Annotated in this window: 39 protein-coding genes and 1 pseudogene (1 of these 40 running past the window's edge); 17 read left to right on the top strand and 23 right to left on the bottom strand. The window is 59.2% G+C overall.

Features of this window, described 5'->3' with window-relative positions:
* Together F3J08_RS00200 and F3J08_RS00195 are read left to right on the top strand one after the other, a co-directional pair.
* Positions 1–95, top strand: the 3' portion of a protein-coding gene (locus tag F3J08_RS00200) for a ferrous iron transporter B (protein WP_166927992.1). The gene continues 1768 nt to the left of window position 1, outside the view; 95 of the gene's 1863 nt are visible here — the last part of the coding sequence; its start codon lies beyond the left edge, outside the window; its stop codon occupies positions 93–95.
* Positions 96–100: 5 nt separating this feature from the next.
* Entirely contained in the window at positions 101–298 is a 198-nt protein-coding gene (locus F3J08_RS00195; RefSeq protein WP_166927991.1) for a hypothetical protein, read from the top strand.
* Positions 299–401: 103 nt separating this feature from the next.
* On the opposite strand, the gene F3J08_RS00190 is transcribed toward F3J08_RS00195, so the two are convergent.
* The 4 genes from F3J08_RS00190 to xdhA form a co-directional block, all read right to left on the bottom strand.
* Positions 402–1070 (bottom strand): HAD family phosphatase, encoded by a 669-nt coding sequence (locus F3J08_RS00190; protein ID WP_166927990.1) that lies wholly within the window; start codon positions 1068–1070, stop codon positions 402–404.
* A 130-nt stretch (positions 1071–1200) separates the two neighbouring features.
* Complete coding sequence (xdhC, locus tag F3J08_RS00185) at positions 1201–2040, bottom strand: xanthine dehydrogenase accessory protein XdhC (RefSeq protein ID WP_166928301.1); 840 nt, start codon at positions 2038–2040, stop codon at positions 1201–1203.
* The gene (gene xdhB, locus F3J08_RS00180; protein WP_166928300.1) at positions 2037–4439 is read right to left on the bottom strand and encodes a xanthine dehydrogenase molybdopterin binding subunit; all 2403 of its coding nucleotides are present in this window, start codon (positions 4437–4439) and stop codon (positions 2037–2039) included. Before xdhB ends, xdhC begins: the two co-directional genes overlap by 4 nt.
* Positions 4440–4452: 13 nt before the next feature.
* A complete protein-coding gene (xdhA, locus tag F3J08_RS00175) occupies positions 4453–5925 on the bottom strand; it encodes a xanthine dehydrogenase small subunit (RefSeq protein ID WP_166927989.1) in 1473 nt (490 codons plus the stop codon).
* Positions 5926–6114: 189 nt separating this feature from the next.
* Here xdhA and F3J08_RS00170 point away from each other — a divergent pair, with 189 nt between their 5' ends.
* The 3 genes from F3J08_RS00170 to F3J08_RS00160 all read left to right on the top strand — a co-directional run bounded on the left by F3J08_RS00170 (position 6115) and on the right by F3J08_RS00160 (position 9369).
* Positions 6115–6393: an HU family DNA-binding protein gene (locus tag F3J08_RS00170; protein WP_023979527.1), complete on the top strand. Its 279-nt coding sequence runs from the start codon at positions 6115–6117 to the stop codon at positions 6391–6393.
* A gap of 313 nt (positions 6394–6706) precedes the next feature.
* Positions 6707–8230, top strand: a complete 1524-nt coding sequence (locus tag F3J08_RS00165; protein ID WP_166927988.1) for an adenosine deaminase — start codon at positions 6707–6709, stop codon at positions 8228–8230.
* Positions 8227–9369, top strand: coding sequence for a purine nucleoside permease (locus F3J08_RS00160; protein WP_240149042.1), 1143 nt, complete (start codon positions 8227–8229; stop codon positions 9367–9369). Before F3J08_RS00165 ends, F3J08_RS00160 begins: the two co-directional genes overlap by 4 nt.
* Positions 9370–9518: 149 nt before the next feature.
* Here F3J08_RS00160 and F3J08_RS00155 read toward each other — a convergent pair whose 3' ends face one another.
* Entirely contained in the window at positions 9519–10334 is an 816-nt protein-coding gene (locus F3J08_RS00155; RefSeq protein WP_166927987.1) for an AraC family transcriptional regulator, read from the bottom strand.
* A gap of 89 nt (positions 10335–10423) precedes the next feature.
* Between F3J08_RS00155 and F3J08_RS00150 the strand changes: the two genes are divergently transcribed.
* Positions 10424–11221, top strand: coding sequence for a class I SAM-dependent methyltransferase (locus tag F3J08_RS00150; RefSeq protein WP_166927986.1), 798 nt, complete (start codon positions 10424–10426; stop codon positions 11219–11221).
* A gap of 306 nt (positions 11222–11527) precedes the next feature.
* Here the strand turns inward: F3J08_RS00150 and F3J08_RS00145 are convergent, their stop codons facing one another.
* The 4 genes from F3J08_RS00145 to F3J08_RS00130 all read right to left on the bottom strand — a co-directional run bounded on the left by F3J08_RS00145 (position 11528) and on the right by F3J08_RS00130 (position 15564).
* Complete coding sequence (locus F3J08_RS00145) at positions 11528–11989, bottom strand: GAF domain-containing protein (RefSeq protein ID WP_166927985.1); 462 nt, start codon at positions 11987–11989, stop codon at positions 11528–11530.
* Between the two features lie 101 nt (positions 11990–12090).
* Positions 12091–12858, bottom strand: a complete 768-nt coding sequence (locus F3J08_RS00140; protein WP_166928298.1) for a sulfite exporter TauE/SafE family protein — start codon at positions 12856–12858, stop codon at positions 12091–12093.
* Between the two features lie 42 nt (positions 12859–12900).
* Positions 12901–14502 (bottom strand): bifunctional protein tyrosine phosphatase family protein/NAD(P)/FAD-dependent oxidoreductase, encoded by a 1602-nt coding sequence (locus tag F3J08_RS00135; protein ID WP_166927984.1) that lies wholly within the window; start codon positions 14500–14502, stop codon positions 12901–12903.
* 135 nt (positions 14503–14637) lie between these two features.
* Positions 14638–15564, bottom strand: coding sequence for an MBL fold metallo-hydrolase (locus F3J08_RS00130; RefSeq protein ID WP_166928297.1), 927 nt, complete (start codon positions 15562–15564; stop codon positions 14638–14640).
* A gap of 162 nt (positions 15565–15726) precedes the next feature.
* Between F3J08_RS00130 and F3J08_RS00125 the strand changes: the two genes are divergently transcribed.
* From F3J08_RS00125 to F3J08_RS00115, 3 genes are all read left to right on the top strand, one after another.
* Complete coding sequence (locus tag F3J08_RS00125; RefSeq protein ID WP_166927983.1) at positions 15727–16368, top strand: peroxiredoxin; 642 nt, start codon at positions 15727–15729, stop codon at positions 16366–16368.
* Positions 16365–16730 carry a helix-turn-helix transcriptional regulator gene (locus F3J08_RS00120; RefSeq protein WP_166927982.1) on the top strand — a complete coding sequence of 122 codons (366 nt, stop codon included), beginning with the start codon at positions 16365–16367 and terminating at the stop codon, positions 16728–16730. The genes F3J08_RS00125 and F3J08_RS00120 overlap by 4 nt, the downstream gene beginning before the upstream one ends.
* Positions 16731–16852: 122 nt before the next feature.
* Positions 16853–17653 carry a phosphatase PAP2 family protein gene (locus F3J08_RS00115; RefSeq protein ID WP_166927981.1) on the top strand — a complete coding sequence of 267 codons (801 nt, stop codon included), beginning with the start codon at positions 16853–16855 and terminating at the stop codon, positions 17651–17653.
* A gap of 62 nt (positions 17654–17715) precedes the next feature.
* Here the strand turns inward: F3J08_RS00115 and cysC are convergent, their stop codons facing one another.
* The 4 genes from cysC to cysG all read right to left on the bottom strand — a co-directional run bounded on the left by cysC (position 17716) and on the right by cysG (position 22637).
* The gene (gene cysC / locus F3J08_RS00110; RefSeq protein WP_166927980.1) at positions 17716–19584 is read right to left on the bottom strand and encodes an adenylyl-sulfate kinase; all 1869 of its coding nucleotides are present in this window, start codon (positions 19582–19584) and stop codon (positions 17716–17718) included.
* A gap of 15 nt (positions 19585–19599) precedes the next feature.
* Positions 19600–20394 carry a sulfate adenylyltransferase subunit CysD gene (gene cysD, locus F3J08_RS00105; protein ID WP_023979512.1) on the bottom strand — a complete coding sequence of 265 codons (795 nt, stop codon included), beginning with the start codon at positions 20392–20394 and terminating at the stop codon, positions 19600–19602.
* A gap of 50 nt (positions 20395–20444) precedes the next feature.
* Entirely contained in the window at positions 20445–21128 is a 684-nt protein-coding gene (locus tag F3J08_RS00100) for a phosphoadenylyl-sulfate reductase (RefSeq protein ID WP_166927979.1), read from the bottom strand.
* 93 nt (positions 21129–21221) lie between these two features.
* Positions 21222–22637 (bottom strand): siroheme synthase CysG, encoded by a 1416-nt coding sequence (gene cysG / locus F3J08_RS00095; RefSeq protein WP_166928296.1) that lies wholly within the window; start codon positions 22635–22637, stop codon positions 21222–21224.
* A 310-nt stretch (positions 22638–22947) separates the two neighbouring features.
* Here cysG and F3J08_RS00090 point away from each other — a divergent pair, with 310 nt between their 5' ends.
* Both F3J08_RS00090 and F3J08_RS00085 read left to right on the top strand, forming a co-directional pair.
* Positions 22948–23715, top strand: coding sequence for an SDR family oxidoreductase (locus F3J08_RS00090; RefSeq protein ID WP_166927978.1), 768 nt, complete (start codon positions 22948–22950; stop codon positions 23713–23715).
* A gap of 142 nt (positions 23716–23857) precedes the next feature.
* Positions 23858–27499, top strand: coding sequence for a PAS domain-containing protein (locus F3J08_RS00085; protein WP_166927977.1), 3642 nt, complete (start codon positions 23858–23860; stop codon positions 27497–27499).
* 207 nt (positions 27500–27706) lie between these two features.
* Here F3J08_RS00085 and F3J08_RS00080 read toward each other — a convergent pair whose 3' ends face one another.
* The 3 genes from F3J08_RS00080 to F3J08_RS00070 all read right to left on the bottom strand — a co-directional run bounded on the left by F3J08_RS00080 (position 27707) and on the right by F3J08_RS00070 (position 33184).
* On the bottom strand, positions 27707–30394 hold the full coding sequence (locus tag F3J08_RS00080; RefSeq protein WP_166927976.1) for a mechanosensitive ion channel family protein: 2688 nt from the start codon (positions 30392–30394) through the stop codon (positions 27707–27709).
* A 281-nt stretch (positions 30395–30675) separates the two neighbouring features.
* Positions 30676–31896: a 5-aminolevulinate synthase gene (gene hemA, locus F3J08_RS00075; RefSeq protein ID WP_166927975.1), complete on the bottom strand. Its 1221-nt coding sequence runs from the start codon at positions 31894–31896 to the stop codon at positions 30676–30678.
* 145 nt (positions 31897–32041) lie between these two features.
* Positions 32042–33184, bottom strand: coding sequence for an EAL domain-containing protein (locus tag F3J08_RS00070; protein WP_166927974.1), 1143 nt, complete (start codon positions 33182–33184; stop codon positions 32042–32044).
* Positions 33185–33510: 326 nt separating this feature from the next.
* Here F3J08_RS00070 and F3J08_RS00065 point away from each other — a divergent pair, with 326 nt between their 5' ends.
* On the top strand, positions 33511–34773 hold the full coding sequence (locus F3J08_RS00065; protein WP_051395935.1) for an MFS transporter: 1263 nt from the start codon (positions 33511–33513) through the stop codon (positions 34771–34773).
* Positions 34774–34869: 96 nt separating this feature from the next.
* Here the strand turns inward: F3J08_RS00065 and F3J08_RS00060 are convergent, their stop codons facing one another.
* The 4 genes from F3J08_RS00060 to F3J08_RS17470 form a co-directional block, all read right to left on the bottom strand.
* Positions 34870–41214: a type I polyketide synthase gene (locus F3J08_RS00060; RefSeq protein WP_166927973.1), complete on the bottom strand. Its 6345-nt coding sequence runs from the start codon at positions 41212–41214 to the stop codon at positions 34870–34872.
* Between the two features lie 98 nt (positions 41215–41312).
* On the bottom strand, positions 41313–42776 hold the full coding sequence (locus tag F3J08_RS00055) for a class I adenylate-forming enzyme family protein (protein ID WP_122040200.1): 1464 nt from the start codon (positions 42774–42776) through the stop codon (positions 41313–41315).
* 83 nt (positions 42777–42859) lie between these two features.
* Entirely contained in the window at positions 42860–45073 is a 2214-nt protein-coding gene (locus F3J08_RS17475) for a Hint domain-containing protein (RefSeq protein WP_166927972.1), read from the bottom strand.
* 483 nt (positions 45074–45556) lie between these two features.
* Positions 45557–47566, bottom strand: coding sequence for a Hint domain-containing protein (locus tag F3J08_RS17470; RefSeq protein WP_166927971.1), 2010 nt, complete (start codon positions 47564–47566; stop codon positions 45557–45559).
* 843 nt (positions 47567–48409) lie between these two features.
* Here F3J08_RS17470 and F3J08_RS00040 point away from each other — a divergent pair.
* The 5 genes from F3J08_RS00040 (at position 48410) to F3J08_RS00020 (ending at position 54307) form a co-directional block, all read left to right on the top strand.
* Positions 48410–49396 carry a glycosyltransferase family 4 protein gene (locus F3J08_RS00040; protein ID WP_166927970.1) on the top strand — a complete coding sequence of 329 codons (987 nt, stop codon included), beginning with the start codon at positions 48410–48412 and terminating at the stop codon, positions 49394–49396.
* Between the two features lie 15 nt (positions 49397–49411).
* On the top strand, positions 49412–50563 hold the full coding sequence (locus F3J08_RS00035) for an autotransporter strand-loop-strand O-heptosyltransferase (RefSeq protein ID WP_122040195.1): 1152 nt from the start codon (positions 49412–49414) through the stop codon (positions 50561–50563).
* A gap of 1 nt (position 50564) precedes the next feature.
* A complete protein-coding gene (locus tag F3J08_RS00030) occupies positions 50565–51998 on the top strand; it encodes an autotransporter strand-loop-strand O-heptosyltransferase (RefSeq protein WP_166927969.1) in 1434 nt (477 codons plus the stop codon).
* On the top strand, positions 51991–53751 hold the full coding sequence (locus F3J08_RS00025; protein ID WP_166927968.1) for an AMP-binding protein: 1761 nt from the start codon (positions 51991–51993) through the stop codon (positions 53749–53751). The genes F3J08_RS00030 and F3J08_RS00025 overlap by 8 nt, the downstream gene beginning before the upstream one ends.
* A 271-nt stretch (positions 53752–54022) precedes the next feature.
* A complete protein-coding gene (locus F3J08_RS00020) occupies positions 54023–54307 on the top strand; it encodes a hypothetical protein (RefSeq protein ID WP_031241304.1) in 285 nt (94 codons plus the stop codon).
* Positions 54308–54356: 49 nt separating this feature from the next.
* Here F3J08_RS00020 and F3J08_RS00015 read toward each other — a convergent pair whose 3' ends face one another.
* The 3 genes and pseudogenes from F3J08_RS00015 to F3J08_RS00005 all read right to left on the bottom strand — a co-directional run.
* Positions 54357–54941: a tetratricopeptide repeat protein gene (locus F3J08_RS00015; protein WP_166927967.1), complete on the bottom strand. Its 585-nt coding sequence runs from the start codon at positions 54939–54941 to the stop codon at positions 54357–54359.
* Positions 54942–54944: 3 nt separating this feature from the next.
* The gene (locus tag F3J08_RS00010) at positions 54945–57152 is read right to left on the bottom strand and encodes a TonB-dependent siderophore receptor (protein ID WP_240149069.1); all 2208 of its coding nucleotides are present in this window, start codon (positions 57150–57152) and stop codon (positions 54945–54947) included.
* Between the two features lie 387 nt (positions 57153–57539).
* Positions 57540–57671: pseudogene (locus F3J08_RS00005) on the bottom strand (IS481 family transposase); the annotation flags it as partial.

Genomic DNA, 57671 nt, shown 5'->3' with positions numbered 1-57671 from the left:
GGAAAGTCGTCGCCGGTGCTGCGGCTTATCTTTTCGGCCTTGCTTATCTCGCGTCATTTCTTACCTATCATGTGACTGTCGCCCTTAGCGGATAAGGCCCATGATCCAGACACTCATCGTCATCGCCGTTATCGTGGTCGCCGTGGTTTTCTGGCTGAACCGGCTGTTTCCTGCCCATGCGCGCCGCATCAAAAGCGCAGTTGGCCTGCATGTCCCTCATGCGGCTGGCGCCCCGACACCCAAGGAAGGCAAGTCCTGCGGGGGATGCTCCGGCTGCAAGGGCGGTGGCTGTCACTAGGATCGGCTGAGGGCGCGACGCGCTCCCCCTGACAAGCTTCAATCGAATACAACAGACAAGGGACAGTTAAGTATCCCTCGCCTGCCCCCTCAACTGCGAAGAATCAGCCTGCGCGATCGATGAAGTCGCACACCTCATGAAGATCATTCATGATGGCATGGGCCTTTTCCGTGATCTCCTCATTGGGGGCCATCAGGTCAGGCACAACAATGACCCTTATCCCGGCGGCATGGGCCGCGCGGGCACCATTGTGGGAATCCTCGAGCGCCAGACAATAGGCGGGCTCGACCCCGATCGCCTCAGCAGCGCGCAGATAGGGCTCCGGGTCCGGCTTGCCGCGGGTCACATCGTCACGCGTGATGATGGCATCGAACCGGTCATAGATACCCACATGACGCAGATGCGCCTCGGTACGTTCACGCCCTGAGGATGTGGCAATGGCACGAGGCAGCTGGCGGGCATCGAGCATTTCCAGCAACGGAAGCACGCCTTTTTTCAGCACGAGCTTCCCCGCCTGAACCAGTTCATGCAGACGGATATTCTGCCTCCTGAACAATGCAGCCAGATCGATATCGGGGCCAAAGCTGTCAATCACCAGCTGGGCACAGGCATCACCGGGCAGGCCGATCATCTGGCGCGCAAATTCATGATCCATGTCATAGCCCAGATCACGCGCGCCGAGAGTAAAGGCATCGAGAGACAGGGTTTCGCTATCGAGCAAAAGCCCGTCCATATCGAATAACACGCCGCGTATGGGGCCAGGGCCGGTCATGAATGTCTCCTTGGATACAAGTTACTGATGTGAGTTCAACGGGCCAGGCCGCGCAGATGTTGCCAGATGGCTGATCACAGCTTGTCGGGCCAGTGGGCTGGCAATGGTCGGCTTCCCGCCATTGCGTTGCTTATGACGAACCACACCCATTGCTCGTATGGTCGCCATGAACGAGTTTGACGACCAGCTCCGCCGCAACGAGGGCAGCGATGACCGAAGGACGCTTGTCACGGATCCTGTAGGGGCCGTCGTGATGCCCGATAGGACAGACCAGCGTATCAATCCTGTGCTGTGCCATCCCCAGCGCACGAAATCCGGCCTCGAACCGGCGCCGCTTGGTGCGCGAGCCAATGAGGCCGACATAGGCCAGATCGCCACGTTCAAGGGCGGCAGCCGTGATGAGCGCATCCAGCGTATGGCTGGGCGTCATGATCACCACACCATCACCGGGGCGCAGCAACGCCAGTTCGGCCTCCCAATCCTGCGTCACGCTCATTGTCACACCCTCGGGCACGAGCCCGAATTCATCGGCTCGTGAATCAATCCAGCGCAAGGCCAGAGGCAGGGGGGAAAGCGCTTGGGCCAGGGCGCGGCCAACATGGCCTGCGCCAAACAGGCTCACCACAGGCCATGAAGCCTGTTCCGCCTTAAGGCAGGACAGTTCATGATCGAGATCGAAAACCGGTTCGTAGCGTATCGTCACGGCCCCGCCACAGCATTGATCGGCCTCGGGTCCAAGACGATAGCGATGTTCCTGCGCAAGGGCGGCACCGCTCAGAATCCGGCGTGCCTGGGCAAGACATTCCCATTCCAGCGTTCCACCACCGATCGTGCCAGTCTGGGCGTTGTGAGACACCAGCATGAACGCCCCGGCCTCGCGCGGGGTCGAGCCCGCAGCGTCGGCCACGACGATCCGGAGCACGGCAATCGCCTCACGTTGCCAGCGCCGGATCAGGTCAAGGTCGATCAGGCGCTCTCTCCCGTCGGGGCGCCCACGGCAGCAGATGACGGCTGGGTAGCGGACGATTGGGCGACAGATGACTTCATGGCCATGATGGTGCGCAACAGCCGCTCAGGTGTCGCGGGTGCATCCAGCCCCGGACAATGCCGGTAGTCGCCCAAGCTGGCAATCGCGTCGGACAGCGCGTGGAGGACCGCAACGCCATGAACCAGAGGAGGCTCGCCCACGGCCTTCGAGCGGTAAATCGTTTCCTCACGGTTGGGGGCATTTTCCAGCAGCATTACGTTGAAGATATGCGGTCGGTCCGAGCAGGCTGGAATCTTATAGGTGCTTGGCGCATGGGTGCGCAGGCGCCCCTTCTCGTCCCAGACCAGTTCTTCCGTAGTGAGCCATCCCGCTCCCTGAACGAAAGCCCCCTCGATCTGGCCGATATCGATGGCAGGATTGAGGGACTGCCCCGCGTCATGAAGAATATCCACACGATCTATCGTGTTCTCACCTGTCAGCAAGTCGAGCGTGACTTCAGCGCAGGCCGCACCATAGGCAAAATAGTAGAATGGTCGCCCGCGCCCCGTGGCGGCATCCCAGGAGATTTTGGGCGTCTTGTAAAATCCGCTGGCTGACAGCGAAATACGGGCAAAATAGACCTGCCACACCAGATCACGAAAGCTGACACACTCGTCCCCGATGCTGACACCCTCGGGCGTAAAAGAAATCGCCTCGGGCGCAACCTGCCATTTTTTAGCGGCAAAAGCGATCATGCGCCCCTTGATCTGGCTCACGGCATCGAGCACCGCCATACCGTTCAGATCTGCACCAGATGATGCCGCCGTGGCCGAGGTATTGGGCACCTTGCCGGTCGTCGTGGCGGTGATGCGCACTGAGTCAGCAGGCAGGGCAAATTCCTGCATGACGATCTGCACCATCTTGGTGTGCAGACCCTGCCCCATTTCGGTCCCACCGTGATTCACCTGCACCGATCCGTCGGTATAGACATGAACCAGAGCACCCGCCTGATTGTAATGCGTTGCCGTAAACGAGATGCCGAACTTCACCGGAACGAGGGCGATCCCCTTGCGCAGCGTGCGGCTGGTTGCATTGAACGCTCTAAGGGCCGCCTTGCGATGACGATAATCGCAGCGCTCTGCCAGCTGCGTCATGACAAGATCGCTGATCGAGTCCTCGACGACCATGTGATAGGGCGTCAGATTGCGCTCACCAGTGCCATAGACATTACGCAGACGGATATCGAGCGGGTCCTGCCCGGTGGCAAACGCGATTTCCTCAATCACACGCTCGGCAGCAACGATGCCCTGTGGGCCGCCAAACCCGCGAAAAGCCGTATTGGACTGTGTGTTGGTCTTGAGCGCCTGTGAGCGGAAACGCACATCGGGGTAATAATAGGCGTTATCAGCGTGAAACAGGGCGCGGTCCGTCACCGGCCCCGAGAGATCTGCCGACCAGCCACAACGGGCCGCCAGCTCCATATCCACGGCAAGAATATCGCCCTGACTGGTGAAGCCGACATCGTAACGCACCTGAAAATCGTGACGCTTGCCCGTGATCATCATGTCATCGTCACGATCGAGGCGCATCTTGGCAGCCTGGCCGGTCAGCTCCGCCGCAAGGGCAGCCAGGCAGGCGCATCCATTGGCCTGAGACTCCTTGCCACCAAACCCGCCCCCCATGCGGCGGATTTCAGTCGTGACCAAGTGGTGAGGGCGGCCCAGAACGCTTGCCACGAGATGCTGTGTTTCAGAGGGATGCTGGGTGGAGGACCAGACCCGTATCTCGCCGGCCTCACCCGGCTGGGCCAGAGCCACCTGTCCCTCCAGATAGAAATGCTCCTGCCCGCCAATCGTCACGCAGCCACTCAGCCTGCACGGTGCGCTTTCCAGAGCGGGACCCACGGCGCCGCGCTCCATCGTCAGCGGGCGCCAGACCAGAGGGCTTCCATTGGCTCGCGCAGCGTCGATATCGAGCAGTGCTGGCAGTTCATCATAGTCGATGCGCGCCAGACGCACGGCACGGCGTGCGATGGCACGATCGGTCGCCACCACGGCAAAGACAGGCTGACCAACATGCTGGACCAGATCCACCGCCAGCAAGGGCTCGTCATTGGCGTGAACCGGGCTGGTCTGGTTATCTCCCGGTATGTCTGCCGCCGTTATGACGCGCACCACACCCGGATAATCCCGCACCGCTGACAGATCGACCTTCAAGAGGCGGGCATGGGCTTTTTCGCTCAGCCCCGCCACGACATGCAGCAGCCCCTTGGGCTCGGGGAGGTCATCGATATACTGCGCCTTCCCGGTTACATGCAGAATGGCGCTTTCATGCTTCATCGAACCCGGGCTTGCACCTTCGGCGGCAGAGTGTTTGCCTGGCCCGTCGATTGGCGTGTCCATGAGACCCTGAACATCAGACATGGGCCAGGCTCCCGGCCTTGGCGAGACGCATGGTCTCACCCCGGCTCTCTTCGAAAAACCGCGTCAGAAGATTGGCAGCGACCGTCTGGCGATACCAGGCACTGGCCCGCATATCGCTCAGCGGTTTGAAGTCCAGCGACAGGGCCTCACGGGCAGCTTCCAGAGCGTCCTCGTTCCATAGGGTACCCATCAGGGCCTTCTCGGCATGATGGGCGCGGCATGGTGTGGCTGCCATGCCACCAAAAGCCAGTCGCACATCAATTACACGCCCCTGCGCGTCGCAGCGCAGCGCAAACGCGCCCAGAACCGCAGAAATATCCTGATCGAAGCGTTTGGAGATCTTGTAGCTGCGATAGAATGTTCCCGGCAGCGGTGCTGGTACGCTCACACCCTCGACAAACTCGCCCGGTCGGCGGTCCTGCTTGCCATAGGCCAGAAAGAACGCCTCAAGCGGCATATCCCGTCTTTCATGACCGCAACGCAGATGCAGGATTGCCCCGGCGGCAATCAGCGCGGGTGGCCCATCGCCAATCGGTGAGCCATTGGCAATATTGCCACAAAGCGTCGCACTGTTCCGGATCGGCGTAGAGCCGATTCGACTAATCAGCATGCCAAAATCGGGTAGAATCCGCGAAAGCGCCTCGCGCGCCTCCTCGTAGGTGACGGCAGCCCCGACATAAAGGCCCTTGGCAGAGGGGCCTTGGGCGCCCGTCTCCAGACGCAACAGATCCGCGCATTGCCCGATGAACGCGACGCGTGGCAGGGGACGCATGGCTTTGGTCACCCAGAGCCCTACATCCGTCGCGCCGGCCACGATCACCGTATCCGGGAACGAGGTCAGCCGTAGCGCCAGGGATTCCGCCGTGGCAGGCACAAAAAGACTGCTGCCCTCATGCTCGATCAGCACATCCTGACCGTCTGCCAACGCGTGGAGGCGCTCGGTCATCTCTGCTACCCTCTGCTCGAAGCCTGCAGGAGGAGCCAGAAGCGCCTGTTTCATTGCCTTGACGATGGGCGCGTAACCCGTGCAGCGACACAGATTGCCCGAAAGCGCTGCATCGATCGCAGCATCGTCATCCGATGCGCCTTCGGCCTGTCGATAGGCCACCATCGACATCACAAAACCCGGCGTGCAGAAGCCGCACTGTGCGCCGTTGAGCGCTACCATGGCCTCCTGCACGGGGTGGAGCGCTCCCGGTGTCCCGATATCCTCGATTATGAAAACAGCGGCACCGTCCAGCATGGGCAGCAGCTGAATGCAGGCATTGACGGCCTTCACCGCAAGCCTGCCCTGACGCAGCCGCGCCACGATCACCATGCAGGCCCCGCAATCACCCTCGTTGCATCCTTCCTTCGTACCGGTACGCCCCTCATGGCGCAGCCAGTCCAGCAAGGTTGTGTCGGGGGCAATATCACTCAGGCTGACGAGGCGTTCCCCGAGATAGAAGCGTATCGTCTGACGCATGGATTACCCCCCTCAAAGGTGGAAACTGGTTGATTGAACGAGGGCGGCCCCTTCGCCATTTCCGGAAACTCTTGTATGATTGGAAGATTCGACGGCAGAGAACAATCAGGAATATTGCATTTCCTGCCTTGTTCTCTCATCGAACTGCGCCTAAGGCTCCACGGCCATTTCAAACGCAAGAGGATCACTATGAAGTCCACTGATCTGATCGACCGCATCGCCGCTGCCACCGGTGGCACCAAGGCCGACGCCAAGACCGCCCTCGACACCGTCTGGGCCAGCATCATCGAAGCCGCCACCAAGGGCGACGAAGTGTCCATTCCGGGCTTCGGCAAGTTCCAGGTCCGTTCGACCGCAGCACGTCAGGGCCGTAACCCCAAGACCGGCGAGACGATCGAGATCGCAGCTTCCAAGAAGCTCAGCTACTCCCCCGCCAAGAACGTCAAGGACGCTCTGGCCGGCAAGTAAGCCGCTCTATGGTACCGGGCCGGGTAGCGTCTCGACGCCGCCCTGCCCGGCACGCAGGTATCTCCTGCCTCTCCTGCCCCGTGCAGCAGGCAGGGTGCCTCACGGCTTATGCCCGGGCCCTGTTCCGGTTCAGTTCCAGCACATCCTGCTGCACACCCGCTGATCCCGCGCAGACATCCCTGATTTCAGCCGATTTCTTCGAAGACGTATCGGGTGGCTCCCTGAGCCTTGTGCTGCCGTCATGCCGATAAAAGCGACATCCTGCGTGTTCGCGTGCTTGCAAAACCCAAAAGGTTTCGTCACGTTTCGCGGCATGTTGCCCCGCATCCTGCCCGCTTTCGCCCTTGCCGTTCCGCTCATCTTTTCGTCTGCCTCTGCCCATGCCGAGACAGCCGACACGCAGGCAACCTCGCGCATTTTCGATCATCTGCGTAATGACCCAGCGCGCCTGACCGTGTTTCTGCGCGGCTTTCCCAAGGGGGGCGATCTGCACAACCATCTGGCTGGCGCCATTCCGGCTGAAAGCTTCCTCGAATGGGCCGGGCAGGATGGCCTGTGCGTCTCTCTGGCGCAGGGACGAATCCTGCCTACCAGGTGCCGTCTGGCCACGCCGGGCGATATGCCCGCTTCCCAGCTTCGCACCCGACAGGACGCGCGCGAGCTCATGATCGATTCTCTTTCGATGCATGATTTCGTTCCCACGCCAGCAGACCGCTCCGGGCACGATCACTTTTTCTCGACTTTCGGGCGCTTTGCCCCGGTGCTTTCAGCCCATCAGGGCGCCATGCTTGCACAGGCGCGCGATCAGGCTGCGGCCGATCATGTGGTCTATCTGGAACTGATGATCTCACCCGCACTGGGCAGCATGGTGAAAGCCGGCGACCAGCATCCCCTGCACGACCTCGACCTCGATGCCGCCCATGAGGCGCTTCATGATGAGCGCCCCCGCCTCGTGGCCGAAGCGCGCCATGAGACGGATGAGATGGAGCATCAGGCGCGCGACATCCTGCAATGCGATACGCCTGCTGCCCATCCGGGTTGTGCTGTGACGGTGCGCTATCTGTTTCAGGCCATCAGGACCATGACCCCTCCCGAGGTGTTTGCGCAGCTCGATGCGGGTTATGCCCTTGCCCATGAAGACCCGCGCTTTGTCGGCCTGAACTTCGTCGCCCCTGAAGACGATGCCGTGGCAATGGCTGATTACGCCCTGCACATGCAGATGTTCGCAAAACTTGGCGCACTCTATCCCGATGTGCGCCTGAGTCTCCACGCTGGCGAACTCACCCCCGCGCTGGTGCCTGTCACCGGGCTGCAGAGCCATATTCGTGATGCTGTCGAGATTGCTGGCGCTGACCGTATCGGCCACGGCGTGGACATCACATGGGAAAAAGACGCTGTGCGCCTGCTGGGTGAAATGGCCCAGCGCCGTGTCGCGGTGGAAATCAACCTGACCAGCAATGACCAGATCCTTGGGGTGAGCGGTGCCGCCCATCCGATGGGGCTGTATCGACGCGCCCATGTGCCGGTCGTGCTTTCGACCGATGATGAGGGCGTGTCCCGCAGCAATCTCACAGAGGCCTATGTCAGGGCGCTTTCAACTGCCCCCCTGACCTATGCTGACCTCAAGACCATCTCGCGCAACAGCCTGACCTATGCCTTTATACCCGGCACCAGCCTGTGGGACGGAGATCACGTCATCACCCTGTGCAAGGCTCCGCAGAGCTTTGCCTGCGCCGATTTCCTGAAGAAAAGCCCCAAGGCGCGCCTTCAGCTTCAGCTCGAACAGAACTTCGCAGCCTTCGAAAACACCGTCAGCCACGAGCCCCTTTTCCTATGATGACACACCCCAAAGGCCTTCGCCACCGCCTCGCCCTCTCCCTCCTCCTGTGCGGTGTTCCCGCGGGCCTGACCGCAGCTCCCGCCCATGCTGCCGGGCCGACAGCACCGGTCGCGGGTCATGCCTCTGCTGCCACCATCCCTGTGCGCGTTGTGGTTGTGACGACCTTTGAAATCGGCAAGGACACGGGCGACACACCGGGCGAATATCAGAACTGGATCGAGAAATTCCCGCTCAGCCAGACGCTTCCCGCTCCGGGCACTGACCATGAGGTCATGCATTACAACCCCGAGTTGCAGGTGCTTGCCATCGCTTCTGGCGAAGGCCCCGAACATATGGCCTCTGCCATGACGGCGCTGCTGCTCGACCCACGCTTCGACCTGCGCCACAGCTATTTCGTGCTGGCAGGCATCGCGGGGATCGATCCCAATTTTGGTACGATCGGCTCCGCCGTCTGGGCACCCCGCGTCATCAATGGCGGGCTCTCCCATCTGATCGACCCGCGTGAAATTCCCAAGGACTGGCCTGACGGCTTCACGCCGGTACAGGGCAGTCGCCCCGACGAGACACCACGCCCACCCTTGCATTCCCTCTCGGGCGATATGCTCTACACCCTCAATCCCAGCCTTACCCGCTGGGCCTATGAGCTGACCCGTTCCGTTTCCCTACCCGATAGCGAGGGCATGAAGCAGAGCCGCGCCCGCTATCATGGCTATGCCGCAGCGCAAAAGCCGCCTTCTGTCATGCTGGGTGATACCATTTCGGGCGAGACCTTCTGGGTGGGCAAGCTCATGAATCGCTGGGCCGAACGCTGGGTGCGCTACTGGACCGATAATCAGGGTGTGATGGCGACTACCGCCGAGGAAGACGTGGCCTTCTGTCAGGCACTCGCCCTTCAGGCGAAGGCTGGGCGCGTCGATCCCGAACGCGCGCTCATCCTGCGCACTGCCAGCAATTTCGACATGCCCCCACCGGGCCAGACGGCCGCGCAGCTTCTCTCGGACGAAGCCAATGAGAAAGGCTACTCGGCCTTCATCCCGTCGGTGAACGCAGCCTATCAGATTGGCAGCATTGTGGTGCGCGACCTCGCCACGCACTGGGACCGCTACGAGAGCACACCACCGGGCGCGGCACATTAGAGTCCGGTCCGGTCAGGGTTCAGGCGGGGCCGTGACCATGAGTTTCCCCCACGCACCACCGGAGGGTCGTCGTCCTTCGGAAACGCCTGCGGGAAACCTATTTCAGCAGGACCGGGTGGGATTACCTTCGCGCCGTTGAGCAATCCTGCCTAGCGTTCTTGCATCGCATGTGCCCTGAACCGTGCAGGAGTCCGACCGAAACGTTGATTGAAGGCCTTGGCGAAGGCGCTCAATGACGCATAGCCGCACTCTGCGGCAACATCCGTCACACGCTGCCCCTGCCCCAGTTGCAGGGCCGCATGAAACAGGCGCGCCTGGGTCATCCAGCTTTGCCAGCCCATCCCGGTTTCAGCCTGAAAATGGCGGCGGAAACTGCGCTCCGACATGGCAGCACAGGCGCAAATCCGGGTCATCGTGGCCGATGCCGGATCGAGCAATGCGGCATCGATAGCCCGTATCAATCGTGGGTGCCTTGGCATGGGCAAGGCGAGCCCGACGGCAGGCGCTGCCTTGATCCGCTCATGACAAAGCAGCGCGAGGGTATTGAAGAAGCTTTGCGCAAGCGCATCAGCGGATTGTGGTCCATCCGGCCAGCGCAGTGCGTAGAACATCATCTCGGTCAAGATCGGTGTCAGAGGAAATGTCGTCATCGCCTCGACCGCTGTCTGCGCATCGTCCGGCGCAAGAAAGAAGGACATGCCGTCATGATTGCGGATCATGGTGCGATGGCGCGTCCCGGCTGGAATCCACAAGGCGTGGGCGGCAGGCAGGAGATAGCGCCCGTCTGGCCCCTCTATCTGCGTGGTACCGGCACGGGCGCAGATGATCTGATGATAAGAATGCGCATGCCAGTCATAGAAAATCGCATCGGCCGATTGCCGTAGGGCAAAGGATTTCTGCTGCGGCCTGTCGAGGCCTGCTTCGACCAGAACAGCCGTGGTCTCTGTGCTGCTCAGGATTTTCATCTGGCCGGTTCCCGTCATTTTCTGGCCGAAGGACGTTAGTCGGCCACCAGCGATCTTCCTATCCTGTCAGGCAAGGAGAGGAAACCACCATGTCTGTATTGCCCGCAACCGCGACCCCGAGCGGCGACCCTAACCCGCACAATGCCACCGTCATACGGCAATTCACCCAATGGGCAGCCCCTTTCGCTGACCTCCCCATTCATGCCGAGGCGGAAAGCATGGCCCAGACCATGAAGGCCTGTGCGCCCGGCCCAGCCGTGAAGGCGCTGGATGTCGCCTGTGGGCCCGGCATCGTCAGCTGCGCGCTGGCAGAGGCAGGGGCCGAGGTGACCGGGTTGGATCTGACCCCCGCGATGATCGCACAGGCGAGCGCACGTGCCGATCGGCTGGGCGTCAAAGCCTCTTTCCAGACTGGGAACGCAATGGCGCTGCCTTTTGAGGACGCACAATTTGATCTGGTGGTGACCCGTTACAGCTTCCATCACATGGAAACACCGCAGGCCTGCCTCACAGAAATGATCCGCGTCTGTCGTCCTGGCGGTCGGATTGTCGTCATCGATGCGACACCTGCTCCAGCCTGCCAGAGCCAATACGATCATGCCGAGAAGCTGCGTGACCCCTCGCACACAACGGCTCTTACGCTCAGTCAGATCGTGGCATTGGGTGATGAGGCGGGCTTGCTCCATGTGGAGACCATCCGATACCGTCTGGAATCCCGCCTGAACGATCAGGTTGCCGAAGAAGATCGCGAGGCTCTCGCTTCCTTTTTCATGCAGGAGATTGCGAGCGGCGAGAACAGATCGGACATGGCACCACGCCAGACAGAGGGGGGGATTGTTTTCAGCTTCCCGATTTCGATTGTCGTCTGGAACCGCCCGCGCGCCTGAGCCGGATGGCGATTGTCTTGCAACACGCGATCCGAATGGAAGCGCAGGAAACGTCCAATCAACAGGAGGATGCGATGCCGCCGCAGCCGGGCTCATATTGCCTCAGCTGAGCGGCGCGGCGACGACGGGGCTGCCCCCCTATAGATTTGAGAGGCACACCATCGGCGTTAACTCTCTGGGTAAGGTAGGGTCGAGGATTACACCTACAAAAAGGCTCTCATCCCTTCTTTCTGCCCTAGGCAATATTCCTGCCGGACTGCGCACATGACCTTTCCCTCACGATCAGGCCGCGTGCGCGATCTCGCATCAGGCATCGAGCAGAAGGGTAACAACGCGCTCCAGTACAGCCTGCTCGGCATCGCCAAAACGTGCCTGTTCCGGGCTGTCGATGTCGAGTACGCCCAGTAATTCACCGTTTCTGACCAGAGGCAGAACGATTTCCGACGCTGATGCCGCATCGCATGCAATATGGCCGGGGAAGCTGTGGACATTATCGATACGCTGGATACTGCGTTCGCTGGCAGCCTTGCCACATACCCCGCGCCCCAGCGCAATGCGGGTACAGGCGACACGCCCCTGAAACGGCCCCAGCACCAGTTCGCCCTCGCGCAGCAGATAGAACCCTGCCCAATTGATGCGGGGGAGTGCCTCAAAGAGAACCGCTGCGATATTGGCCATATTCGCGATCATGTCGCTTTCGGCCGACACCAGCCCCTCCACTGCCGAAAGGATATCATCTTGCGTCAGTCTGGTATCAGGCGCGCTCATGGGGGTTCATCTTTCCGCGTATATGTCAAAGACGCCGCATGGCGCCTTAGGGTAGGGGCGAGACCCTCTGAAGGCGCGCATAGAACAAAATGCCTGCGCTTTCAGAGTGTGCGATAGGCGATATAGGCCGCCACGACAAAGATGAGGCCAGCGAACAGAAGTTTCAACGTGGCACCGGACCCTTTACCGAGACGGCTCGCCAGTTTCGTCCCAAGCAGACACCCGACAACGCCCCCCATGATGAACCACAAGGCCAAAGGCCAGTCCACAAGGCCCGAAAGCGCATAGCTGGCAGACGTCGTCACGCCAAAGGCCGCAACAGCCACAAGTGACGTGCCCACAGCATTGAGGACCGGCATATGCGTAGCCGCCATCAGTGCCGGCACGATCAGGAACCCGCCACCAATACCGAAAAATCCGGACAGCCCGCCTGTGCACAGGCCAAATAGGCCAACCTTCCAGACATTGTCACGATTGCACCCCGCCCCCGGTATGCCCTCGTCGAGACGGCCGCGGATCATCGCGATCCCGACAAGCACCATGAGACCGGCAAACAGCAACAGAAGTCGCTGTCCATCCATCGCCTTGCCAAGCTGCGCCCCAAGCGCCGCGCCAAGCATCCCGGCAGGAGCGAAGAAACCGGCGCAGCGCCATTTAACCGTGTGCTCACGCGCATGGCTGAGCAGACCTGCCAACGCGTTGATCGCGACAGCAAAAGCGCTCGTGCCAATCGCGATATGGGGGTTACGCACCCCCACAACATAGATCAGCAGCGGGACAGCCAGAATGGACCCGCCGCCGCCGATAAGGCCCAGAACCAGACCAACCAGACTCCCGCATGCCAGAGCCGGGACAGACGAGGCAGACATGAACGCGTCAGGCATGAACGGGGTCGACAGCATTGCTCGAGATCAGCCCTCGGTCTTGCGGGCGGGTCGCACCAGAAACTCGCGTCCCTTCAGCATGAAATCCCAATACAGACGCGGCATGATCTTTTCCTTGAGAAACCAGGCCAGGCGTGTGGGCTTCTTGCCGTCCAGCAGCCAGCCCGGCAGGGTCGGAAGCAGCTTGCCGCCATAGCCGAACTCGGCCAGCACAATCTTGCCGCGCTCAACCGTCAGCGGACAGCCGCCGTAACCGTCATACACGGCATCCGGCTTGCGCCCGGAAAGCTGGGCAATCAGGTTCTCGACCACCACAGGTGCCTGCTTGCGTGCAGCGGCAGCCGTCTTGGCATTGCTCGTCCCGGCCACGTCACCCACGGCGAAGACATTCGCATACTGCGTGTGCTGCATCGTATCCGGATGAACCGACACAAAGCCATCAGCGCCGGCGAGCGGCGAGGAACGAATGACATCGGGCGCGGTCTGGGGCGGTACAACATGCAACATGTCGAATGCACGTTCGACACGCTCCGTGCCGGCTTCCGTAACGCGCTCAAAGGTTGCAACCTTGCGCTCGCCATCGACCGCCACCAAGCGTGACTTGAGGTTGAGGTCAATGCTGTAGCCCTTGATGTAATCCATCAGGGCCGGCACGAAATCGGCCACACCGAACAGGCTGGGCGTCGCTGTATCGAACTCGACCTGCACACGCCCCAGCACCCCACGACGACGCCAGGCATCGCAGGCGAGATACATCGCCTTTTGTGGCGCCCCTGCACATTTGATCGGCATGGGCGGCTGGGTGAACAGCGCCTTACCCTCTTCGAGCTTGCTCACCAGTTCCCAAGTATAGGGGGCGAGATCGTATCGATAGTTCGATGTGACGCCATTCTTGCCCAGTGTCTCGGCCAGCCCAGGAATAGCAGCCCAGTCGAGTTTGAGCCCGGTCGCCACAACAAGCGCCTCATAGGCAATCTGGGTCCCATCACCCAGCTCGATGCGGTTCTGTTCTGGCAGGAAGGCTGTGACAGCCTGGCGGATCCAGTTGGCGCGCGCAGGGATCAGCCCGACTTCGGAACGACGCGTCTGCTGCGCCGTAAAGACACCCCCACCCACGAGGGTCCAGCCCGGCTGATAGTAATGCTCGGTCGAGGGTTCGACGACGGCCACCAGCAGCCCCGGCCGACGACGCAGCAGGCTTGCCGCGCAGGCGAGACCACCCGCGCCACCGCCGACCACAACAACATCGAAACGCTGAGCGCTAGCGGGCTTTTCTTCTTTTTGAGTCGAAGCCAGCTCGTAGAGATCAGCCGCACGTCGGCCAGAGCGGCAATAGGCCAGAACCTTGCCCGTGTTCTCAGGCCCGGTCATTTCGGCAAGGGTCTGACGCATGACCGAGACGCTATGCGCATCGGGCGTGGCCCCCATACGCACCGGGATATAGGCAAAAGCCAGTCCGCATTTCTCCGCCGCCACACCCAGATCGGCCACGCCGGGCTGATCCTTTTCTTCACCATCGGGGCGGGTGCAGATAATGCCGCTGAAGCCCTGCTCCTTGAGCGCGGGCAGATCTTCCACCCTGATCTGGGGCGATACGGCGAAATGGGCCGTCAGGAAACGAAGGGACATGAGCTTGCCTCTCTCTTCTCGGGCTGTATTGCGGGCCGGGTCAATGCGCACCGGCTGGATGCTGCGTTCTGTAACGGGCGGGGGTCAGCAAGATGTTGTGCAGGCCATTCAGGCTGGACACTGCACAGCGTTCTCTCAAAGCTTGTCGAGCGGTATCTTGATATAACGCGTACCGTTTTCTTCCGGCTCCGGCAGTCGCCCCCCGCGCATGTTGATCTGGACCGAGGGCATAATGAGATTGGGCAGGCTCAAAGTCGCATCACGTTTCGTGCGCATCTCGACGAATTCGTCCTCGCTCACACCGTCATGCACGTGAAGGTTGCTGTCGCGCTGTGCTCCAATGGTGGTTTCCCAGGCAAACCAGTCACGCCCAGGTGCCTTGTAATCGTGACACAGGAAGAGACGCGTCTCACGCGGCAGGGAAAGCAGGCGACGAATTGAGCGATAGAGCTGCCTCGCATCGCCACCGGGGAAATCAGCGCGGGCGGTTCCGAAATCGGGCATGAAGAGCGTATCACCGATAAAGGCGCAGTCACCGATGACGAACGCCATATCGGCTGGGGTATGCCCCGGCACATGCAGCGCAATCGCCTCGATTTCACCAATCCTGAAACGCTCACCATCGCGGAACAGATGATCGAACTGCGAGCCATCTCGTGCAAAGCGCGTACCGGCATTGAAGATCTTGCCGAACACCTCCTGAACATGGGTGATCTCGGCACCTATGGCGAGCTTGCCCCCCAACAGCTCCTGCAGCCACGGCGCTGCAGACAGGTGATCGGCGTGAGCGTGAGTCTCGAGTTGCCAGGTCACGGTCAGGGACTCAGCGCGGATATACTCAAGAATGGCCTGAGCGCTTGATGACCCGGTACGACCGGAAGCGGGGTCATAATCGAGCACGCTGTCGATAATCGCCGCTTCGCGGGTGCTGGGATCATGCACGACGTGCGAGGCCGTGAAAGTTGTTTCGTCGAAGAAGCTGCGCACTACCGGGCGCGGCGACTGGCCGGCTCTACTCGCCTCAACCTGACTGGCCGCCTGGGCAATCGTTGCGTCATCCATCATACGCACTCCGCTGAGCTGATCGTTAGTTACATATTTTATGAAGGTGATATTTCCCGATTTATGTAATTGTGATATCTGCCCTCGTCAAGGACAACACAGCCCCCAGCGTTAAATCGTGAATCGGTTGGTACCGATCCGGATTAACGGTGCAGGAGATAAATGACGATGGAAGAACAGGCACAGCGCCCCCCGCGCCTAGGAACGCTCGCCCCTAATTTCCGTGCCCGTACGACACTCGGCTCCCTGACGCTCGGCGATTTCAGAGGACAGTGGGTCGTGCTTTTCTCCCACCCTGCCGATTTCACGCCGGTCTGCACCAGCGAGTTCATCGCCTTTGCGAAAGCCCAGCCAAAATTCGATCAGCTCGGATGCCAGCTCATTGGTCTTTCTGTTGACTCGCTATCGTCTCACCTGGCCTGGATCAGCGCTATCAGGCGCGATCTCGGCACCGAAATCAGCTTCCCGGTGGTGGAGGACCCCTCCATGGCCGTTGCACGGGCCTACGGCATGCTCGACGCGACAGCTCAGGACAGCAGCACAGTGCGCTCGACCTACATCATCGACCCTGAGGGACGGATACAGGCCATCCTGGTTTATCCTCTCTGTGTGGGTCGCTCGGTAAACGAAATTCTTCGCACGGTGTCGGCCCTGCAACGTGCCGCGCGTGGCGACGCCCTGACACCGGAGAACTGGCAGCCTGGTGGTGCTATCTTCCGCCCCCCGTCGCTCACCGTGGAAGAAATCAACACCCAGCACGAACAGCCCTGGTTCCACTGCCTTCAGGCGGATGATTCGCAATGACGCCCCTGAACGATCAGCATATGATGCGGCTCGTCGAGCGCCTCCGCCTTTATGGGCAGGGACAGCGCCTATCGATCCTCTCGGTCCTGATCGATGCTCCATTTACCGTGGCTGAAGTCGAGGCCCGTACCGGCATCGGTCAACCTGCCCTGTCACAACAGCTCGGAGAGTTACGGCGTGCTGGTATTATCGTCTCCAGTCGCGCTGCCCGCGAGGTGATCTATGATTTTGCCTCACCCGCAGAGCGTATTCGGACCACAACCATCCTTGGACTGCTCGATGACAGGGAAACACCCTCACTCGCTCCAGCTACCGCCGAACCGCCGCGCTATGGAGCTCATTTCGCGTCGATTTTGCCTTGAATGCCTCTCTGGTGACGTTGCAGGAGAGCGTCACGGCACATCCTGCCTGCTGAGACAGTTTCGCGAATCTTCCAATGCTGATAACAGCCATTCGTATCTCATATGAAACGAATAGGCTCGACATGACCCCTTCCAAATCCGGTCGGAATTCCTTTGTCCGGGGCGGTTTTCTGCTCTGCCTTCTCGCTTCGTGCACCACGGCACCCACCCAGCCTCTCGATACCGCCCATCTGCCGGATGAGCGTCTGGCCCTTGCAACCCCGCCATCGGCCGGGCTGGCCTCGCAAGGTGATGACGACCGCATTTTCGCACGCACACGCGCGCTGAAGGGCTCGCCACGCTGGGCACTCGCGCAAAGCGATGCCGATTTGCGCCCTGCCCCCTTCCTCAAGGGCTTTTCCTGTGCGGCAGGCTTTACGATCGATATTGTCCAGGCCCCGACTCTGGCGCGCATCCTCGACATGATGGCCAAGGCCGAAAGCGGCAGAACGTCGGAAGAAAAGCATTACTGGAAGCGCAAACGTCCCTTTATCGGCAACGATGCGCCCATCTGCGTTGCGCGTGATGAGAGATTGGCGAAAAGCCCGTCTTACCCGTCGGGTCATACCATCGCCGGCTATTCCACCGCGCTTGTCCTCTCCGCACTTCTGCCGGAACGCAGCGCAGAACTGCTGCAACGTGGCCGTGTCGTTGGAGAAAGCCGCATCATATGCGGCGTGCATTGGGCGTCGGATGTCGCTGCGGGCTATCAGGCAGCCGGGGCCTTTGCCGTTGCCACTCTTGAAAATCCGGCCATTCGGGCCCTGATGCCAAAGGCCCGTGAAGAGCTGCTTGCCATGCAGGCGGAGAAAACCCGCCCGGACGAGGCACGCTGCGCTCTGGAAGCTGAAGCGGCCGCCCACTCACCGTTTACAGATGATTGAGCGAACCGCCTTCTGGATGAAAGAAAAGATCAGGCGACCCGAAAAATCGCCTGATCCGCTCTTTACGCGATGATCACACCGCGCACGAAGGACGCGAAACCCTGCACCGTTCCGTCCAGGGCCCCGAGCGTTTCAAGGCGCATTGCCGGGTTAGCCGGTGTTTCATAAGGCGCGCTGACGCCCGTGAAATCTGCAATCTTCCCGGCTCTCGCGGCAGCATAGAGTCCTTTCGGGTCACGGGACTCACAGATTTCTACCGCCGTATCAACATGGATCTCGTGGAAGCCTTCGCCCACGATCTGCGCCGCAAGCGCACGGTCCTCGATCAGAGGGGAGACAAGGGCCACTATAACAGCCTGCCCACTCTCTGCCAGAATACGCGCCACATGGGCAGCGCGACGGATATTCTCGCGCCGATCTTCTGGCGAGAAGCCGAGATCGCTGCACAGACCGGCGCGCAGCGTGTCGCCATCGAGCACTGTCGTACGAATTCCAGCCGCGACCAGATCGGTCTCGACCGCACGGGCAATTGTGCTCTTGCCCGAACCCGGCAGGCCAGTCAGCCAGAACACAGCGCCCTTGTGACCATGCAAAGACTGGCGCTGCGCGGCAGTTACCTTGCTGGCTGTCGGGTGGATGGCATGGGCACCGTCCGGCAGTTCAGCAGCCCCAAGCAGCGGGGCACCGCCCACGATGCGCTGGAAGCGATCCACCAGCACACCGCGCCCATCGCTGCAACCTGGCGAGAACGGGTCTAACAGAATGGCATGAGAGGCCACGAGGGTGATCTCGGCAAAACCATCCGGCGGTACCTCGTCACCAGGTGAGAGCGTGAGATCATCAAGGTTCACCACGGCATCGATCGAGGCGACCGTCACATCATGTTCGGCTGTGGCCAGACGCAGGGTAAAGCTTTCACCCACACGCAGGGGCTCGCCACGCAGCCAGAAAAGACGCGTGCGCAGGCGCGCTGTGCGGATCGGTGCCGCCCCATTTTCCTGCGCCGGATAAAGCAGATCCCCACGATCCGGCACCAGATCGGGCTCCAGACGCAACGCGATGGATTCACCCGCTCCCGCGACAGGATTTTCCGGCGCATGCCAGCGACAGATTTCTGCAACTGTGGCCTGCTGACCCTGTGAGCCAATCATAATACGATCGCCTGCGCGTATGACACCGCGTTCGATCCGCCCGGCGACATAACGCACATCGTCGAAGCGATAGACATCCTGCACAGGCATACGGAAATCGAGAGCCAGGCGTGAGGCCGGTGCCGGTACGGCTGCCAGAGCCTCAACCAGCGTCGGCCCTGTATACCAGGGCGCGCGCTCCGAGCGGCTGGCAATGTTGTCGCCATCACGAGCGGAGGCCGGTACGAAGGCCTCGACTGTGATTTCGAGACGACCCAGCAAGTCGCGCACATCGGCTTCGGCCTGGGCGATCTTCGCCTGATCGAAATCCAGCAGATCGGATTTGTTGAGCAGCACGATCACATGACGGATGCCGATCAGGCGCAGGAGCATCGCGTGACGACGCGTCTGCTCCTGAGCGCCCTCAAGCGCGTCTACCACAAGGACGGCGGCTTCGGCGTCAGCGGCACCAGTGATCATGTTACGCAGAAACTGGCGATGGCCGGGCGCATCGACAATAACGAACTCGCGCCCGCCCAGATGGAAAGGAATACGGGTGGAGTCGACGGTTACGCCCTGATCGCGCTCGATTTGAAGCGAGTCGAGAAGGAAGCTCCATTCGACAGCAAGGCCGCGCTTGCGGCTGCTCTCGACAATCTGAGCGAGCTTGCCGTCCTGCAGGCTGTCCGTATCGTAAAGCAGACGGCCAATAAGCGTCGACTTGCCGTGATCGACATGGCCAACAATAACGATCGGCGTGGCAGCTGCGCGCAGCGAGGCAGGGAGGTCGTTGTTTTTCATGATTTCGCCCATGGCTCAGAGATAACCCGCAACACGCAGACGCTCGAACGCGTCTTCTGATTCATGATCCATCGCGCGACCGGCACGCTCGGAGGTCTTGCTGTTTTCAAGCTCGGCAATCACCTCGGCGAGAGTCGAGGCATTGCTGTCGATGGGGCTCGTGATGTCCTGGTCACCCAGCGAGCGGTAACGCTTGCCGTTCTTCGCGAAATACAGATCGACCAGCGGGATGTTCTCGCGCTCGATATAGCGCCAGATATCGATTTCGCGCCACGACAGCAGCGGATGCACACGGATATGCATCCCGTCCTCGTAGGGGGTGGCGTACTGGTCCCAGAATTCCGGCGGCTGATTGCGTACATCCCAGCGATGACCCGCCCCTCGCGGGCTGAACACGCGCTCCTTGGCGCGGGTTGCCTGCTCGTCACGGCGGATACCGGCAATGACCCCGCGCAGCTTGTGCTTTTCAATCAGGCTGGCCAGACCGGCGGTCTTGCGCGCTGCAGAGCGCGCCGCAGGCGGCAGGGACGGATCGATTTCCTCAACCGGCGGGCAATCGCCAAGCATCAAGTCGAGGTTCCACTTCTTTGTGTATTCCTCGCGAAACGCATACATCTCGGGGAATTTCTTGCCCGTATCGACATGCATGACCGGAAACGGCACGCGGCCCATGAACGCCTTGCGTGCCAGCCAGACCATGACATTGCTGTCCTTGCCCAGAGACCAGAGCAGGGAGAGCGGACGCAGCTTGCGATAGGCCTCACGCAGAATGAAGATGCTCTGCGCCTCAAGCTGATCGAGATCGTCCATGGCACGCGGCGTGGCGAGGGTGGGGGACGCCAAACTCATTTTATGCTCCGTTATCGCGCTGGCAGGTGAATGCCGCATTCGGTTTTGGTCTGGCCGGCCCAGCGTCCGGCTCTGGGGTCCTCACCTTCGGCCACGGCCCGTGTGCAGGGCGCACAGCCGATGGATTTGAAACCGAGGGCCGTCAGGGGGTGACGCGGCAAGTCGCGCCGGGTCATTTCGTTTGCGATGCGCTCGCGCGTCCAGGAGGCAAGCGGATTGATCTTGGCTCGCCCGTCCGTAAGCGGCTCGAAGACGGCCATCGAGGCGCGTGTCGCTGCCTGACCGCGTTTGCGCCCGGTTATCCACGCATCGAAATCGTTCAATGCGTCATCCATAGGCTCGACCTTGCGCAAGGCGCAGCAGGCATCCGGGTCGAAATCGGCCAGCATGTCCTGAGGATCACGATCATGCAGCGCCTTGGCCGAGGGCGCGATATTCACAACCCCGGTCAGTCCAAGGTGATCGATCAGGGCATCACGATAGCTCAGCGTCTCGGGGAAATGGCGCCTGGTATCGAGAAAGAATATCGGAAAATTGCGGTCTATATCGGCAACCAGTGCAAGGAGCAGCGCGGATTCGGCCCCAAAGGACGAGACAAGCGCCATGCGTCCCGAAAGTACTTCCATGGAGCGCTCCAGGATTGCTTCCTCGCCCGTCGTTTCAAGGATCTGCCGTTCTGTCTGGGTCAGGGCCATGATCGGTTAAATCCACACTGAAAAATCGCTTATTGCGCCATCACGCTCGACATAATACCTCAGACAACACCGTGCAATGGGTAAACTACGAACTCACGCTTCTTTATGGTGAATTGTTCTCCCATGCCCCGAGCGGCGGTGGTTCACCACCTCCCCCACGAGGGTGAGCGCCGGGCTGGCCACATTGCGCTCGATAACCAACGCAGGCAGCGTCGCAAGCGTTGCCACATGCACGCGCTGATCATGGCGCGTGCCATGCTCGATTACAGCGGCGGGCCAGTCTCCCGGCAGGCCATGGGCCTGAAGCTGGGCGCAGAGATCCGCCATCGGCGCGAGCCCCATATAGATGGCGAGTGTCTGCCCTTTCTTGGCCAGACTCGGCCAATCCAGATTGAGCGTGCCATCGGCGCGGGCGTGACCGGTGACAAACACACAGCTCTGCGCGCAGTCCCGATGCGTCAACGGGATTCCCGCCGCCGCGCCACACCCACTGGCTGCCGTGATGCCCGGGATGACGCGTACAGTGACACCGGCATCCACCAGCGCCTCCATTTCCTCACCACCACGCCCAAAGATAAACGGATCGCCTCCCTTCAGGCGCAGAACGCGTTCCCCCGCTCTGGCGCGGCGTATCAACTCGTCATTGATCCCTTCCTGCGGCAAGGTGTGGTGGCTGCGCTTCTTGCCAACGAACACACGCTCTGCGTCACGCCGCACGCGGTCCATAATTGCGGGTGGAATCAACTGGTCATACAGGACGGTGTCGGCATTCTGCATCAGGCGCAGGGCCGCCAGCGTGAGAAGGTCCGGATCACCCGGCCCGGCACCGACCAGCCAGACCTCGCCTTCTCTCGGCACGCCACCCAGGCTGCGTTCGAGACTCGCTCTTGCAGCCTCATCCTCTCCCCTAAGGGCCTGCTCGGCACCCGCGCCATCCACAAAATCCTCCCATGCCCGTCGCCGGATCATGGTGTCCGGCTGGGCATGACGTATCCAAGTGCGCTGCGCCTGCATGAAACGCGCCAGGCGCGAGAGCCCTTCGGGAAGCAGCGCCTCGATCTGGGTGCGCAGGCGCCGGGCCAGTACGGGCGCCGCGCCATTGGTGGAGATCGCAATCTGGACCGGTGTCCGGTCAATGATGGCAGGGGTGATGAAAGTGGATGGCTCAGGATCGTCAACGACGCAGATATTCACCCCCTGTTCGCGCGCCTGTGCCGCAATGACACGGTTGAACGCAGCATCCTCGGTGGCCGCGAAAACAATGCGCATCTCCCCCAGCAACGCGCTGATACGATGCGCGTCGAGTGCCTCGCCGAGATGGGTGACGTGGCCGCTGTCGATCGCCTGGCGGATTTCGATGTCATGAACCGGACCGATCTGGGCGATATCATCACAGCGCCCCCAAAGCAGGCGCAGCTTGTTGGCGGCCACCTGTCCGCCCCCGATTACGAGAGCGCGGCCATCATCGAGGCGCAGGGCGATAGGGAGATAGGTCGCTTCCTTGGTCATTTCTCCTGTATGGCGTGCCCCATGCGCCGCGCCAAGATCGGCCGCGACACAGGCCCGCTTGCTGGCCCCGACACGGGCACCCGAAAACCCTTCGGGCACACGCCCCCGTCACCCCTTTCCATGACATAGCAAGGGTGCAGGTGAAGGATCGCTGAAAGAAACCACACGAAAATGTCGGCTGGGCAGTCTGATCATCCCTGATACCATGCCCAGCATATGAGCGGCTCGAAACGATAATGTGTTCAGCGAGCCGCCAGATCATGTCCGCCCCGACAGTCACGGGCCGGACCGTCCAGAGAAGGATCCAGCCATGTCCGAGCCCGCCCTTTTTTCCCTCAAGGGCAAGCGCGCCCTCATTACCGGCGCCTCGCGCGGCATCGGCTTTACGCTCGCGCAGGGTCTGGGGCGCTACGGGGCTGAAATCATTCTCAACGGGCGTGACCCGGCACATCTCGATTCTGCACGGGCCCGTCTGGAGGGCGAGGGCATTGTGACACGCGGCGGCGTTTTCGATGTCACCAATCAGGACCAGGTCATTGCAGGTATCGAGGCGATCGAGGCCGAAGGTCCGATCGATATCCTGATCAACAACGCCGGCATCCAGTTCCGCTCGCCTCTCGACCAGTTTCCACGTGCCGAGTGGGACCGCCTGATTTCCACCAATCTCAGCTCGGTGTTTTTTGTCGCCCAGGCGGTCTCGAAAGGCATGATCACGCGTGGGCGCGGCAAGATCATCAACATCTGTTCTGTGCAGAGCGAGCTGGCGCGTCCCGGCATCGCCCCCTACACCGCAACCAAAGGAGCCGTGAAAATGCTCACCAAGGGCATGGCGACCGACTGGGCACGGCACGGGCTGCAGATCAACGGGCTCGCCCCGGGGTATTTCGAAACAGAGATGAACGCAGCTCTTGTTGCCGATCCGGCCTTCTCCTCATGGTTGTGCCAGCGCACCCCCGCGGCACGATGGGGCAAGAGTGAGGAGCTGGTAGGCGCCGCTGTGTTTCTCGCCTCCGAGGCCTCGAGCTTCGTTAATGGTCATATTCTGACTGTTGACGGGGGTTTGACGGCATCCGTGTAATCAGCCCCGGATTCTGTATTTACGCTTTCACGTTCAGGGGGCTATGACTGAACCGGATCAAGCGGGCTCATCGTATGGTGCCTGAGACGCCTGTCCTGCCCTCGCAACCCGGGGGCAGCCTGAACATCCGGGGGCGTATCACATGTTGCTTTGGGAGCGTCCCGGTCCGGATAACCTGACAGGCTCACCCGCCACCACAACACACCCGGCACTGCACCCCCTGTGCGAAACCTTCCCCGACATCGTTTTCGCACTCATTGCTGTCAGCAGCGGTCATGCGCATCTTGTCGCAACGGCACAGGGCGGGGCTGAAACCCGCGACGCGATAGCGGTATTTCCTGACCTCTCACGCACGACGGAACAGGATTGGACCCGCGAGTCATCCTTCTCAGGAGAGGGTGAGTTTGCCGGCTGGGACTTCTTTCCCTTCGGTACCCCAGTCTCAGGGCTGATTGCAGCAGCCGCTCGGCAAAACCCTTTATCCCCGCAGCAAAAGCGCATCGTTCAGGCTCATGCCGCACTTCTTGGTACGGTGGGCCAAAGGGGCGCGAGTGCCGTCGCTGTGGCAGGCCGGGGCGGCACCCTCGATGCACCATTGCAGAATGCGCCACTGACGCCTGTCGTTACACGGGCTGCGGTGCCCCCTCCCGGCGAGAACGGTTCACGCGAGGCCACGCTTGGCTTTCTGCTCTGGCATGCCAAGAATGGTCTGCTGACGGGCGATCCCTATCTCGCGTCTCTTTGTGGCCTCGACCCTGAAGCCCTACGTCTCGGCGTCGAATGGCCGGTTTTTCTGGCCTGTTTCCATGAAAATGCTGAAATCCTGCCGGAAACCGACCCTGTCGCATGGCTGACGAGGGCTGAAACAGGCGATGTAGCCTTCCGGCAGAAGGACGGACCGCCGAGAGCCGTTCATATCAGTGTGCATCCCCATCCCGATGGCTGCACCGGGACGGTCATCGACACCACGATCGATCCGGATGAAAGGGCTGCGTTGCGCGCCAGCCAGTCTTTCGTCAATTCGCTGCTCGTCAGCGCCAGTGACTGCGTGAAGATCCTCGATCTCGACGGCAAGATCACCTTCGTCAATCACGGCGCTATTCTGGTGCTTGGTCTTTGCTCTCCTGCCGATATGCTGGGAGTCTACTGGCCCGATGTGTGGCAGGAGCGCGGGCGCAAGCTCTCGCTGAACGCGATCGACGCTGCCAGGGACGGGCTTACCAGCCATTTCCAGGAATATGTCGAGACGACCGATGGGCGCAAACGCCTGTGGGATGTCGTGGTGACACCCATACTTGGCCCCGGGGGCAGGCCCGAGCGTATCCTTGGTGTCTCGCGTGACATGACGGTGGCCAATCAGGAGCACGAGCGCCTTGAGCTTGCACTTGCGGCCGGCACCATCATCGGCATGTGGCTGTGGGACGCCAAACGTCAGCTTGTGACGGGCGATCTGCGCATGGCGGAGACGCTCCGTCTTTCCCCGACCCGACTTGCCGAGGGGGTGGCGCTCACGCAATTGCTGGATTGCATCACCCCTGAAGATCGCCCGGTTCTTCAGGCAGCGCTCGACACGGCATTGCAAGAGCGCAAGCCGTTCCGCTGCGAGTTTCGTCTATGCGACGACGGCTCGCGTGCCAGCCGGTGGATCGAGGCCAATGGCTCGTGCACCTATGACCATAACGGTCAGATCAGTCATTTCCCCGGCATTCTGCTCGATATTGACGCGCCCAAACGCCAGACGCTCAAGCGTGAGGCGCTGGTGACTTTCGGTGACGAACTGCGCGCGTTGACGAGTGAGGCTGACATTCTGGCGCTCACAGCGCGGACACTAGGCATGACCATTGAGGCAGACCGTTCCGGTTTTGCCGATGTGGATCATGAGCGCGAACTGGCGCAGGTTACAGATTGCTGGCGCCGGGACCCTGAGACCCCCGACGTTTCGGGGCTCTATGCCTTCCGGTCCTTTGGCTCCTATATCGATCTGCTCAAGGCCGGTGAGGTTGTCGCCATTGATGATGTCAGGACTGATCCCCTGACTGCTGCGCAGGCTGCGCAATTTGCACCGCTCCAGATCTGTGCCCTGCTCAATGTGCCGATCATGGATAACGGTGTTCTGCAGGCTGTCGCCATCGTCCATTTTGCCCACGCCCATTGCTGGGACGACATCACGCTCTCCTTCGTCCGTACGATTGCTGACAGAAGCTGGGCCGCCATACGCCAGATGCGCGCGCAGGAAGCCCTGCGCCGCATGAACGAAACCCTTGAAGAGCAGGTGCTACGCCGTACGCGTGAACGCGACAGGTTGTGGGCGATCAGCGCCGACCTGCTGGCCCTTACCGATCGTGACGGCAGGCTGCGCTACCTCAATCCGAGCTGGCAGACCTGCTTTGGTGACAAGGCGCGTGACTGGATTGGCAGCAAGGCCGAGCAACTGGTGCATCCGGCCGATATGGCACGCGCAACCGAGGCCCTGGCCCTGCTGCGCGAGGGCAAGCTCGATCATGGCGTTGATCTTCGATTTCTGCATCAGGACGGTGAATGGCACACATTCAACTGGTCCGGCTCGACAGAGGGAGAAGACATCTATCTGATCGGACGTGACGTGACCGATCGTATCGCTCTGGAGGATCAGCTTCGCCAGTCGCAGAAGATGGAAGCGGTCGGCCAGCTGACAGGCGGCCTCGCCCATGATTTCAATAATATCCTGGCCGGGATCGGGGGCGCACTCTCGCTCCTGACACGTCGTATCGCCCAAGGGCGTACAGAGGGGCTGGACCGTTATATCACGGCGGCGCAAGGTGCCACGGATCGCGCCGCCGCCCTGACGCATCGCCTTCTGGCCTTCTCGCGCCGTCAGACACTCGACCCGCAACCCGCTGACATCAATATTCTCATCCTCGGGCTTCAGGACCTTATTGCCGGCACAGTCGGGCCAGCTGTCGTGCTCGAACTCTGCCTGGACGAAACCATCGGGCCGGCCCTGGTCGATACCAACCAGCTTGAAAATGCGTTGCTCAATCTGTCGATCAACGCCCGTGATGCCATGCCCGAAGGCGGGCATCTGACGATTGCCACTTCACGCGCCACGCTCGGGGCCCTTCAGGCCGAAGAATGGGGGGTGCGCCCCGGTATCTATCAGGTGCTTTCGGTAACAGATACGGGTGTGGGCATGAGCGCCGATGTCATGGCGCGCGCTTTCGATCCCTTCTTTACCACCAAGCCTCTGGGCAAGGGGACCGGGCTGGGGCTGAGCATGATCTATGGCTTTGCCAGACAATCGGGGGGACGGGTCAGCATTGCCTCGATCCCCGGTGCAGGAACCTCGGTCCATATCTGGCTGCCCAGCCATGCCGCCGCCCTGCCCTCGCCTGTCGTCGCGCCTGACCTCTCGCCGGATGGCGACGCCCTGCGTAACCTGCGCGTCCTGCTGGTCGATGATGAGGAGACGCTGCGCTTTACCGTTCGTGAAACGCTCGAAGACTGGGGCGCCATTGTTCAGGAGGCAAGCGACGGCACGGCAGCCCTCGCCCTGCTCAATGACCGGGAACGCCTGTATGATGTGCTGATTACCGATGTCGGCCTGCCGGGTGGTCTGAATGGGCGGCAACTTGCCGATGCGGCGCTCGTGCTGCGGCCATCACTCTCGGTGCTGTTCATCACAGGCTACGCGGAACAGGCCATATTTGACCGGAGTGGACAGGATGAGAAAATCCATATCCTGCCCAAACCCTTCACCACGGCCATGCTTGATGAGAAACTGAGAAACGCCCTCAGGCGCGGCTAGCCTCACATACGAAGCCGATCGGTTTTGCCCTCTGGGCCGATCGGCTTGGAGCGGCCAGAGCCCCTGCGAAAAAGCCCCTACGGCGAGGCTCTTTTGCGTCCGTCGTCACACGACCCCGTCGTTACAGCGTGACGTCTCGGCGTCCGTCATGTGACATGGGCCGCCTGACCTCAAGGCAATTCCGAGTAACCCTGAAGCCGCAACCCGTCATTCGGGTCGGGAGGATGGGACGCGTCCCTCTCGCGCTGTGGTACCATCTTCGCCTGATCGCCTGTCACGCTCTGGCTCATCGCTGCCTCCCATACCTGCCAGCCCCGTAACCTCCACATAGCGCGTTGGATAAGGGAGATGGATATTCCGCGCCTCGAACGTCTTTTTCAGGCGGCGATAGAATTCGCGCTGCACAGGCCAGCGCCCGGAGGTGATTGTCGGCAACGTACCGCGCACCGTGACAGAGGTCTGATTGAGCGCGTCCACACCCCACATCTGGAAATCGTCGATGATCAGGGCCTTGAAGTTCTCATCGGCCCGCATCTCTGCCGTGATATCGTTGATGACCTTCACGACCTCATCGGTATCCGTCTCATACCCGACCTCGGCCACGATAATGGCGCGGGCAAAATCGCGGTTGTAATTGATGATCTGACCAAGCGAGCTGAAAGGAAAAATGTTCATGGAGCCATCATTGGCACGCACATGAACCGTGCGCAGCGAGAGATGCTCGACCACGCCATAAGTACCGTTGAGCGTGACGGCATCGCCCACCGTCAGGGCATTTTCCATGAGCAGGAAAATCCCGTTGATGAAATCCTGCACGAGCTTTTGCGAGCCGAAACCCAGCGCGACACCAAAAATCGAGGCTCCTGCCAGGAGCGGAGCGACATTCACGCCGATCTCGCTCAGCACGGTGAGCCCGATGACAGCCACCAGAATGACCATGAGGACGATACGGATCATGGGCTGCAATGTGCGCACACGGGCCACCCTGGCCGCACCGTCATCAAGCCCGCCGACCTTGCGGGCGTAGCGCTCGAGCATGATGTTGCTCGCCTCCCAGACCACAACCCCGAGCAGGCAGGCGATGAGCACTGTCATGGATGACGAGGCCAGACGATAGCCAAGCCCACCGGCACCAAACAGAACCTTGATGGGCGCGCCCCAGGCACTGGCCAGAGCAAGAACGGTCAGCGCAATGATGATGACAGACGTGACCCGCTGTGCCGGGGCGTAATAGCGGCTGAAGCGTGTCTGTGCATCCTCGCTCAGCGTGACCCAGCCTGGAGCAGAGCGGAACACGCGTTCCAGCAGCCCGTAGAGCACGATGCTGACGCAACGCATGACCACCAGCGCCACAGCACTGCGCAGAAAAAGCTTCCAGATTGCCGCATAACCGTGATGGATTTCCGCCGCCCAGACAAGCCAGAGCCCCATGTCGAAGAAGAGCGCGACCACCCACCAGGTGCGACCGAAAAGATGCAACATGCTAACGCCAAAACCACGCCGTTCCCTGCGCTCGCAAAAACGCATGACCCTGGGGCGGCTGCGGATGATCATGACCGCCACCATCAGATGCAGAACGAGCGTCAGGATCTTGAGCAGTGCCTCGATCACCCTGTCGGGCAAGCCGCAATCATCGAGTGTCTCAAGGGCGGCGGCAGAAATACCTGTGGTGAGGATCAGCAGGCGTAGCCAGTCGAACAGGAAGCTCGCCGCAGAATCGGAGAGCAGGGCAAGACGCAGCCAGGGGCGCTGGGGCGCAAGAATGGTGCGTATGGCAATGATCAGCCCTCCAGCCACCAGGGCCGTCAGGCTCAGCGCACGCAGCAAGGCCGTGGTGAATTCGTCAGCCGCCGGATCGGCAATGACGATCAGCAAGGCAATGAAAGGCACAACCAGCACCGGCAGACAGTCAAGCAACAGGCAGAGGAAGCTGTAAGGAAGCCGCTTGAGAACAAGCGTCAGTCGGGCAAGTGCGCCTTGATGCCGCAAACGCGACAGACGCTCTCGATCCTGCGTGTCGGGGGTGGGCGCCGCGTCACCGGAGGAGCCTTCCGTCTGAACGGTCGGGCGCTCCTGTTCAGGGGGCGAGGCCTCGTCAGCGGATTGCTGATAGGCATCTCCGTGATCCTGCACCAAGGGCGCCGTATTGTCGGAGTGAGCGGTTTGGCCAGTGGTGGTGCTTCCTTCGCCCGCCTTCCTTTCAGCGTCTTCCCGAGCAGCCTCGTCGGCTGCCTCCTCTGCGGCCTGACGATCATCGATTTCACGCGCCAGCGCAGAACGCCCCTTGATGCGAGCCAGCGCTTCAACGCGGTTGCGCACCCCTCGTAACAGAAACCGCAACGCATAGAAGAGACAGGTGCTTACGGCAGCCAGAATCAGGGCGCGGAGCAGCAGTTTGAGCGATTCCTGACGATCCGCCGGATCGTTACGCATATGGCGCCACCACGGCCCTATGGCGCGCACATCCACGACTGTGCGCAGCAGACTATGCGCCTGAACACTGGCAGTATGGGTCCAGTCGGAGGCACTACCAAGCAGTTCTGCCCCCAGCCCGTCGGGTTTGAGCTTTGGACCGGTTTTCTCAGTTGTGTTGGCCGGGTTGGCCGCCTGCTGAGCCTGAGTGAGATTTTGCAGTGTCGTCAGGAATTCGCGGCGCTTGGCATCGTTATTGAGCACCGAGGCGAGTTGCCGCGCCTGATCGGCTGTGATGCGCGGCGCATCGGGCACTGCCGCAGCGGCTTGTGTCTGGGCGCGCGCGCTCCCTGATTGCAGGCACAAACTGCCAACCAGGAGACAGATCAGCAGACACCATGAAAAAGGCCGTCGCACAGAATACCTGGTTTCGAGTGTCAGGACCGTGGCACCCGGATTGGGCGCTCGCGAAAGGGACAACATCAGGCATATCCTTGCGGAAACAGAAGTTCGGTAATGTATGACCTGCCTATACCGTCCCGACGGATCCGAACAATGGCGGATCAGGCAATAAATCACCTGACGGGTGAAACACGCGCCCGGATATCGCTCGTTGCAGTGGGGTCATCGACCTCGCGCTTGCCACGGAGTGTGAGGCAGGAGTTTCCGGTAGCAGGCCGGGCCGCAGAATACGGCGTATCGTATCAATTGCCCGCAACAACTCCGACACGTTTCAGGGTTATTGCGGGGATGCGTTGCCTCTCTCAGGCGGCGTTGGCCAGACGATGCTCGCGCCACAATGCGGCCAGCGCACTGACGAGGGAGTCGATATCTACCTTGGTGTGCAGGGGCCCCGGCGTGATGCGCAGGCGCTCGGTGCCCCGCGGGACGGTCGGGTAGTTGATCGGCTGGATGTAATGACCAAAGCGTTGAAGCAGAGCGTCAGAAAGCGCACGGCACCGCGTCGCATCGCCCACCATGACCGGCACAATATGCGACGGGTTGTCCAGATGGGGGATACCGGCACGGTCGAGGCTTTCGCGCAGCCATGCCACAGCCTGACGATGCGCCGCCCGCTCGCTCTGGCTGTTGCGCAGATGACGGATGCTTGCCAGTGCCCCTGCTGCCACCATCGGGGGGAGTGCCGTCGAGAAAATGAAGCCCGAGGCAAAAGAGCGCACAAAATCGCACAGCGCAGCACTACCGGTGATGTAGCCACCGACCACGCCAAAGCCCTTCCCCAAGGTCCCCTCGATGACCGAGAGACGATGTGCCAGACCGCGTTCCTCGGCGACGCCACCGCCCTGATGCCCATAAAGGCCAACAGCGTGAACCTCATCCAGATAGGTCAGGGCGTTGTAGCGATCGGCAAGGTCGCAGATGGCCTCGATCGGGGCAATATCACCATCCATCGAATAGACCGATTCAAAGGCGACAATCTTGGGTGTGTCGAGCGGGATCGCCTTGAGCTTTGCCTCAAGATCCTCAACGTCGTTATGACGGAAAATCATCTTTTCGGCGCGTGAGTGACGTATGCCCTCGATCATCGAGGCATGATTGGCAGCGTCAGAGAGCACGACGCAGCCCTTGAGGCGCGCTGCGATCGTGCCAAGTGTCGCCCAGTTGGAAAGGTAACCCGAATTGAACAGCAGCGCTGCTTCCTTGCCGTGAAGGGCTGCAAGCTCCTTTTCAAGCGCAACATGCTCGTGATTGGTGCCAGAGATGTTTCGCGTGCCGCCTGCACCGGCACCGCTGCGGGCCAGGCTCTCATGCATCGCCTTGAGCACATCCGGATGCTGGCCCATGCCGAGATAGTCATTCGAGCACCAGACGGTGATATCGCGCTTCAGACCATGATGGTAAGCGTGGGGAAACTGTCCGGCATGACGCTCGAGCTCGGCGAAATGCCGGTAGCTGCCATCGGCCTTGAGGCCGTCCAGAGCTGTCTGGAAATACTTGTCGTAGACTGTATCCACTTGCGCCATCTCGTTATTCCCTCTTGTCTGACCATAGCGCAGAACAGCTAACCGCGTTGCAGGGCAAGTTAAACTCACGTTATGGGTGCGCACCCGCGCGATGGGAGACGCCGGCGGAACCTGTCGCATACGGGCCGTTTCGTCCAGCCCTGCTTCAGGCGCAAGGCGGCTTTGCTTCCATCGCAATGCCTTCCAGCTCCGGACAAAGGCCACTCATCTCGTCAAACCCTGCAGCGAGGGCAAAACCATAATGTGTGGAACTGGAGATGTGGGCGAAATGCGTCCGGATTCCAAGAGCCTGCAGAGCGCCGCATGTGGCGGAAAAGAACTTGGATGCAATCGGGTCGAGACGTTCCTCGCTGTGCCTTTCTCCCTGCTGGGCCAGACGCCAGAGCCCTGATGGCGCAGAGACCAATCCAGCTTCAAGGCTGACCCCGGTGATCAACCCTGTATTCGCCTTCTCACGCAGCAGGGCAAGGCTCGATATACCCTGACCGAAACGCCCAACCCACAACTCGACTCCCCGATCGACCAGTTCTCCCAGGCAAAGCGCCTCATCACGCCCGGCGAGCGAAAATCTGCGTTCATCAAGAACCAGGCGCAGAGCCTCCGGCCGAAAGCCGGTCTCGACAAATACTTCCTGCATGGCCTGCACAAAGTGTGAATCCGGAGATGCAGGATCCGTGAGCGTGAGGCTCGCCCGGTAATGCCCTCCAACAGGTGCCATGCGACGGCAAAGCTCACCCAGCATGGCAATATCAGCTCTGGGGCATGTCCTTCGATCGTTTGGCTTGCGATAGATCGCCTGCGATCCGGACGGGGCCACATCCCAGCCAATAAGCGTGATATGATCACTCACGCGGCCATACCGACCGGTCCAGCGCAGATCGGGCGCCCCCGTTACTGGTGCATAACGTCTTGACTGACGGCAATAGCGCCGAGACCGCACTCCCATCCTGCCTTCGGACGTCGCATCCGGCTGACAAGCGCCTGATCCGGGAAGATCAATCGTCAAGGGACTTACCGGTGTCCCGGTCGGATGGGAGAGATCGATCTGTGTCAGACCAGGCAGGATGATGCTCGACAAAGCGACGCTCGATACCCTGACACCTGTTCTGTCTGCCTCCGTCATATTGAGGTCTGACAACAGGAAAGTGGGCAGCCCGACTTCTTCAACGGTTGCCCCAACGCTCGACGGCACCGTCAGCGCGCATCCCCTGAGAGCGACATCCGAAAGGAAGGCGGTATCCTGCGCCGCCACCCCAGACTCTTCGATCGGGCTGCTATCTCTTGGCAACGCAGCAACGCTCCTCGCAGCACGGGTGACAGGACCCGTTGCTTAAAGGATGAATGATAATATGCCCTTAACGCTCGGGACCTTTCAGCTTGCCTGATCGCTGGCTTAACGGGGACCTCGATCGCCCCCAAGTGATAAACGGGACTCGATTTCATCGCGCTTCCGAGGCAGAATGAGGAGTGAAGTAGTCCTCTATGTATAATCTCTGACGCCCCCCAAGACGCCCCCCCCCCTGCCGCGCCGGCCCAAAGGCGTCATGGAACCGTTTCGCTCCCAACCGATTTTACCCCTGCTTCCTTTCTGCTCCCTCTCTCAAGGACGAGACCATGTCGGCCTCCGCCCGCCAATCCTACCTGTCCCAGATCCTCACCTATCCCCCACTGGTCGCGCTCAAACCCTTCTGGCGCGTCACCTTTGCCGCCTTCCTCGGCTGGTTTCTCGACGCCTTCGACCAGACAGCGCTGTTGCTCACCCTGCCCGACATCTCCCATGATTTCGGGGTCACCATCAGCGCCATGGGCACGGTACTTCTGGCGCAAAGCATCGGGCGTGCCGTTGGCAATACCGGGTGGGGATGGCTGGCGGACCGTTACGGGCGCCGTCTGGCGTTTCTGCTGGGTGTCTTGTGGTTTGGCGTGTTTTCCGCGGCCACAGGATTCTCTCACAGCCTGATCAGCCTGATTGTCATCCAGTTCCTTTTCGGCATCGGTTTTGGTGGTGAGTGGACGGCTTCCGCAGCGCTCCTGATGGAAAGCGTACCAGGCAAAAGCCGCGCCATGGCCTCAGCCATCATGATGTCGGGTTATGAACTCGGGTTTCTGGCTGCCACCGCAGCCCAGGCGGTCATTCTGCCGCATTACTCGTGGCGCCTGCTGTTCTTTATCGGGCTGGCGCCCGCCGTGCTTGCCCTCTTCATACGGTGGGGCGTTCAGGAAAGCCCGGTATGGACGCTCAAGCAGGAGCGCCAGAAGGGGCTCAATGGTGCCGCACCCCAGCCTAAGGCCAAGTTCATCCTGACGCTGGCGGCCGTGCAGGCCATTGCGCTCATGTCGTTTCTGGAGTTTCAGAAGGCGGCCATCTACAGCCTTTATCCAACGATCCTGCGCAATGTCCATCACCTGACGCCGGCGCTCGTGTTCTGGCCGATCGGCTGTTTCTGTATCGGCTCGCTGGTGGGCAAGCTGTCCTGCGGGGCGCTGGCCAGCCGCTTCGGCGATCTGCGCGTGATTATCGGCACATTGCTTGTGGTGATCCTTACAATCTATCCGTTCCTGAGTGCGGAGACCTATCCCGTTCTGCTGGTATCGGCCGTGATCATGGGGCTTGCTGCCTCGGGCGTCTTTGCCCTTGTGCCGCATTATCTCGCCAAGCGCTTCCCTTCGGACACGCGCAGCTTCGGCATGGGGCTGAGCTATGCCATTGGCTCGCTTGGGCAGGGGCTTGCAGGCAAGCTTGTGCCGGTATTCGGGCGCAATCTTGGCCTTCCGCTGTCGGCACAGCTTTTTGTCATTGGGTCCAGCGTGATCGTGGGCGCCATTGCGTGGGCAGAGCCCGACGAGCTTCCGGGCGAAACGATGGAAAACGAATAGCGTAGCGCCCTGCCCTCATACGGTCAGACATCAAAAAAAGCTGGTGGACTCTCGTCCACCAGCTTTTTTATCAAACATTCCCGATGCCGTCCCGCCTCAGGCAGAGGCCATATTCAGACTGATCTGACGCAGCACGTTACGGGCAATCTCGCGTATCGGCTCATTGCGCGACAGGACAAGCAGAGAGATCTCAACATTAAATTCTGTCTTGATCGCCGTCTGGATTTCCACACCAGCCAGTGAGTCGACACCAAGTTCGTTTGGTCGTGCGCCCGGATCGATGCTGTCTGGTTCGAGCTTGAGAACATTTCCCAGGATCGATTTCACGTTATCCAGCACGAACTCGTAACGCTCCTCGGGTGACAGACTCTGGAGATGGGCCAGCTTCTGCGCCGAGGTATTCTTGATGCTTTTCTCGCGCCGGATAAGAGCGAATTTGGGATTACGCTCGATCGCGCCATGCTGACCAAAGCATGTCTCCCAGTCGATCGCCATGGCCGCTACGGTATCGCGGTCGCGATTGATGAGCGTGGGCAGCAGCGAAAGCGCCTCGTTGCTTTCGAGCAGACGGAACCCCGCATTCTCGAAGAACTGCACGACACTGCCTTCCTGGGCCAGCATGCCAACCTCGGCAATCGGGCCCCACTGGACAGAAACCGCAGGGAAACCTGCCTTGCGGCGGGCACTGGCCAGCGCATCGAGATAGGCATTGGCCGCGAGATAGCTGCTCTGCCCGATATTGCCTGTGACCGTCACAATGGAGGAATAGAGCACGAAGTAATCCAGCGGGCAGTCGCGTGTCAGCACGTCTAGATGGTGCCCGCCCAGTACCTTGGGTTTAAGCACATTGCGCAGGCTCTCTTCCGAGTATTTTGAAATCAGTCGGTCATCGAGGATACCTGCGGCGTGGAACACACCCTTGAGCGGGATACCCGTCTCGAGAATGGCTGATTTGATACGGGCCACATCCTCGTAAACACTGACATCGCCATAATGCAGCGTAACGCGGGCACCGGCCTTTTTCAGGGCCTTGATCTTGTCGAGCGTTTCCTTGTCACGGCGTACGCTGCGCCCCATCAGATGCAGATGCCGTGCACCACTGGCCGCCAGCCAGGCCGCCGTAGCGAGACCAAGACCGCCCTGCCCCCCCGTCACCAGATAGGCAGCCGCCGGATCGACAGGCCGGACCGGCTGACGCTGCGCGCGCACATTCGTCAGATCCTCATACGACACGAGAATCTTGCCGATATGCTTGGAGGACGACATGAACTTGAAGGCATCGCGCACCTCGGAAGCGGGATAGACCTTGTGCGGCAGAATGACCGTGTCGAACTTGCGTGACAGATAGGGAATACGGTCGAAGATCGACACCGCCTTGCGGTGATCACGCGCCATCATCAGGTCAAGATCAAAGGCGTGGAACGACACGTTACCGTTGAAGCTGAACTGCGACAGGTCGCGCTTTTCCCAGATATCCTTCTTGCCGATTTCGACAAAGCGCCCTGTATTGCACAGCAGCGCAAGGCTATGGGCCTGAATTTCACCGGGGGAACTGTTCAGGACAACATCGACGCCCTGACCGCCGGTTACTTCCAGAATACCGTCATAGAAGGCGAGGCTGCGGGAATCCCACACCGCTTCACAGCCCCGATCAAGCAGGATCTGGCGTTTCTCGTCACTGCTGGCCGTTGCAAAGATGCGTGCGCCGATAATCTTGGCAATTTCGATCGCAGCAAGACCCACACCGCCTGCCGCCGAATGGATCAGGACGATCTCGTTCTTCTTGAGGCGCGCAAGGTCGTGCAGACAGTAAAGCGCTGTCGCAATGGCAATCGGCAGACCCGTTGCCTCGGCAACAGTCAGGGGGCGACCGGCCGTCTCGAACAGGTCGAGCGCCATCACGCGGAAGCCCTTGACCGGCAGTGTCATATGCGAGGTGAAGCATCCCGGATGACAGGTCAGATAACGCTTGCCCACCTCGAAATTCTTGACGCCCTTACCAACGGCCACAACTTCGAAGCAGCACTCCATGCCCATTTCAGTGGTGTGATAGGTATCGAGCAGGAACTTGTCGGGCAGGACCGAAATGCCCTTGAGCATGTCCTTGAAGTTCAGCGATGTGGCCAGCACGCGAATGGTAATCTCGCCACGTCCCGGTGGGCGGACATCGAAAGCCTTGTAATACAGGCCATCGAGCGTGCCCGTACGGCTCTTCTCCAACTTGATGCCCGGCGTACCGGGAAGCTGCGCAAGCGGGCGATCCGGCTGCCCTTCGACAGGCATGAAACGCGGTGTGAAACGGCGTCCTTCACGCAGGGCGACTTCCGCCTCGTTATCCTCGTGCAGGATTTCAGCCGCGAGCGCCGTCAGCGCCTCCTGACCGGCCAGCGTATCGACATCGACGACCTTGCCCTGAAGGTCGGGACGCTCATCGACCAGCCCCTTGAAGAACCCGACCAGCGCGGCCCCATCCGGGTGCACCTTGGCCTTGTGGGCCAGCACATCTTCCGGGTCGAAGAAGATCGCGTTCTCAGAGACGTAGATGAATTTCGGCTGCTTGTCCTGCCCCTCCATCAGGAGACGGGTGCCAAACGTCACCATGTCGTCGATCTGTCCGACGAGCTTTTCGAAATCCGCGTCGGGGGTCGGGCCTGCCATGTAAATGATGGCATCCAGCGTCAGGCCCGCCTCAAGCCCGATTGTCTGAGGCGTGATCTCTCCGCTGCGCGGCGTCGAGAGAACCGTCACGCCATTTTCCTCGAACAAGGCACAGAGCTTCTTCTGTGCCGTGCTCTTGTGCCCAACGAGGAGCACGGTCTTGGGCTCGGCAAACAGGATCGACGCCTCGGACTCAATCCATCTGGTGTAGTATTCCTGCGTCTCGACGCGTGCGGCGGCTTCCTTGTGGATGCGCGGCACTTCGGCAAGGCGCATGCCCTTGACCTCGGCGACCGGCATACCGGTCGTGGAGTAGAGGCGCAGTGAGGCCTCGATCTGGCTCCTGGTGATAGCCGTGATCTCGACCCGTGCCAGCACCTCGGTCGTGCCCATGCCGAAGCAGCTCAGACGATCAAAGCCGACTGGCACATACATATGATCAGAGAAGCTCTCGGGAACGAGCCCGATCAGCGCATGCATTGCGCCATCAAGCAGGGCCGGATGCAGATAATAGGCTTCTGCCGAACCCAGTTCGTCCTCAGTCAGGCCGATATGCGCATAGGCCACCCGATCCTGCACAGCAAGGCGCTGCAGGGTCTGGAAACGCGGCCCGTAATGGAAGCCGTGATTGCGGATCTTTTCATAAAGCCCGGCCCCATCCACGCCCTGCTCGAGTGCCTGCTCGACCATCGCACGGTCGATGACCGGCATGGGCCACGGCGCTGCGGAGAGGATATCGACCTTGCCGTGGTCGATCCACATTTCAGAGAATTCTTCCTTGGCGCTGTGGAAGCGAAGCGCACGGCGGCTCTCGTCATAATCGAGATACAGGATCGGGTTATCGCCCGACTGCACCACCAGCGGCGCCATGATCTCGAGGTTTTCGAGCACGACACCTGTCTGACCCTCGATCTCGTGACCGACCGCCAGAGCGGACTCGATAAATCCCGCGGCAGGCAGAAGCACAACATTGTCGATGCAGTGATCCTTGAGCCAGGGCACGCTCAGTTCGGTAAGATCAACAACCCAGGATTTCCCCGGTGTCATGGCACCAAAGCCGATCAGCGGATGACCCGTTCCGCCCAGGCGGAACCGTCGCTCGCGCTCATTTTCCGCGTGGAAAACCTCGCGTGACCAACGATAGGTCGGCAGGTCGATCAGCGTCCCTCCTGTAATGGCTGCCCAATCGAGGCGCGCCGTATGCAGGATGATATTGGCAACGGCATTCTCAAGGCATTTTGCCTCACTTTCCTGCCGGTTGAGGGTGCTGATGACACTCAGCTTGGCCTGCTGCTTGTCCGCGACGGATTTCAGCGCACGCCCGATGACCGGGTGCGGCCCGATCTCGACAAACTGCGTAAAACCATCGGCCAGACACGATTCAATAGCGGAGGCAAAAAGGACAGGCTGTCTGGCATTGCTGAACCAGTAGCCAGAATCTGCCCGGTGGTCGTCATCGGCAAGCTTGCCATAGACTGTCGAATAAAATGGCGTGGATGCCGCACCCGGTGCGAGCCGTGAGAGAGCCTTTTTGAGATCCCCCTCGATCCGGTCCATCACGGCGCTGTGGAAGGGAACATCCACATTCAGAACGCGGTTGAACAGACCCTTTTGCGTGAGATGCGCGGCCAGATGGCGTATCGCCTCCTCCGGCCCTGCAAGTGTGCAGGTGGTCGGTGCGTTGACGGCAGCTACGCAGAGTTCCGGTGCTTCCGCCGCAATCAGCTCGGCTGCCGCTTCTGCGGACAGGCCCACAGCAAGCATGCGGCCTGTGCCGTCGAGCGTACCCTGAAGGTTGCTGCGGTAATAGATAACGGTGACGGCGTCTTCCAGGCTGAGGCCGCCAGAGACATAGGCGGCAGCAACCTCGCCCATGCTGTGACCAACCACGGCATCCGGCAGAATACCCTGCAAGGCCAGATATTCGGTGACGAGAACCTGGATCAGGAAAATGGCGGGCTGAAGAATGGCCGTGTTGTCGATACGACTATCGGCCTCCTCACGCAGGATTTCCTCGCAGATCGAATAACCTGACAACGCCTCAAACAAGGCGTCACAGGCGCGCGCCTTGTCCAGAACAGCCTGCGGCGCCTCACGCAGCAGGTAACGACCCATACCCCACCATTGCGGGCCGACGCCGGAATAGACAAACACCATGCCACGGCCGGACTCTGCCTCGACCGTTGCCTGGAACATCCCTTCCTCGCGCTGGTCCTTCAGATAGGCATCAAGCCTGTCCGCCAGTTCCTGTTCGTCACGCGCCATGACAAGCAGGCGATGACGGAAAAGGGTGCGTGACGTGGCGAGACTGAAAGCAAGATCGCCCAGAGCAGGCTGTGCCTCGCCATCGAGACGCTCGCGATAAGCTGCGGCCATAAGCGGTAGCGATGTCTTGGAAAACGCGGTGAGCAGAAATGGAATCTTGCCATTGATGCGACGGGCAGCCTTGTGCCCGCTGCGAACAGGGGCCTTGTCATCGGGGCGACGCAGGACCGCAATGGCGTTGGTACCGCCGTAACCAAACGAGTTGACGCCTGCAAAACGCGCGATCTTCCCCTCACCGAGCGATCGTGTCGAGCCGCGCGGGATCTCCAGATTCCACTCGTCCAGATGGATCGAGGGGTTGATCGTCTTTAGCCCTGGCTGGGGGGGGACCGCCTGATGACGCAGGCAGAGTGCCGCCTTGAGCGTACCAAGCGCACCGGCTGCTGCTTCGGTATGACCAAGATTGGCCTTGACCGCACCGATAACGAGTTTCTCGTTCTTGAAACGCGCAATGGATTGCGACAGCGCATAGGTCTCGATCGGATCACCTGCCGGCGTTCCGGTGCCATGCGTCTCGACATAGGCCACGTCACGCGGATCGACATCGGCACGTTCCAGAACCTCGGTCATGAGACGCGACTGCGCGCCAGCATCGGGCGACGTCAGAAACTGCGTGCGTCCATCCGAATTGACGCCGGTTGCGCCCACGATGGCATGAATTGTATCACCATCGCGCTCGGCGTCTTCCAGACGCTTGAGAATGAACACCACGCTGCCTTCGCCACGACCATAACCATCGGCTGCGGCATCGAAGCTTTTCGAGCGACCGTCACGCGCGATGAAATGCCCCTTGGACATGAAAATCGACGTCTGGGGGCATCCCATAAGGCTGACACCGCCGCTGATGGCAACATCGATATCGCCTTCATTCAAGGCACGGCAGGCCTGGTGCAGGGCCACAAGGGACGACGAACATGCGGTGTCGATCGACATGCATGGTCCCTGGAAATCGAACACATGCGCCAGACGGGCAGAGAGCATGGTTGAAGGCGTCGCCGTAGCGGCAAAATGGTCACGTACGGTCGGTAGATTATAGGGGCTCGATGTGTGTGCATGGGCATCAATTGCAAAAATACCGATGAACACACCCGTCTTGTGACCGGACAGACGAGACGGCAGAACACGCGCCGTCTCCATGGCTTCCCACGTCACCTCAAGCAGCAGGCGCTGCTGGGGATCGAGGATCTGCGCTTCACGCGGCGAGATTCCGAAAAAGAGCGGTTCGAATTCATGTATGTTGCGCTTAAGAAAACTCCCCCTGCGCATATAGGTTTTCGACGGGGACTCGATTTCCTCGGCATAGAAGCGTTTGACGCTCCAACGCTCCTCCGGGATATCGGTAACCGCTTCCCCCTCGGCGCAAAGAAATGACCAGAGCTCGTCAACATTGGTGATATTGGGTGCCAGTCGGCATCCAATCCCGATGATGGCGATATCAGATTTTTTATTGCGCAACATATGTTAACTCGAACCTTACTTATATTTTTTATTGCTAACAGGACAGCAGGTCCCGCGCATATTGTTGTGGGTCGAACCAGTTTGACGAGTACTTCTGCTTATCCGTTCGCACTCTCGGAACGATAGAATGCACTCGAGAGCCGTTCGCGATCGACACGGCCATCAAGCGACCACGGAATATGATCAACCGACATCACGCGGACGGGCGGCAACGTCGGATAAAAGGCTCGTAGTGCCTGCGCGAGGCGCTCGGTATCGAATTCCGAAGATGAGGCAATGGCGATATTGATACGCATGCGCCCGGTCTCGTCTAGCGACAGGAAACTACCGAGTGTGCGCGTTTCAAGCATATCCCGTGCGATGTCATCGACGACGCCAAGATCGAATTTTTCGCCGCCAATCGATACCAGATCATCCACACGCCCAGTGATACAAAGCATGCCATCATCAGCGATACGTCCACGGTCACCGGGGTAGAACCATCCCTCGGAAAAGCGGCGCGACTGACCTGATCTTTCACTGACATACCCGTTCAGAAGCCCGGAACTTCTCGTGCGAACAATACCTTCCTGGCCCTGCGCGACAGGCGCATCGCTCTGATCAACGATCTGAAGCGTCACCCATGGAAGAACTTCCCCGACAACATCATCGCCGGTGAGATTCGAGGCATGGCCGATTGCCAGCGCCCCACATTCATCAGTGCCATAAGCACAGACAACATGAGGCGTGAGTTTTGCCAGCGCCTTGCCACGCAGCACGTGATTGAGACGACCACCGGTCACAACGAGCCTCAGTGTATCAAGAGGCTTCATTCCGGGTGGCAGGACTTCAAGGATGTGCGCAAGATGACTGGGTGTCACGACGGCGACTGTGGGGATCTTCCGCGCAATGAGGATGCCTATGTCGGTATGATTGACAAAATTGAGCGGCGATCCACTGCATAGCCCGGTGCAACCAACAACGAACCCGGTAAGGGAGATTACTCCGATCGTTGAAAGGATATGCGGCTGCATGGCGGCGACCGCACTCAGTGTCTGGTCCTGCATGACCATATGCATGATCGCCACTTCAGCCTGACGAAAAGACATGGCAAGCACCTGTCTCTCCGCATCTGTACCGGCGGCAATCGCGTAGCGGCAGACAGCATCATAGTCTGTGGCGTAATTGCACGGTTTCGCATCGGTCTGACGCACCCGGTCAAGCCAGCGCTGATTGATCTCGAGTACCTGCACGTCCTGAAGAGACAAGCCTCCCATCGAGATCATGATATCGGGATCGAGCAACTGGACGTCGCGCAGAAATGACGGATCAGAGCTCTCGGGAAAGGACGCACTGGCAAGACCCAGGGAGGCGAGAGCAAGGGTGAAGACCCAGTGCCAGTAGAGATTTCCGCAGTGTATGCCAACCAGTCTGGGTTCAGCCTCTCGTAGCTTGTCGAGAGCAAGAGCAACAGACGTTACATCGCGCTCCAGCTCAGCGTAGGTCCAGTCCTGAGCAAGGCTGTCGAATGCCAGGGATTGTGGATTCCGTCGAGCGTAACGGAGGGCCGTAACATGAAACATCTATAACAATCCCTAAACGCAAACGGGGCGGCCGAAACGGCCGCCCAGGATCCCTCTCCGGAGAGAGAGCTGATTGGAGAGACTCAGCCCACCCGGGCTTCGTTCTGCTCGGCAGGGGCATGAACAAGATATGGGCCGCCTGCCAAAACTTCAATTGCTACAATACAAACCGCATCCGGCTGCCGATCACTGAGATCAATCATTGCAGAACCTGTCGTCCAGCGTTGGCGACCATCCTCAATATTGGCCCAGCCATCGAGACTTTCATCAGTCAGATGGTCCGCAAGGTGACGCGTCCTGTCGGATTCCCATATCTGGATGTCACCCACCAGCACACCAAGATGGCGTCGATCATCATAAAACGGACCAACAACATCAACGGGCCTGGACACACGCGACACCAGACGAACGCGCTTGGCATCCGGGGGGAGCATGAAGACGCTTGAGCGGTTCACGACGCGCATCCTGCGCATGATACGCCCCTTTTCATCAACGAGATGAAGGTCGGGATCCTCAGTCACTTCGGGTTGCTGCACTACCGAGCCCAGGTTCAGCGATGCCGCACGATGGGCGAGCGAAGCATGGAGCGGTTCGACAAATGCGCGATCGACACGCAGTGGCGCTGCGCCGTCACCTTCCCAAGTAGCTTCCGGAGCATTCAGGATATGGACAACCGCGCCGGGCTGCGCAAAACGCTTGCGATCACCGGTATCAAGATAGCTCTCACTCGGCGCATTATCTGCCCAGATGATGGAATGTGCATCTGTCTCGACGTGGTAGTAATCGAAATGCGTGATCGAGTGATCGTAGTAGATGCTCCGGCCATTCACCAGCATACGCGCAGGCACAAAAGCGCCGTCGAGGTACATCGCATGTTCGGGCGTTACCAGAAGATCCTTGCTGGGAACGTTTTCACCCAGTGCGTTGCGCAGGATACGCACTGGATATCCAGCCTCGTCATCCTCAAGCCATGTCCGCACAATCGTTGAACGATGACCCATCCACACAATCTCGCGGAACTCGGTCTTGCCGTCCACCAAAGCAGCCACCCGATCGCCAACGGCAAGATCCTCCACGGGTATCTCGCCACAATCAGTCCGGATAAGGGTCCCCTTCAGGAAGCACTTGTCATAGACAATAACCGTGCTGCCATCCACCGGATCGCGCTCGAGGTGATAATCGGTAGCGGAATTGCCCTTCATACCGCGCACGTCGGCGCTCCAGACGATATTTCCTGCTGCATCAACAATACTGATCGTATTGTTGCCGTAAATGATGCGCTGTCCGTCGGTCCAGTTGAGCGTATCGACATCGATACGTCCCTTCCAGCCGATCGTGATCCCGGTAAGGACGGCACCAGACTGTACGATCAGCAGACCACCCGTGCCGTCACCCTCCTTCGCGATACCGGAGATGACGGCGTTGGTCAGGGTCGCCCCGGAATCCACCCGCAACGTACCACCCGCAGCGATAAGAGCGGTGGTCATGTAGGACTTCGCCCTGAGCGTTGCAGCTGCCGCAGCCTGGATAGTCAATGTATTGACGGTCGCAGAGGCGTCCGCGACGAGACTGCCTCCAGCGCCAAGCGTGGTGGCAATGCTGCGAGCACCACCGCCTACATGAATAAGCCCACCCGCTGAGGCGACACAGCCACTCGCCCACGCGCCAGCACCAAGGAGCTGCGTACCGGCGCTGAACAGCGTGTTGACTGCCGAACCGCCCCCTGAAACCAGCTGCGTACCACCGACAATACTACCAATATCGGTACCACCACTGGCAAGCGCCTCGGTTGACCCGATATCGAACTTGCAGGAGGAGATAACCCCCGGACCGACGAAGGATTGGCCCTTGAGCGTGAAGCCGCCACCGGCAAGGCCAACACCACCCGACTGCACATGGGTATCGATCACAAGACCGGCCGAGCCGCCATAATTGGACATCTTGCTGGCAAGCACACCACCAAGGTTGCCAATCGTGGCACCACTTACAACACCGTCATTAATGGCAGCGAAACCACCACTGTTATACGCGGTTCCCCCAGCAACCATACCCTTGCCGCCGGCAAGAACCACGCCACCGGAGACGGCGGTCGCGCCATAGGCAACAGCTGCCGCAGAGGCGATGAGCATGGCGGGATTATTGGTTCCCCCCAGGCCAAGACCTTCGACGTAGACATTCGATGTCGAATACTTCGCACCTGTGGTGATAAGCGTTGCACCACTGAGCACCTGATATGATGCCGGCCCCGTCTTGATGATCGACGCGTTGCCGCTCAAACACGCTGAGGTTATACCCACCTGCCATCCTCCGCCAGGAACGCCTCCAGCATGCACCGCGCCTCGGCATTTGCAGCGAGACAGGCCATGCCATGAGCACGAATTCAGGAAAATCCTGCACGCACCATGAGTTCGTTCACAATTACTTAACTAATCATTTCCTGACATAGAAGAATTCGATAAGCAACGCCGCTATATATCAGAACTTATTATAGGTAAAACTGGTTTTTCATTTGCAAAAACCAAACCATCCTCAGAAATTTCACATAATGCCCTGAAAACCAAAGATTATTTCTCTACCAGGCCGAATGCGTTGATTTCTTTTAAGCAAAGACAATATCTTGAATTAAACGTGAAGATCTCGTAAAACCCATGAAAATCCACAGATTGCCAAGTAAGTAAAAACATATAGCCGAAGAATACCTGATATCTGAACGTCAGAATCACACGACGGAACAATACGCGGCGCATTGTTCCGTCGTGTGTCCTGAAGCGCCCACCTAGTTAGCCTGCGGCCAACTGCCGGTTCAGAGCCGTGCTCTCTTCGGGATATGGGCCACCGGCCAGTATTTCGATCGAGAGCATGACGACCTCGCCAGGGCGCAGATCCGCCAGAGGCAAGACAGCATCACCCGTGGTCCAACGATGTTCGCCGTTTTCGCGATTAGCCCACCCAGGAAGCTCATCTGTGGCGAAATGCACATCAATTGAATGGGTCTTCTCGGCTTCCCACACCTGGATCTTGCCAACCAGCACGCCGAGGTGGCGGCGATCATCCAGGAACGGACCTATCATATCTACCGGGCGCGCCGTGCGTGATACGATACGAACCTCACCAATATCTGCCGGCACCATAAAGATATATGAAAGATTGACTGTCCGGAGCGCGCGAAACACCTGCCCGGCGGGGTCGATCAGACAAAGATCCGGATCATTCGTGGTCGGAACAGGAGGCAAGACCGATTCCAGATTCAGCGCACGGGCCCTTTCCATCAGCCGCACATGAAGTGGCTCGGCGAAAGCACGGTCGACTCTCAGCGGAGCTGCCGCATCCCGATCCCAGTCGCTCGCTGGGGCATTCAGCAGATGCACAATGGAACTGTTCGAAGAGAAGATAGCTCGATCACCTGTGTCAAGGTAACTTTCACTCAGAGCACCATCAGACCAGATTATTGAGTGTTCATCTGTTTCGATATGATAGTAATCGAAATGCGTAATCGTGCGGTCATAGAAAATGCTGCGACCATTGACGAGCATACGAACAGGCACGAATGCTCCATCAAGGAACATGGCGTGTTCCGGCGTGACAAGAAGATCCTTGTTCGGGACATTCTCACCCAACGCATGACGCCGGATGCGTACAGGATAACCCGCTTCGTCATCATGCAAACCGGGACGGGTCGCCGTGGAACGATGGCCAGTCCATATGATTTCGCGCATCACCTCATGGCCATCGACGAGAGCTATTACCCGATCACCAACAACGAGATCCTCGACCGCAGTATCCCCATTCGCGGTTCGGATCATGGTGCCCTTAAGGAAGCACTTGTCATACACAAGATAGGTACTACCGTCGTTCGGATCCTCTTCAAGATGGTACCCGACGCCTTGCCACGGGAGTATGTTACCGCTCCAGATGACTTTACCCGACGCGTCCTTGATCGTGACAGTCGTGCTGGTGGCAGTGACCTGATAAGTGGGATCGTAACGAAGGCTGTTGATATCAAGACGACTCTTCCATCCCATGGTCAGAGAGCCACTCAGCACAGCCCCCGAGTGCACGACAAGAAGGCCACCGTAACTGCCATCCGCTGTCGTACCGATGATGGTACCGCTGATGAGCGTTGCGCCCGACTCAAGTGTCAACGTGCCCCCCGCACTGACGGTTGGGTTGGAGATCACTCCCCCTGCCTCGGCAGAAGCTTCGCCAGCTGACTGGACCTTCATGGCATCCACACGTCCGGCATTATAGACATGCAGCGATCCGGCGGAGCCGACCGTCACCGTATTGGCGGAACCACCCGAATAAATCTCGATACGACCACCTGCCGAGACCACTGAACTGGTCGCGATCCCGCCGGAGGAAATCATCTGTGTGCCGGCACTGAAAATATTCGAGGTGGTCCAACCAGAAGAGCCGACAATCTGTGTGCCAGCAAAAATACTGCCCAAATCAGACCCGCCCGATACGAGTATCTCGGTGGAGCCTACGTCGAAAGTACCATTAGAAATAACACCTTTACCCGCAAAGTCCTGTCCTTTGATGGTAAAACCACCACCAGCCAGGGCATAGCCGCCTGAATGTACATGGGCATTGAGCACCAAACCGGCCCCACCACCCTCTCCGGAAACAGTGGAGGCAAGCAAGCCACCATTCGACCCGATATCGACCCCGCTGACGACGCCACCGTTCGCCGCAACAAATGAGCCGCTGTCAAACGCCGTACCGCCCATGACGGTACCATTATAGACTGCCATGCCGACACCGCCGAAACCGACGGTAGAAGCCGACACAATACCCCCCGCGGAAGCCAGAAGAAGTGCAGGGTAGTTCGTTCCGCCGGACTGCCCGGGGATGAAGCCCGAATTCCTCGACCCGTCGCCGAACCCGGAGACGATTGCACCATTAGTGTAGACGCCCGCCCCCCTGCACGAGAAGGGTGGCACCGCTGAGAACACTGTAGGTGCCCCCTGAGAGTTGTATCGTTGCGCCCGATGGTCTGACGTCAGACGTAATAGCCATCTCAAATCCTCTTATAAGGCGGTTTGACGCTTTCGTTCACCGCTCCCGGCACGACTGGGGCTACTCGAATATGGTCGCTACCGCTCTTGATATCGATCACCCCGTGTGGAGTGATTTAGTTATCGATTAACAAACAATCGATGTCACGACGGATGGAGTAATGCAAACATTATATCTTCGTATAAAATATTCACTTTTTTGATACTAAATAACGATGGAACCAAATCGTAAAACCATCATCGTTAATAAACAGAAACGAGTTAATGATGAACTATCATTCATTAAATGTTATAAATCTTCTTTTGCGCGAGATGATACTGATTGTTATTACACGTTCTACGATGGCATTTTTCTATCAGCCACAATAACAGGAACCGACTATCGTTATCCTCCCCAACCATCTCCCGGGTGATTATCATTAATGTTCGTTTCAATATTCTCCCGGGAAGGATCTATCGCAGCTCCAATCGGCCGATAACTATTTTGTGTAATCACGTATGCAGAACGTGTTTGTTCAAGCGAGGCCGGCAGAAAAGTCTCTTTCAGGGATTCGTCACGCCCAAGCCTTTCCATATTTGACTTGACGCTCCCCCATCCTCTGGAAAGGCCCCCTTATGACCAAGATAATATTTCTCACCCCTTTCAGTCCGGATATCATCTCCGGGGGGATCAAGGTCACCTATCAGCACGCTGCAATCCTCGCGGATAACGGTTACGAGGTCGAGGTCTATCAGCCCGCAGGCAAGCCCACCTGGATGGATATTCCTGCCAATGTCAGGGTGTGCGACAATTTCGAAGCGGGCAAAGAGGACATACTGGTCTTTCCCGAGGTCCTTAAGGAATTTATCCTTGAAATGGCAGAAATGCCTTTTGATGGGACTAAGGTATTATTCTGTCAAAATCCGTTTTATCTCTACAGCTACAACAAGAGTGGAGAAAAACTACTTGATATGGGTTTTGAACATTTCATTGTTACAGGTCGCGAGGCTGCGCGATCGGTGAGTTCTATCCTGGGGGTCCCACGCGTCTATTCCGTACCGAATTCTGTGGATACCACGTTATTCCATCCCCGACAGAAGCATCTCTGTATCGCTACAAATCCAGGCAAGTGGCCGGCGGAGGGCGTAAACTCGCCTATCTATTTCGTTATCATGTCCATGCTGCACCTTAAATATCCCGAGACTGCAGATGTACCGTGGCAACTGCTTGAAAAAATGCCTCAGAGCGAAATTGCCGAGATAATGGGGCATTCAGCCATCTTCCTTGCCCTGTCGAGGCAAGAGGCACTTCCACTCACACCACTGGAAGCCATGGCTTCGCGTTGCGCGCTGGTCGGATTTCATGGAACGGGCGGCAAGGATTATGCCTCTCATCGCAACGGCTACTGGTTTTCGCCGGAACAATGTGAGGAGATTGTTGACTGCCTGGCACAGTTGATCTCGGGATTCAGGAGTAACGCACCGCAGCCATACATCGAGAAAATGCTGGATGAAGCCGAAAAGACCGCCGGCCAGTACTCTGTTGCAGCGATTAGAGAATCTGTTTTGCGGGTCTATCGTGAGATACTGGACAGTCATAATATGCGTGTGCAGGCAGGATAATCGAGAGCAACCATTATGGATAATACGCCAAGTCAGGTGGGCCCTGAGGGTATCTGCTACGATTTTCAGGATGGCTGTCGCATCGGTTTACCCCCCGGCGAGTGGCACGCCGAGATCAGGGATACCGGCACACACACACTGCTTTTCTCTCAGGATCTCTCCGGAGGGCTAGTTTGCAGTACCAAGCGATACTATGTCCCGTTCGCGTTGCGAGTATCACGCAAGGGCGTGACGGTGTTCGAGCATCAGCTCGACCTGGTCGACAGGGACGTCCTTGTCGATATGCACCTTGGTGGTGTGGGTGATCACCTTGCCTGGATGGGCCATGTCGAGGAATTTGCCGCCAGACATCGCTGCCGTTTGCACTGCCTCGTGCGGCCAGGGCTTGCCGACCTGTTCGCAGGACAGAATGACGCGGTCACTGTCACTGACGACCCTTCCATTCTGGAGCGCCCTTTTTATGCGCGCTACAAGGTTCTGATTTTTTTCAACGACCTCAATCGCGATTATCAACCCACGGATTACCGTCAGGTCGGGCTCGCCGTGACCGCTGCATATATACTGGGACTGCCGATAAGGGAAAGATTGCCGTCGATCCGTATCGCCGAGGGTGGGCGTCCTATCGAAGAGCCTTATGTCTGTATTGCCACCCAGGCGACGGGGCACAACAAATACTGGAATAATCCTGAAGGTTGGTACCGGACCATTCGCTACCTGAAAGAAAGAGGTTACCGCGTGATCTGTATTGATCGCGATCGCGTCTCAGGTCAGGGCACAATCTGGCATCATATCCCGCATGGCGTCGAAGATATGACGGGCACCATTCCCCTTGCCGAGCGGGCCAGATGGCTGCGGCACGCCTCGTTTTTTATCGGTCTTTCCAGTGGGCTGTCATGGCTGGCATGGGCAAGCGGCTGCCCGGTCATCATGATCAGCGGCTTTACCGAGCCTTTAAACGAATTCGAGACGCCCTATCGCGTGATCAACCGGAATGTGTGCAACAGCTGCTCGAATGACGTAACCGTCGAGTTCGAGCGTACCAATTACATGTGGTGCCCCCGTCATGCCAATACAGAGCGCGACTTCGAGTGCACAAAGCTGATTTCGTTCGAACAGGTCGCGACGACGATCGATCAAGTCATCGCTGACCATCAGGATCGAGGCTGATATGAGCAAGATTGATGCGATCATCGACTCAATCCTGAACTTCGACTCAGCGGACACGGTATCTTCCGCGGCAAGTGAAAGCGCGGTTGCTTCGCGAGAAGATGCAACATCGACGCAATTCGGACAGGAGCACCCGTCGGACAAGGTTGCCACAGCTGAAAATAGCTCGGCGAAACCATCTGATGGGAGAGCTTTTCCAGACCCATCGCCCGATTTGACCCAAAAAGTCTCTCATAACATCGCGTTCGATTTCAATGCCGGCGCACGCATCAGCGTTCCTTCCGGACGCTGGCGCGTGAAAATCATGGACATCGAGCGCTCTCTCTATCTCTACAATGAGGAAGCGAGCAACTGCACCATCCTGGGTGCAAAACGTTATTTCATCCGGACACGTATCGAGATTGAGTCGCTCGATACGAATGAAACAGTACTCACCCATGACTATGATTGCCGAGACCGCGACGTGGCGATCCTTCTCCCGGGTGGTACGCTGGGCGATGCGATCGGATGGTTCTCCTACGCTGTTAAATTCCAGGAGAAACACGATTGCCGCTTGACGGTGGGCATGAGCGCAGATGCCTGCAAGCTTTTCGCGGGGCAGTATGCCGGCATCCGGTGCTGCACCTTTGCCGAATATGAAGCCGACCGGGAAAGGTTCTACGCCACCTATTACATCGGCCTTTTCTTCCAGGATGAGGACCATAACTGGCAGCCCTCAGATTTCAGGCTGGTCGGTTTACACCGCACGGCAGCCCACATTCTTGGTGTTGATGATGGGGAAATCCCGCCGCGGATCGTCCAATGGCCGGTCAATGAACGCCCCATCGACAAGCCCTATGTCGTCATAGCAACCCAAGCCTCCAGCCAGTGCAAATACTGGAATAATCCAATCGGCTGGTCCACCGTGATCGCCCATTTGCACGAACTCGGGTACGAGGTTGTCTGCATCGACAAAAACCATGTTGGGGGCCATGGCAACCACTGGAACTATATCCCGCACGGCACCCGGGATGAAACAGGGGATCGACCGCTCTCCGAGCGCGCCTACTGGCTCCGTCATGCTGCGTTTTTTATCGGATTGTCCAGCGGGCTGTCCTGGCTGGCATGGGCCGCAGGAACCCCCGTTGTCATGATCAGCGGGTTTACCCACCCGTCGAATGAATTCCAGACCCCGTATCGGATATTCAACCCTCATGTCTGCAACAGTTGCTGGCATGATGTCAGAACGCCGTTCCAGCACGACAACCTTCTGTTCTGCCCGCGGCACGCCGATACTCCCAGACAATTCGAGTGCACGCGTCTGATCACGCCCATGCATGTCATGAGCTATTGCGATCAGCTACATGCGCAGCTCACGGCGCAGCTCACGGCGCAGCTCACGGCGCAGGCTTCCATCCCCGAAGAAGAGACCGAACAGGTTCAACACGATGTATGAAGACGAACAAGCCATTGTCGGAGCGGACGCCTGGAACGAGCGCACGCTCGTCGATCTGCTCAGACTGCGTCGTCTGACAAAAAAGGAAAATCCGATCTTCCTTTTCCTCGGTGATGGAGAGAATGTCACCGACACGCTCAGCGCCATCGAGTTGCATGAGCGCGCCGCGTCGGCGGGTGCCCATCTTGCACGTACCTTGCCCAAGGGCGCCCACGTCGTTCTCCTCTTCGAAAACAGCATCGAATATATCGTGGCTTTCTTTGCGTGCCTGTATGCAGGGCACGTGCCTGTTTCAGGTGTCTATCCCAGCGCCATCGGGGCCACGGAACGCTTTGCTTTCATTTTGCAGGACAGTCAGGCGAAAGCTGTGCTGGGCAAACGCGATACACTCACCCTCTTTCATCAGGGGCAGGCCGCCAAAAGTAGCCTGAAGTGGATTCCGCTTGAGAGCGCTCTCAAGGCGGTGCCCATTGACGAGCCTGTCGCGCTTACATCCGATACACTGGCCGTCATCCAGTATACATCGGGCTCGACGGAAAACCCTAAAGGGGTTTGCCTCACCCATCGCAACATCTGCCATAATATCCACACGCAACTCATTTCGTTTCAGTATCAGGACAATGATACCGGGCTAAGCTGGCTGCCGTTTACCCATGATATGGGTCTGGTCGGCGCGGTGCTGCCTGCACTGGCTGCGGGCAATCCCTTCTACTTCATGGGTCCTGACAAGTTTATCGAGAAGCCATCGCGCTGGCTCCAGGCGATCAGCCGATATGGCGCAACCATTTCCGGCGGCCCGGACTTTGCATATCGCTATTGCGCCCGCCTGCCAGAGAAGGACATTTCGCCTGACTGGGACTTCTCGCGCTGGACCATCGCCTTCAATGGATCGGAGAATATCAGTCCGGATACGCTGGAAAGATTCGTGACGCGTTTCGAAAAACAGGGGTTCCGAGGCAGGTCCTTTTACCCGTGTTACGGACTGGCCGAAAACTCATTGCTCGTGACCTCCGGGCGCAAGGGCGCCGGTGTCAGTCTTGTCGCATTCGATCGCGAGGCCCTGAGTCACGGCAAGGCTTTGCCGCTCGCCAATCCAGGCAGCGAGGCTGACCGCGAGACCGTTTCCGTTCTCGCAAGCTGTGGCACGCCCCATGAGGACCAGCATATCCATATCGTCGAGCCCGAGCATCAAACTTTTCTGCCTGAAGGCACGGTCGGTGAAATCTGGATCGATAGTCCCAGCGTCAGTATCGGCTATTTCAACAGTCCGCTTCGCAATGCCCAGTGCTTTGTCGAGCGCGACGGCAAACGGTATCTCCGCACGCAGGATTTTGGCTTTCTCCATCAAGGCGAACTTTTCCATATCGGACGCCTGAGCGAGAAATTCCTGTATGAGGGGAATGTCTACTATACGAACGATATTGCTCTCTCACTCAGTCAAGCACTCGGAGGCGCGCTTTGCGTCGTGGTGCCGCCCGCCCTGCCTGAGCGCGAGCTGCCAAGTTTGATTATCGAGCACGACGATATCGAGGCCATTCCGGCCCTGCGCCAGCGGATCGTCGCAACGATGAACAGCTATCGCATCACCCGTTTCGCCTTCTATTTCGTTCGCAAGGGCTTTGTGATCCGCACGCCCAGCGGCAAGATAAAAGCTGATCTGACGCTGGAGAATATCCTTGCCGAGAAATCGGCCATCGTCCTCTCGGGTGATACGCAGGCCCCCGTCGCGACAGGCATGAGCCGCATGATCTGACACCCCGCACGACAATCAGGCATACGACACCCTCAGGCCGGGCGGGTGGTTCGCGATATCCCTCACTTTACAGGTATGGGCTAATATTGGCCTTGTTTCCGGCCTTGTCGGTCACGTATTCAGAACGCGAGGACCGGCCATCGTGCCGGGCCACCAAGATACGCCGCGCTTTTGCCTCAAGGACCGTGCTTGTTCGGGTAAAGGCGTTATGACATCCTTAACGTCGCTGCGATCCAGCTGCGTTCAATCAATAATCAAAGGCACTCTGCAAATGGCAGATAATACTTCAGACAAGATCTTGCATCAGATCGCACAGGGGATTGCATCGCTCAGTGCAGAATCCGCACCGATCATCTTTGCTGACAACGTACCAGTCTATGGTCATGTCGGAGGTATCATCACGGTCACACTCGCGGCAGAGCGCCCTTATGGTAACGAGATTGTCGTGGCACCTACCGCTCATCTGCGCCTGACACCCAAAGCGGCCAAATTGCTGGCAGAGTCAATTCTCAAGGCATTTGCAATGGGCGAGCGCAAGGAAGCCTCGGTCAACTGAGCCCCGCGCATCGCCCCGACGCATCCAGCTTCTGGCCGTTGGCTATTCTTCAGCTGCCATCTAAGGCGCCTAGCCGGGCAAGATTGACAGCCGCAGCCGCGTCGCCGCAATCGCGCCCGGCAATATAATAGTCCCTGGCATGATGGACATTGGCCGGGCAGGCACCATAGCCATCCTCGTGAATGAGCCCCAGCATATTGAATGCCTTGCCCACACCGCGACGGGCTGCCTCCATGTAGAGTGTACAGGCACGAACACGGTCCTGCACCACACCGTCACCGTTCAGATAAAGATCGGCCAGATTGTAAAACGCCCATCCCTCACCGCCGGACGCTGCGCGCTCGAAAAGACGGCGTGCTTCCTGTACGTCGCGTTTCGTCCCCCAGCCCTGCTCGAAAACACGCCCCAGCATATTGAGACATGTTGGATGCTCTGACCGTGCAGCCTGTGAGAAGAGGCAGAAGGCCTCGCTCATCGCCCCACGATCGAGATGCCATTGTGCGAGATAGAGTTGCGCTGCCACCGAATTGCCGAGCGGCGGCAAACGCGGCGCAATGACCTGAGGGGAGACAAGCGTGACGCCTGCCTCCCCTTCATGATTATCCCGATCTAGCTCAGGAACGTCAGCCCGCATGGCTCAGAAGCGCAGACCGATCGAACCGAGGAATGTACGACCCGATAGCGGGACAGCACGCGAGGTCGAGAAGGCCGAGGCGTAGTTGCGATGATTGGTCAGGTTATTGGCGTTGAACTGAACATGGTAGTGCGAAATGTCGTAGGAAATCATGCCATTGAGCGACACGTTATCCGGCATACGCCCTGTACGGCCTTCGTTGGACCAGTAGCCCGAGGAATACTGCACACCACCGCCGGCCTGCAGCTTGCCGTTATTGGGCTTCAGGACCAGACTGGACACATCATAGGTGCTCCAGACTGACAGGCTGTTCGCAGGCAGCTGCGGAGCACGATTGCCGCCATAAAGCGCGCTGTTCGTCACCTTGCCACCCATATAGGCGTAGGAGCCATAGATCTCCCAGTTGCGGGTCAGCTTGCCTGTGGCGCTGACTTCAAGACCGCGAATGCGACGACCGGAGCCTGCATCCTGGAAGCCGGTGATGATGTTGCCGTCATCGTCATAGGTGAAGGAGTTGTTCTGCTCGATCTGGAAGATCGCGCCAGTCACGCCAAGGCGCTTGTTGAAGAAATCGGCCTTGCCACCCAGTTCATACAGGTCGCTGCGCTGCGGCTTGAGGTCGCGCCCATTGGCCGCCACGTCGCCGATGCTTGTCGAGCTCATGGTCAGTGAGGAAACATCCGTACCCACAGGCTTATAGGACTGCGAGAAGGTGAAGTAGAAGGTCGTGTTCTCCAGCGGTTCGTACATCAGGCTGGCGGACGGGCTGAACTTGTTCGATTTCTGCTTCTGCACGCCAATCGAGGATTGAGCCGCACTCCAATAGGTCGAGCGGTAATCGTCCCAGCGCACTGTGCCATAGACCGAGATCTGTTTGGTCAGATGGATCTTGTCTGCCAGAAACAGACCCAGATCGCGGAAATCCGCCGTGCGGCTGCCCGTTGCCGGAAAGGTCAACATGGTGCCCGGATATTCGAATTGCGGCGTACGGATCTGCTGGTTGTTCACCCGGTTGATCCAGGTGCCGTAAAGACGGTCATCCTTGGTGTAATTGATGTCCACACCGGCACGGATATCGTGATGCATGAAGCCGGTCCGGAACTTGGAATGGCCCATGCTGACGTTCTGCACGCCCCAGCCAGCCTGATCATACCCCATGCCACCACCGGCGCCATAAGCCAGTGTCGGGTTACCGCCAGCAAGGAAGGAGGTCGCGCACGCTCCGGAGCAGGCTGCGGGCGTCGTCGCCGCAAAATTGCGGGTGTAATGGGAGTAGCGGGTGTCGTTTGACAGGGTCAGCCATTTGGACAGCTCGGAAGCGAATTTCGAGGTGACCATGTGCACATTGCCCATGTCGCGGTCGAAATTGCGCGAATAATTCGTGTCACGTGGCAGGCCGTATTCTGTAATTGGACGATAGGTCTTGCCAATCTGGATCATCGGCACGCCGTAATCGGGACGACCGCGGCTGCCAAGCCACTGATAATTCAGATGCCAGGTGTTCTTCGTGCCCAGCCCGACACCCAGATCGGCAGCTGCGCCGTAGCGATCGGTGCGGACATTGTTGCGGTCTGCCACCATCTGCTTGTTGTACATGCCGTTCACGCGCAGCGCAGTGTGGGCATTGATCTCGTAATTGGCATCCGCCGAACCACGATACTGCATGCCGCTGCCAAAGGACTGATCAGCCCCGAAAGCGTTGCCGCTATGCGCCTTCTTGAGCGTCTGGTTGATGACGCCGCCCACGTTGCCCGCACCGAAATACTCGCCAGACGGTCCCTTCACCACTTCGACGCTCTCGGTATTATAAACGTCGCGCACATAATTGCCGAAATCGCGCAGACCGTCCTCATAGATATCGCCACGTGCCTGCTGGCCACGAATACGGAACTGGTTGCCGTTCATGCCGCCATTGCCCTCACCGGCAGACATGGTGATGCCCGGCACGTTGGACAGCGCCTGATCGAGCGTGAAGAGACGCTGCTCCTCAATCAGCTGCTTTGGCACGACGCTGACCGTCTGGGGCGTTTCACGCACGTTATCGGGCATACGGCCGATATCGAGCGTCGTCGTGTTGGTGTTGAGCGTGTTGATCTGCTCCTTGCCATGCACGCGCACGGCTGGCAGCGCGATGGACTGCCCATCACTCGCCTTCTGGTCTGTCGTGACGGAATCCTGCGCTTCAGCGTCCTCGGCAGCACCAAGACCCATACCGGCCGTCAGCGCCAGCAGCAGAAGACGTTTCTGTTTGCCTGAGTAACTACCGGACACCACTGTGCGGGGGGCGCTATTGTTCAGCGTTCCACAAGGGAACGCGCAGTCTTCAGGCATACGACTCACCAGAAATCCGTTATCGACAGCGAAAGCGAGGCGCAGAACGTCCTGAAATGTTTTGACATAACCGAATATAATTCGGATACGCCCAACCATTACCTTCCCATGCAGGGTTCAATACTCAGAATCGCGGCGCTTGGCCTTCGGTGCTGTGTTTCGGGCAAGTTACACTCAGATGCAAACGATTCTTAAAATCTTTCTTAACTCGGACCAGATATGTGCTTTTTCTGCAACATTCCGCCGGCACAGCACGAGCAGCGTTGCCTAGCTGTTTGGTCCCGGGTTTTGATGGTGCGGGTTTTGCGTGAATCTTGATGGCTCGTGCTGCCATTGCTGGCAAACGAATTCGTATGGCGTGAGGCCCCGGAGCGTCTTCAGTCGACGTGCGAAATTATA

This window comes from Asaia sp. As-1742, assembly GCF_011753235.1.
GTDB classification, from domain to species: Bacteria; Pseudomonadota; Alphaproteobacteria; order Acetobacterales; family Acetobacteraceae; genus Asaia; species Asaia bogorensis_B.
The sequence above is the reverse complement of the archived record's forward strand: the minus strand, read 5'-3'. Positions and strand labels throughout refer to the sequence as shown.

Bases quoted from the DNA above. Each gene is read 5' to 3' on its own strand.
- F3J08_RS00195 (WP_166927991.1), top strand. From the start codon at position 101: ATGATCCAGACACTCATCGTCATCGCCGTTATCGTGGTCGCCGTGGTT.
- F3J08_RS00190 (WP_166927990.1), bottom strand. From the start codon at position 1,070: ATGACCGGCCCTGGCCCCATACGCGGCGTGTTATTCGATATGGACGGG.
- xdhB (WP_166928300.1), bottom strand. From the start codon at position 4,439: ATGGACACGCCAATCGACGGGCCAGGCAAACACTCTGCCGCCGAAGGT.
- xdhA (WP_166927989.1), bottom strand. From the start codon at position 5,925: ATGCGTCAGACGATACGCTTCTATCTCGGGGAACGCCTCGTCAGCCTG.
- F3J08_RS00170 (WP_023979527.1), top strand. From the start codon at position 6,115: ATGAAGTCCACTGATCTGATCGACCGCATCGCCGCTGCCACCGGTGGC.
- F3J08_RS00165 (WP_166927988.1), top strand. From the start codon at position 6,707: ATGTTGCCCCGCATCCTGCCCGCTTTCGCCCTTGCCGTTCCGCTCATC.
- F3J08_RS00160 (WP_240149042.1), top strand. From the start codon at position 8,227: ATGATGACACACCCCAAAGGCCTTCGCCACCGCCTCGCCCTCTCCCTC.
- F3J08_RS00155 (WP_166927987.1), bottom strand. From the start codon at position 10,334: ATGAAAATCCTGAGCAGCACAGAGACCACGGCTGTTCTGGTCGAAGCA.
- F3J08_RS00150 (WP_166927986.1), top strand. From the start codon at position 10,424: ATGTCTGTATTGCCCGCAACCGCGACCCCGAGCGGCGACCCTAACCCG.
- F3J08_RS00145 (WP_166927985.1), bottom strand. From the start codon at position 11,989: ATGAGCGCGCCTGATACCAGACTGACGCAAGATGATATCCTTTCGGCA.
- F3J08_RS00140 (WP_166928298.1), bottom strand. From the start codon at position 12,858: ATGTCTGCCTCGTCTGTCCCGGCTCTGGCATGCGGGAGTCTGGTTGGT.
- F3J08_RS00135 (WP_166927984.1), bottom strand. From the start codon at position 14,502: ATGTCCCTTCGTTTCCTGACGGCCCATTTCGCCGTATCGCCCCAGATC.
- F3J08_RS00130 (WP_166928297.1), bottom strand. From the start codon at position 15,564: ATGGATGACGCAACGATTGCCCAGGCGGCCAGTCAGGTTGAGGCGAGT.
- F3J08_RS00125 (WP_166927983.1), top strand. From the start codon at position 15,727: ATGACGATGGAAGAACAGGCACAGCGCCCCCCGCGCCTAGGAACGCTC.
- F3J08_RS00120 (WP_166927982.1), top strand. From the start codon at position 16,365: ATGACGCCCCTGAACGATCAGCATATGATGCGGCTCGTCGAGCGCCTC.
- F3J08_RS00115 (WP_166927981.1), top strand. From the start codon at position 16,853: ATGACCCCTTCCAAATCCGGTCGGAATTCCTTTGTCCGGGGCGGTTTT.
- cysC (WP_166927980.1), bottom strand. From the start codon at position 19,584: ATGAAAAACAACGACCTCCCTGCCTCGCTGCGCGCAGCTGCCACGCCG.
- cysD (WP_023979512.1), bottom strand. From the start codon at position 20,394: ATGGACGATCTCGATCAGCTTGAGGCGCAGAGCATCTTCATTCTGCGT.
- F3J08_RS00100 (WP_166927979.1), bottom strand. From the start codon at position 21,128: ATGGCCCTGACCCAGACAGAACGGCAGATCCTTGAAACGACGGGCGAG.
- cysG (WP_166928296.1), bottom strand. From the start codon at position 22,637: ATGACCAAGGAAGCGACCTATCTCCCTATCGCCCTGCGCCTCGATGAT.
- F3J08_RS00090 (WP_166927978.1), top strand. From the start codon at position 22,948: ATGTCCGAGCCCGCCCTTTTTTCCCTCAAGGGCAAGCGCGCCCTCATT.
- F3J08_RS00085 (WP_166927977.1), top strand. From the start codon at position 23,858: ATGTTGCTTTGGGAGCGTCCCGGTCCGGATAACCTGACAGGCTCACCC.
- F3J08_RS00080 (WP_166927976.1), bottom strand. From the start codon at position 30,394: ATGTTGTCCCTTTCGCGAGCGCCCAATCCGGGTGCCACGGTCCTGACA.
- hemA (WP_166927975.1), bottom strand. From the start codon at position 31,896: ATGGCGCAAGTGGATACAGTCTACGACAAGTATTTCCAGACAGCTCTG.
- F3J08_RS00065 (WP_051395935.1), top strand. From the start codon at position 33,511: ATGTCGGCCTCCGCCCGCCAATCCTACCTGTCCCAGATCCTCACCTAT.
- F3J08_RS00060 (WP_166927973.1), bottom strand. From the start codon at position 41,214: ATGTTGCGCAATAAAAAATCTGATATCGCCATCATCGGGATTGGATGC.
- F3J08_RS00055 (WP_122040200.1), bottom strand. From the start codon at position 42,776: ATGTTTCATGTTACGGCCCTCCGTTACGCTCGACGGAATCCACAATCC.
- F3J08_RS00040 (WP_166927970.1), top strand. From the start codon at position 48,410: ATGACCAAGATAATATTTCTCACCCCTTTCAGTCCGGATATCATCTCC.
- F3J08_RS00035 (WP_122040195.1), top strand. From the start codon at position 49,412: ATGGATAATACGCCAAGTCAGGTGGGCCCTGAGGGTATCTGCTACGAT.
- F3J08_RS00030 (WP_166927969.1), top strand. From the start codon at position 50,565: ATGAGCAAGATTGATGCGATCATCGACTCAATCCTGAACTTCGACTCA.
- F3J08_RS00025 (WP_166927968.1), top strand. From the start codon at position 51,991: ATGTATGAAGACGAACAAGCCATTGTCGGAGCGGACGCCTGGAACGAG.
- F3J08_RS00020 (WP_031241304.1), top strand. From the start codon at position 54,023: ATGGCAGATAATACTTCAGACAAGATCTTGCATCAGATCGCACAGGGG.
- F3J08_RS00015 (WP_166927967.1), bottom strand. From the start codon at position 54,941: ATGCGGGCTGACGTTCCTGAGCTAGATCGGGATAATCATGAAGGGGAG.
- F3J08_RS00010 (WP_240149069.1), bottom strand. From the start codon at position 57,152: ATGGGTCTTGGTGCTGCCGAGGACGCTGAAGCGCAGGATTCCGTCACG.